This window comes from Georgenia sp. SUBG003 (assembly GCF_000715355.2).
Classification (GTDB): domain Bacteria; phylum Actinomycetota; class Actinomycetes; order Actinomycetales; family Actinomycetaceae; genus Georgenia.
This window is the reverse complement of the sequence record NZ_CP180204.1, coordinates 1,836,708-1,894,378: the sequence shown is the minus strand read 5'-3', so window position 1 is coordinate 1,894,378 and position 57,671 is coordinate 1,836,708. Positions and strand designations below refer to the sequence as shown.

The 57,671-nt window shown below is 71.0% G+C and carries 42 protein-coding genes, 2 rRNA genes and 7 pseudogenes (2 of these 51 cut by a window edge); 28 read left to right on the top strand and 23 right to left on the bottom strand.

Translation table 11 applies throughout. From position 1 onward, the window contains the following. Nucleotides 1-621: the 5' portion of an SDR family oxidoreductase gene (locus DA06_RS09325; RefSeq protein WP_418607502.1), read on the bottom strand. It extends 123 nt beyond the left edge of the window; 621 of the gene's 744 nt are visible here — the first part of the coding sequence; its start codon is at nucleotides 619-621; its stop codon lies beyond the left edge, outside the window. Between the two features lie 102 nt (nucleotides 622-723). Then, a complete protein-coding gene (locus tag DA06_RS09320) occupies nucleotides 724-999 on the bottom strand; it encodes a hypothetical protein (protein WP_418607500.1) in 276 nt (91 codons plus the stop codon). A gap of 617 nt (nucleotides 1,000-1,616) precedes the next feature. Here DA06_RS09320 and DA06_RS09315 point away from each other — a divergent pair. From DA06_RS09315 to DA06_RS09290, 6 genes and pseudogenes are all read left to right on the top strand, one after another. Then, nucleotides 1,617-3,149 (top strand): 16S ribosomal RNA (locus tag DA06_RS09315). Between the two features lie 330 nt (nucleotides 3,150-3,479). Then, nucleotides 3,480-6,625, top strand: a 23S ribosomal RNA gene (locus tag DA06_RS09310). The 16S and 23S rRNA genes sit together here, the layout of an rRNA operon. A 506-nt stretch (nucleotides 6,626-7,131) precedes the next feature. Next, nucleotides 7,132-8,841 (top strand): dihydroxy-acid dehydratase, encoded by a 1,710-nt coding sequence (ilvD, locus tag DA06_RS09305; protein ID WP_043499345.1) that lies wholly within the window; start codon nucleotides 7,132-7,134, stop codon nucleotides 8,839-8,841. A 333-nt stretch (nucleotides 8,842-9,174) separates the two neighbouring features. Beyond that, a pseudogene (locus DA06_RS09300) lies at nucleotides 9,175-9,579 on the top strand (M23 family metallopeptidase); the annotation flags it as partial. Nucleotides 9,580-10,569: 990 nt separating this feature from the next. Continuing rightward, on the top strand, nucleotides 10,570-11,082 hold the full coding sequence (locus tag DA06_RS09295) for a hypothetical protein (RefSeq protein ID WP_418607498.1): 513 nt from the start codon (nucleotides 10,570-10,572) through the stop codon (nucleotides 11,080-11,082). Between the two features lie 31 nt (nucleotides 11,083-11,113). Then, nucleotides 11,114-12,331, top strand: a complete 1,218-nt coding sequence (locus DA06_RS09290; RefSeq protein ID WP_418607496.1) for a DNA-3-methyladenine glycosylase — start codon at nucleotides 11,114-11,116, stop codon at nucleotides 12,329-12,331. A 164-nt stretch (nucleotides 12,332-12,495) separates the two neighbouring features. On the opposite strand, the gene DA06_RS09285 is transcribed toward DA06_RS09290, so the two are convergent. After that, the gene (locus DA06_RS09285; protein WP_052436567.1) at nucleotides 12,496-13,041 is read right to left on the bottom strand and encodes a nitroreductase family deazaflavin-dependent oxidoreductase; all 546 of its coding nucleotides are present in this window, start codon (nucleotides 13,039-13,041) and stop codon (nucleotides 12,496-12,498) included. A gap of 29 nt (nucleotides 13,042-13,070) precedes the next feature. Between DA06_RS09285 and tyrS the strand changes: the two are divergent. The 8 genes and pseudogenes from tyrS (at nucleotide 13,071) to DA06_RS09245 (ending at nucleotide 21,289) form a co-directional block, all read left to right on the top strand. Next, nucleotides 13,071-14,340, top strand: a pseudogene (gene tyrS / locus DA06_RS09280) (tyrosine--tRNA ligase). A 25-nt stretch (nucleotides 14,341-14,365) separates the two neighbouring features. Beyond that, on the top strand, nucleotides 14,366-14,554 hold the full coding sequence (locus DA06_RS09275; protein WP_418607494.1) for a hypothetical protein: 189 nt from the start codon (nucleotides 14,366-14,368) through the stop codon (nucleotides 14,552-14,554). Between the two features lie 1,094 nt (nucleotides 14,555-15,648). Then, nucleotides 15,649-16,620 (top strand): SIR2 family NAD-dependent protein deacylase, encoded by a 972-nt coding sequence (locus DA06_RS09270; RefSeq protein WP_418607493.1) that lies wholly within the window; start codon nucleotides 15,649-15,651, stop codon nucleotides 16,618-16,620. After that, nucleotides 16,598-17,326, top strand: coding sequence for an alpha/beta fold hydrolase (locus DA06_RS09265; RefSeq protein WP_043499324.1), 729 nt, complete (start codon nucleotides 16,598-16,600; stop codon nucleotides 17,324-17,326). The genes DA06_RS09270 and DA06_RS09265 overlap by 23 nt, the downstream gene beginning before the upstream one ends. A 108-nt stretch (nucleotides 17,327-17,434) precedes the next feature. Beyond that, nucleotides 17,435-18,601 (top strand): PP2C family protein-serine/threonine phosphatase, encoded by a 1,167-nt coding sequence (locus DA06_RS09260; RefSeq protein WP_052436564.1) that lies wholly within the window; start codon nucleotides 17,435-17,437, stop codon nucleotides 18,599-18,601. Next, a complete protein-coding gene (locus tag DA06_RS09255; protein ID WP_418607948.1) occupies nucleotides 18,601-20,541 on the top strand; it encodes a glycosyltransferase family 2 protein in 1,941 nt (646 codons plus the stop codon). Before DA06_RS09260 ends, DA06_RS09255 begins: the two co-directional genes overlap by 1 nt. Next, nucleotides 20,542-20,874, top strand: a complete 333-nt coding sequence (locus tag DA06_RS09250) for an STAS domain-containing protein (protein WP_043499320.1) — start codon at nucleotides 20,542-20,544, stop codon at nucleotides 20,872-20,874. Beyond that, nucleotides 20,864-21,289, top strand: a complete 426-nt coding sequence (locus tag DA06_RS09245) for an ATP-binding protein (RefSeq protein ID WP_043499319.1) — start codon at nucleotides 20,864-20,866, stop codon at nucleotides 21,287-21,289. The genes DA06_RS09250 and DA06_RS09245 overlap by 11 nt, the downstream gene beginning before the upstream one ends. 89 nt (nucleotides 21,290-21,378) lie before the next feature. Here the strand turns inward: DA06_RS09245 and DA06_RS09240 are convergent, their stop codons facing one another. The 4 genes from DA06_RS09240 to DA06_RS09225 all read right to left on the bottom strand — a co-directional run bounded on the left by DA06_RS09240 (nucleotide 21,379) and on the right by DA06_RS09225 (nucleotide 25,323). After that, a complete protein-coding gene (locus DA06_RS09240) occupies nucleotides 21,379-22,083 on the bottom strand; it encodes a PspA/IM30 family protein (RefSeq protein WP_043499317.1) in 705 nt (234 codons plus the stop codon). A gap of 10 nt (nucleotides 22,084-22,093) precedes the next feature. Beyond that, nucleotides 22,094-22,699: a hypothetical protein gene (locus tag DA06_RS09235; RefSeq protein WP_043499314.1), complete on the bottom strand. Its 606-nt coding sequence runs from the start codon at nucleotides 22,697-22,699 to the stop codon at nucleotides 22,094-22,096. Nucleotides 22,700-22,801: 102 nt separating this feature from the next. Next, entirely contained in the window at nucleotides 22,802-24,469 is a 1,668-nt protein-coding gene (locus tag DA06_RS09230; RefSeq protein ID WP_052436563.1) for an FAD-dependent oxidoreductase, read from the bottom strand. Continuing rightward, nucleotides 24,466-25,323: a hypothetical protein gene (locus DA06_RS09225; RefSeq protein ID WP_052436562.1), complete on the bottom strand. Its 858-nt coding sequence runs from the start codon at nucleotides 25,321-25,323 to the stop codon at nucleotides 24,466-24,468. Before DA06_RS09225 ends, DA06_RS09230 begins: the two co-directional genes overlap by 4 nt. 290 nt (nucleotides 25,324-25,613) lie before the next feature. Between DA06_RS09225 and DA06_RS09220 the strand changes: the two genes are divergently transcribed. Together DA06_RS09220 and DA06_RS09215 are read left to right on the top strand one after the other, a co-directional pair. Beyond that, entirely contained in the window at nucleotides 25,614-26,297 is a 684-nt protein-coding gene (locus DA06_RS09220; RefSeq protein WP_052436561.1) for a hypothetical protein, read from the top strand. Between the two features lie 7 nt (nucleotides 26,298-26,304). After that, the gene (locus tag DA06_RS09215) at nucleotides 26,305-28,302 is read left to right on the top strand and encodes a S8 family serine peptidase (protein WP_052436560.1); all 1,998 of its coding nucleotides are present in this window, start codon (nucleotides 26,305-26,307) and stop codon (nucleotides 28,300-28,302) included. A gap of 206 nt (nucleotides 28,303-28,508) precedes the next feature. On the opposite strand, the gene DA06_RS09210 is transcribed toward DA06_RS09215, so the two are convergent. The 4 genes and pseudogenes from DA06_RS09210 to DA06_RS09195 form a co-directional block, all read right to left on the bottom strand. Further along, nucleotides 28,509-29,318, bottom strand: coding sequence for an amino acid permease (locus tag DA06_RS09210; protein ID WP_418607946.1), 810 nt, complete (start codon nucleotides 29,316-29,318; stop codon nucleotides 28,509-28,511). Between the two features lie 133 nt (nucleotides 29,319-29,451). Next, a pseudogene (locus tag DA06_RS09205) lies at nucleotides 29,452-30,084 on the bottom strand (amino acid permease); the annotation flags it as partial. A gap of 38 nt (nucleotides 30,085-30,122) precedes the next feature. Beyond that, nucleotides 30,123-30,392 carry a DUF6191 domain-containing protein gene (locus DA06_RS09200; protein ID WP_043499312.1) on the bottom strand — a complete coding sequence of 90 codons (270 nt, stop codon included), beginning with the start codon at nucleotides 30,390-30,392 and terminating at the stop codon, nucleotides 30,123-30,125. Between the two features lie 20 nt (nucleotides 30,393-30,412). Continuing rightward, the gene (locus DA06_RS09195) at nucleotides 30,413-31,279 is read right to left on the bottom strand and encodes an SIS domain-containing protein (RefSeq protein ID WP_043499310.1); all 867 of its coding nucleotides are present in this window, start codon (nucleotides 31,277-31,279) and stop codon (nucleotides 30,413-30,415) included. A gap of 383 nt (nucleotides 31,280-31,662) precedes the next feature. Between DA06_RS09195 and DA06_RS09190 the strand changes: the two genes are divergently transcribed. The 4 genes and pseudogenes from DA06_RS09190 to DA06_RS09175 form a co-directional block, all read left to right on the top strand. Then, nucleotides 31,663-32,826 (top strand): extracellular solute-binding protein, encoded by a 1,164-nt coding sequence (locus DA06_RS09190; protein WP_052436559.1) that lies wholly within the window; start codon nucleotides 31,663-31,665, stop codon nucleotides 32,824-32,826. After that, a complete protein-coding gene (locus DA06_RS09185) occupies nucleotides 32,823-33,815 on the top strand; it encodes a carbohydrate ABC transporter permease (protein ID WP_418607487.1) in 993 nt (330 codons plus the stop codon). The genes DA06_RS09190 and DA06_RS09185 overlap by 4 nt, the downstream gene beginning before the upstream one ends. Next, on the top strand, nucleotides 33,815-34,705 hold the full coding sequence (locus DA06_RS09180) for a carbohydrate ABC transporter permease (RefSeq protein WP_418607485.1): 891 nt from the start codon (nucleotides 33,815-33,817) through the stop codon (nucleotides 34,703-34,705). The genes DA06_RS09185 and DA06_RS09180 overlap by 1 nt, the downstream gene beginning before the upstream one ends. A 129-nt stretch (nucleotides 34,706-34,834) precedes the next feature. Further along, nucleotides 34,835-35,401: pseudogene (locus DA06_RS09175) on the top strand (MFS transporter); the annotation flags it as partial. 110 nt (nucleotides 35,402-35,511) lie between these two features. Here the strand turns inward: DA06_RS09175 and DA06_RS09170 are convergent. From DA06_RS09170 to DA06_RS09155, 4 genes and pseudogenes are all read right to left on the bottom strand, one after another. Continuing rightward, entirely contained in the window at nucleotides 35,512-36,174 is a 663-nt protein-coding gene (locus tag DA06_RS09170; protein ID WP_418607483.1) for an FUSC family protein, read from the bottom strand. Further along, nucleotides 36,171-37,369 (bottom strand): annotated as a pseudogene (locus tag DA06_RS09165) (YgfZ/GcvT domain-containing protein). Before DA06_RS09165 ends, DA06_RS09170 begins: the two are co-directional and overlap by 4 nt. Nucleotide 37,370: 1 nt before the next feature. After that, nucleotides 37,371-37,988: an FABP family protein gene (locus DA06_RS09160; RefSeq protein WP_043499300.1), complete on the bottom strand. Its 618-nt coding sequence runs from the start codon at nucleotides 37,986-37,988 to the stop codon at nucleotides 37,371-37,373. Nucleotides 37,989-38,014: 26 nt separating this feature from the next. Next, entirely contained in the window at nucleotides 38,015-38,737 is a 723-nt protein-coding gene (locus DA06_RS09155) for a hypothetical protein (RefSeq protein ID WP_043499298.1), read from the bottom strand. A gap of 154 nt (nucleotides 38,738-38,891) precedes the next feature. Here DA06_RS09155 and DA06_RS09150 point away from each other — a divergent pair, with 154 nt between their 5' ends. The 4 genes from DA06_RS09150 to DA06_RS09135 all read left to right on the top strand — a co-directional run bounded on the left by DA06_RS09150 (nucleotide 38,892) and on the right by DA06_RS09135 (nucleotide 42,263). Next, entirely contained in the window at nucleotides 38,892-39,656 is a 765-nt protein-coding gene (locus tag DA06_RS09150) for a response regulator transcription factor (RefSeq protein ID WP_052436558.1), read from the top strand. A 459-nt stretch (nucleotides 39,657-40,115) separates the two neighbouring features. Further along, nucleotides 40,116-40,736 (top strand): DUF47 domain-containing protein, encoded by a 621-nt coding sequence (locus DA06_RS09145; RefSeq protein ID WP_043499296.1) that lies wholly within the window; start codon nucleotides 40,116-40,118, stop codon nucleotides 40,734-40,736. A gap of 5 nt (nucleotides 40,737-40,741) precedes the next feature. Continuing rightward, nucleotides 40,742-41,743, top strand: coding sequence for an inorganic phosphate transporter (locus DA06_RS09140; protein ID WP_043499295.1), 1,002 nt, complete (start codon nucleotides 40,742-40,744; stop codon nucleotides 41,741-41,743). Nucleotides 41,744-41,831: 88 nt separating this feature from the next. Next, nucleotides 41,832-42,263 carry a septum formation family protein gene (locus DA06_RS09135; protein ID WP_043499293.1) on the top strand — a complete coding sequence of 144 codons (432 nt, stop codon included), beginning with the start codon at nucleotides 41,832-41,834 and terminating at the stop codon, nucleotides 42,261-42,263. A 187-nt stretch (nucleotides 42,264-42,450) separates the two neighbouring features. Here the strand turns inward: DA06_RS09135 and pstB are convergent. From pstB to dnaA, 8 genes and pseudogenes are all read right to left on the bottom strand, one after another. Further along, nucleotides 42,451-43,231: pseudogene (gene pstB / locus DA06_RS09130) on the bottom strand (phosphate ABC transporter ATP-binding protein PstB). Nucleotides 43,232-43,368: 137 nt separating this feature from the next. Next, nucleotides 43,369-46,032: a DNA gyrase subunit A gene (gene gyrA, locus DA06_RS09125; protein ID WP_043499288.1), complete on the bottom strand. Its 2,664-nt coding sequence runs from the start codon at nucleotides 46,030-46,032 to the stop codon at nucleotides 43,369-43,371. A 102-nt stretch (nucleotides 46,033-46,134) separates the two neighbouring features. After that, nucleotides 46,135-48,138 carry a DNA topoisomerase (ATP-hydrolyzing) subunit B gene (gyrB, locus tag DA06_RS09120; protein ID WP_043499287.1) on the bottom strand — a complete coding sequence of 668 codons (2,004 nt, stop codon included), beginning with the start codon at nucleotides 48,136-48,138 and terminating at the stop codon, nucleotides 46,135-46,137. 343 nt (nucleotides 48,139-48,481) lie between these two features. Further along, a complete protein-coding gene (locus DA06_RS09115) occupies nucleotides 48,482-49,144 on the bottom strand; it encodes a DUF721 domain-containing protein (RefSeq protein ID WP_418607481.1) in 663 nt (220 codons plus the stop codon). Further along, a complete protein-coding gene (gene recF, locus DA06_RS09110; RefSeq protein ID WP_043499281.1) occupies nucleotides 49,137-50,366 on the bottom strand; it encodes a DNA replication/repair protein RecF in 1,230 nt (409 codons plus the stop codon). Before recF ends, DA06_RS09115 begins: the two co-directional genes overlap by 8 nt. A gap of 34 nt (nucleotides 50,367-50,400) precedes the next feature. Then, a pseudogene (gene gnd, locus DA06_RS09105) lies at nucleotides 50,401-51,411 on the bottom strand (phosphogluconate dehydrogenase (NAD(+)-dependent, decarboxylating)); the annotation flags it as partial. Between the two features lie 95 nt (nucleotides 51,412-51,506). Continuing rightward, on the bottom strand, nucleotides 51,507-52,637 hold the full coding sequence (gene dnaN / locus DA06_RS09100) for a DNA polymerase III subunit beta (protein WP_043499280.1): 1,131 nt from the start codon (nucleotides 52,635-52,637) through the stop codon (nucleotides 51,507-51,509). Between the two features lie 578 nt (nucleotides 52,638-53,215). Continuing rightward, nucleotides 53,216-54,772 carry a chromosomal replication initiator protein DnaA gene (gene dnaA, locus DA06_RS09095; protein WP_043499278.1) on the bottom strand — a complete coding sequence of 519 codons (1,557 nt, stop codon included), beginning with the start codon at nucleotides 54,770-54,772 and terminating at the stop codon, nucleotides 53,216-53,218. Between the two features lie 390 nt (nucleotides 54,773-55,162). Here dnaA and rpmH point away from each other — a divergent pair, with 390 nt between their 5' ends. The 4 genes from rpmH to DA06_RS09075 form a co-directional block, all read left to right on the top strand. Continuing rightward, nucleotides 55,163-55,300: a 50S ribosomal protein L34 gene (gene rpmH, locus DA06_RS09090; RefSeq protein WP_418607478.1), complete on the top strand. Its 138-nt coding sequence runs from the start codon at nucleotides 55,163-55,165 to the stop codon at nucleotides 55,298-55,300. Nucleotides 55,301-55,307: 7 nt separating this feature from the next. Further along, on the top strand, nucleotides 55,308-55,709 hold the full coding sequence (rnpA, locus tag DA06_RS09085) for a ribonuclease P protein component (protein WP_043499276.1): 402 nt from the start codon (nucleotides 55,308-55,310) through the stop codon (nucleotides 55,707-55,709). Next, entirely contained in the window at nucleotides 55,706-57,322 is a 1,617-nt protein-coding gene (gene yidC, locus DA06_RS09080; RefSeq protein ID WP_418607476.1) for a membrane protein insertase YidC, read from the top strand. The genes rnpA and yidC overlap by 4 nt, the downstream gene beginning before the upstream one ends. 76 nt (nucleotides 57,323-57,398) lie before the next feature. After that, a protein-coding gene (locus DA06_RS09075) for a protein jag (RefSeq protein ID WP_043499273.1) crosses the window boundary here: on the top strand, nucleotides 57,399-57,671 show its 5' portion. It continues 255 nt past the right edge of the window; only the first 273 of its 528 coding nucleotides appear in the window; it begins with the start codon at nucleotides 57,399-57,401; its stop codon lies off the right edge, out of view.

Here is a 57,671-nt window from a genome sequence, read left to right as displayed (position 1 = left end):
GAAGTGAGTGCCTCGCCGTGCGGCGATCTCCCGCTGCATGCCCGTGTCCGTCCGGCCGGGAAAGACCGTGGTGACGCCGACGCCGTGCGCACCCTCCTCGAGCCGGAGCGTGTCCGCGTACGCGCGGAGCGCGGCCTTCGACGCCGAGTAGGCCGCCCAGCCGGGGAAGGTCTGGAGAGCGGCGGTGGAGTTCACGAACACCACCCGGCCGCGGCGGCGCCGGAGGCCGGGCAGCAGCTGACGCGTGAGCTCGGTCGGTGCCGCCAGGTTTACCGCCAGCACGGACCCGAGGAACTCGGGCTCCAGGTCCGCAGCTGCAGCGGTGCCCTCGACGCCGGCGCAGTGGACGACGCCGTCCAGGTCGGCCAGGCCCGAGCACGCGTCCGCGATCGACCCGACGTCGGCCAGGTCGAGGAGCAGGCCGGTCGCGGTGCCACTGTGCTCGGAGCGCAGGCTATCGACGACGTCGGCGACCGCGTCCGCCCGCCGGCCTGCCACCACCACCTCGAAGTCGGCGGCCAGCGCCGTGGCGACGGCTCGACCGATCCCGCGCGTCGCTCCCGTCACCAGCACGCGGCGGCGGGGCGTGTCCGGTCGAGCTTCGGCTCCCGCGTCAACCAATGTGCTCGCCCTTCTCGATCGTCCTGGGCAGGACGGTTCCGGCCCGCACCGCGAGACCCTACCGGCGCCCGCCTAGGGCAGGCCTGGCAGTGTCAGTGCGTCTCAGCCGCGACCGACCGGCTCGACGTAGGCGAACGGCACCGTGAGGCGCTCGGCGCCGCCGCGCACGTGGTACCGGGTCCGGGCGCTCTTGGTGACGGTGACCTGGCGGCCGAAGTACTTCCCCGGGGCGGTGATGCGGACGACCGTCCCCGGTGCGAGGAGGCCATGGGCCGCAAGCTCGCGGGCGACGTCGTCCTCCGGTGCGAGCGCGCCGGCGCCGACCGACGCGTCCGACGCGGCGGCGCCTAGGCCTCCAGGACGCTCGGAAACGACCATGCGGGCGGTAAAGCCGCAGGTCAGGGCTGCGGTCACAGCTCCTTGGCACCGGTCGACAACGAAGTTGACGGACCCTGTGGGGGCACGTAATGTACTTCCTGCTGCACCAGCCGGGAGGCGCGGACGAGAGAGACCGAGGGTCGCTCGAGGCCGATCCCCACGGAGCAGAATCCCAGGAGATCGAACCGGTGACACAGTCATCGGTTGCTGATCGTCCCGGGAGGCCAGGAGCGACGAGCTGGCTGCGGAGCACGGGAACGTGCGAAGTTGACAGGCTGGTCGTGAGTGGTTAGGTTTGAGAGGTTGCCCCGGAGGGGTCCGAAAGCGGGTATTGTTTCGGGTTCTGTCTCCGGTGTGTGTCTGTTCTTTGAGAACTCAACAGTGTGCCAAGTTTTTGATGCCATTTGAATTCTGGGTGTCGTGGCGGCCGGCCTCGTGGTTGGTGTGTCGTGGTGCCTGGGGTTTTGTTTTGTTTTGGTTGTCGTGCCTGGTCCTGCCTGTCGGGGCCGGGTGCGTTGGCCTGGATTGGCCCTGGTCCTGCCGGTTGGTGGGGGTGGGGTTCTCCGTATGGATTGTCGGCCGTGCCTTTTGGGGGGTGTTGGTTCGGCGTGTGTTTTTTAACGGAGAGTTTGATCCTGGCTCAGGACGAACGCTGGCGGCGTGCTTAACACATGCAAGTCGAACGATGAGGGCCCGGGCTTGCCCGGGTCTGATTAGTGGCGAACGGGTGAGTAACACGTGAGTAACCTGCCCCCCGACTTCGGGATAACCGCGAGAAATCGTGGCTAATACCGGATATGACGCCCCTGCCGCATGGTGGGGTGTGGAAAGACTGTGTCGGTCGGGGATGGGCTCGCGGCCTATCAGCTTGTTGGTGGGGTGATGGCCTACCAAGGCGACGACGGGTAGCCGGCCTGAGAGGGTGACCGGCCACACTGGGACTGAGACACGGCCCAGACTCCTACGGGAGGCAGCAGTGGGGAATATTGCACAATGGGCGCAAGCCTGATGCAGCGACGCCGCGTGAGGGATGACGGCCTTCGGGTTGTAAACCTCTTTCAGTAGGGAAGAAGCCTCTCGGGGTGACGGTACCTGCAGAAGAAGCGCCGGCTAACTACGTGCCAGCAGCCGCGGTAATACGTAGGGCGCAAGCGTTGTCCGGAATTATTGGGCGTAAAGAGCTCGTAGGCGGTCTGTCGCGTCTGCTGTGAAAACGCGGGGCTCAACCCCGCGCCTGCAGTGGGTACGGGCAGACTAGAGTGCGGTAGGGGAGACTGGAATTCCTGGTGTAGCGGTGGAATGCGCAGATATCAGGAGGAACACCGGTGGCGAAGGCGGGTCTCTGGGCCGTTACTGACGCTGAGGAGCGAAAGCATGGGGAGCGAACAGGATTAGATACCCTGGTAGTCCATGCCGTAAACGTTGGGCACTAGGTGTGGGACCCATTCCACGGGTTCCGTGCCGCAGCTAACGCATTAAGTGCCCCGCCTGGGGAGTACGGCCGCAAGGCTAAAACTCAAAGGAATTGACGGGGGCCCGCACAAGCGGCGGAGCATGCGGATTAATTCGATGCAACGCGAAGAACCTTACCAAGGCTTGACATACACCGGAAACGTCCAGAGATGGGCGCCCCGCAAGGTCGGTGTACAGGTGGTGCATGGTTGTCGTCAGCTCGTGTCGTGAGATGTTGGGTTAAGTCCCGCAACGAGCGCAACCCTTGTCCTGTGTTGCCAGCGGGTTATGCCGGGGACTCATGGGAGACTGCCGGGGTCAACTCGGAGGAAGGTGGGGATGACGTCAAATCATCATGCCCCTTATGTCTTGGGCTTCACGCATGCTACAATGGCCGGTACAAAGGGCGGCGATGCCGTAAGGTGGAGCGAATCCCAAAAAAGCCGGTCTCAGTTCGGATTGGGGTCTGCAACTCGACCCCATGAAGTCGGAGTCGCTAGTAATCGCAGATCAGCAACGCTGCGGTGAATACGTTCTCGGGCCTTGTACACACCGCCCGTCACGTCACGAAAGTCGGTAACACCCGAAGCCGGTGGCCCAACCCTTGTGGGGGGGAGCCGTCGAAGGTGGGACTGGCGATTGGGACGAAGTCGTAACAAGGTAGCCGTACCGGAAGGTGCGGCTGGATCACCTCCTTTCTAAGGAGCTCACTGGCGCCCCTGGGCCGTGTTTCGCGGTCTCGGGGGTGTGGTGGCCGCGCCCGGGCCGAGGGTGTCCGGGGTGGTTCGCTCACGGGTGGAACGTCAAGAGCTTGTGCATGCTGTTGGGTCCTGAGGGAACAGGCCCCGCGGCCCCGTGACCGTCGTGCCCCTTTCGGGGGGTGGGGGGCGGGTGGGGGTGGTGGGTGGCCGGTTTGCTCTGGTGGCCGCTTCCTGGTCCGTTCCGCCGTTCCCGGTGGGTGCGGGCGGGGAGTCGGTGCGTAGCTTGAGAACTGTACAGTGGACGCGAGCATCTTTGATCTTTTTGTGGTCAAGTTTTTTAAGAGCATTCGGTGGATGCCTTGGCACCAGGAGCCGAAGAAGGACGTTGTAGCCTGCGATAAGCCTCGGGGGAGCTGGCAAACGAGCTGTGATCCGAGGGTGTCCGAATGGGGGAAACCCGGCCAGAGTCATGTCTGGTTACCCCGCGCCTGAATATATAGGGGCGTGTGGGGGGGGAACGCGGGGGAAGTGAAACATCTCAGTACCCGCAGGAAGAGATATTCCGTGAGTAGTGGCGAGCGAAAGCGGACGAGGCTAAACCGGGGGGTGTGTGACAGCCGGCGGGCGTTGCACCCTCGGGGGTCGTGGGACCTGCTGACCAGCTCTGCCGGGGCTGGTGGGGGAGTGAGAAAGTCGCGGTGTAGTCGAACGGTCTGGGAAGGCCGGGCACAGTGGGTGAGACCCCCCGTAGACGAAAACGTCGTGGCCTCCTTGCAGGGGATCCCGAGTAGCACGGGGGCCCGTGAAATCCCCGTGTGAATCTGCCAAGACCACTTGGTAAGCCTAAATACTACCTGGTGACCGATAGCGGACAAGTACCGTGAGGGAAAGGTGAAAAGTACCCCCGGGGAGGGGGAGTGAAATAGTACCTGAAACCGGATGCTTACAATCCGTCGGAGCCTCCATGGCTGGGGGTGACGGCGTGCCTTTTTGAAGAATGAGCCTGCGAGTTAGTGGCATGTGGCGAGGTTAACCCGGGGTGGGGGAAGCCGTAGCGAAAGCGAGTCCGAACAGGGGCGCACCAGTCGCGTGCTCTAGACCCGAAGCGGAGTGATCTACCCATGGGCAGGTTGAAGCACGTGTAAGAGCGTGTGGAGGACCGAACCCACTTAGGTTGAAAACTGAGGGGATGACCTGTGGGTAGGGGGTGAAAGGCCAATCAAACTCCGTGATAGCTGGTTCTCCCCGAAATGCATTTAGGTGCAGCGTCATGTGTTTCTTGCCGGAGGTAGAGCTACTGGATGGCCGATGGGCCCTACAAGGTTACTGACGTCAACCAAACTCCGAATGCCGGTAAGTGAGAGCATGGCAGTGAGACTGCGGGCGATAAGGTTCGTGGTCGAGAGGGAAACAGCCCAGACCACCGGCTAAGGCCCCCAAGCGTGTGCTAAGTGGGAAAGGATGTGGAGTTGCACAGACAACCAGGAGGTTGGCTTAGAAGCAGCCACCCTTGAAAGAGTGCGTAATAGCTCACTGGTCAAGTGATTCTGCGCCGACAATTCAGCGGGGCTCAAGCACACCGCCGAAGCCGTGGCATCCGCGCACACCCCCAGCATCCCCCTCGAGGGGGTGTTCAGGGGGCGCGGGGTGGGGTAGGGGGAGCGTCGTGTGGGGAGGTGAAGCTGCGGGGGTGACCCAGTGGTGGATCCCACACGAGTGAGAATGCAGGCATGAGTAGCGAATGACGGGTGAGAAACCCGTCCGCCGAATGACCAAGGGTTCCAGGGCCAGGTTAATCCGCCCTGGGTAAGTCGGGACCTAAGGCGAGGCCGACAGGCGTAGTCGATGGACAACGGGTTGATATTCCCGTACCGGCGAAGGACCGACCATGCCGACCCCGGTGATGCTGACCACCCAACGTCTCGTGGGTTCCTTCGGGAACCGGCGGGACCGCGCGTGGGACCCGATCCGGCAGTAGGCAAGCGTGTTAACAGGGGTGACGCAGACAGGTAGCCACCGCGTGCTTAATGGCAATGCACGTCTAAGGATGCAGGGCGGGGTGCAGGCAAATCCGCACCCCACGAAGCCTCAGGTCCGACAGTGACCCCGTATGGGGGAAGCAGGGTGATCCTATGCTGCCGAGAAAAGCCTCGACGCGAGGGACTAGCCGCCCGTACCCTAAACCGACTCAGGTGGTCAGGTAGAGAATACCAAGGCGATCGAGAGAATCGTGGTTAAGGAACTCGGCAAAATGCCCCCGTAACTTCGGGAGAAGGGGGGGCCTGAGGGGTGAGGCCACTAGCTGGCTAGCCCTTTCGGGCCGCAGAGACCAGGGAGAAGCGACTGTTTACTAAAAAACACAGGTCCGTGCGAAGTCGCAAGACGATGTATACGGACTGACGCCTGCCCGGTGCTGGAAGGTTAAGAGGACGGGTCAGCCGCGAGGCGAAGCTCAGAATTTAAGCCCCAGTAAACGGCGGTGGTAACTATAACCATCCTAAGGTAGCGAAATTCCTTGTCGGGTAAGTTCCGACCTGCACGAATGGCGTAACGACTTCTCCGCTGTCTCGACCGCGAACTCGGCGAAATTGCACTACGAGTAAAGATGCTCGTTTTCGCGCAGCAGGACGGAAAGACCCCCGGGACCTTTACTATAGCTTGGTATTGGTGTTCGGTACGGCTTGTGTAGGATAGGTGGGAGACCGTGAAGCCGCCACGCCAGTGGTGGTGGAGTCGCCGTTGAAATACCACTCTGGTCGTACTGCACATCTAACCTCGGTCCGTGATCCGGACCAGGGACAGTGCCTGGTGGGTAGTTTAACTGGGGCGGTTGCCTCCCAAAATGTAACGGAGGCGCTCAAAGGTTCCCTCAGCCTGGTTGGCAATCAGGTGTCGAGTGCAAGTGCACAAGGGAGCTTGACTGTGAGACTGACAGGTCGAGCAGGGACGAAAGTCGGAACTAGTGATCCGGCGGTGGCTTGTGGAAGCGCCGTCGCTCAACGGATAAAAGGTACCCCGGGGATAACAGGCTGATCTTGCCCAAGAGTCCATATCGACGGCATGGTTTGGCACCTCGATGTCGGCTCGTCGCATCCTGGGGCTGGAGTAGGTCCCAAGGGTTGGGCTGTTCGCCCATTAAAGCGGTACGCGAGCTGGGTTTAGAACGTCGTGAGACAGTTCGGTCCCTATCCGCTGCGCGCGCAGGAAACTTGAGAAGGGCTGTCCCTAGTACGAGAGGACCGGGACGGACGAACCTCTGGTGTGCCAGTTGTTCCGCCAGGAGCATGGCTGGTTGGCTACGTTCGGAAGGGATAACCGCTGAAAGCATCTAAGCGGGAAGCCTGCTTCAAGATGAGGTTTCCACCACCCTCGTGGTGGGAAGGCCCCCAGCAGACCACTGGGTTGATAGGCCGGACGTGGAAGCGCGGCAACGCGTGGAGCTGACCGGTACTAATTGGCCGACAACTTGCCACAACACCAACACGTGTTGGAAGAAACGAAGAGTGCTACGCGTCCACTGTGCGGTTCCCGAGATACGCACCCCCCGACCGCCGGAGACTGTGTGGGAGAGTAGGACACCGCCGAACACCCATCCCAGAAATGGCCCTCACCACCCGGTGAGGGCCATTTCTGCATCCCCGGCGCATACCCCCGGCCGAAATTCCCACGCCCATACGCCGGTGCGGAACCCCGGACCGCCGAACACGAGCGGACGTCGGGGCCGGAGCGTGAGGCAACCGGATTGCTGCGGACCCGGTCCGAGCGAAGGCGCCAGGCGGCGCGTCATGGAACGATGCGGCCAGGCGGCCCGACATGGAAGTGAGCCGTCCGCGAGACGCTGGGCCCCGGGTAACGCGAACCGCCGGCCGAATGCCCTCGGTCCTGACACAGAGGCGCGTTCCGTGCGGGCTGTGTCTGGGCTGTCCCGCAGTTCGGCCCGGTGCCGTGGCTGTCTGTAGGCGGTCCTAGACTCGGGCCCATGAGCACTGACGCCATGTCCGGCCCGGACATCAAGCCCCGCAGCCGCACAGTCACGGACGGCCTCGAGGCGACCGCCTCCCGAGGAATGCTGCGCGCCGTCGGCATGGGCGACGAGGACTTTGCCAAGCCGCAGATCGGCATCGCGAGCTCGTGGAACGAGATCACGCCGTGCAACCTCTCCCTGGACCGACTCGCCCAGGCCGCCAAGGAAGGCGTGCATGCGGGTGGCGGGTACCCGCTGCAGTTCGGCACCATCTCCGTGTCCGACGGCATCTCGATGGGCCACGAGGGCATGCACTTCTCGCTGGTCTCGCGTGACGTCATCGCCGACTCGGTCGAGACAGTCATGATGGCGGAGCGGCTCGACGGCTCCGTTCTCCTCGCCGGCTGCGACAAGTCGCTTCCCGGGATGCTCATGGCCGCCGCACGGCTGGACCTCGCGAGCGTCTTCATCTACGCGGGCACCATCATGCCGGGCTGGGTGAAGCTCTCCGACGGCACCGAGAAGGACGTCACCATCATCGACGCCTTCGAGGCCGTCGGTGCGTGCTCCCGTGGACTCATGAGCCGCGAGGACGTCGACCGCATCGAGCGCGCGATCTGCCCGGGAGAGGGCGCCTGCGGCGGCTACTACACGGCGAACACCATGGCCACGGTCGCCGAGGCGATCGGGATGTCGGTCCCCGGGTCCGCCTCCCCGCCCTCGGCGGACCGGCGCCGCGACGCCGATGCACGACGTGCCGGCGAGGCGGTGGTCGAGCTGCTGCGCCAGGGCATCACGTCCCGCGACATCATGACGAAGGCTGCGTTCGAGAATGCGATCGCCGTCGTCCAGGCTTTCGGCGGGTCGACGAACGCGGTGCTGCACCTGCTCGCCATCGCGCACGAGGCGGACGTCGACCTCACTCTGGACGACTTCGCCAGGATCGGCGCGAAGGTGCCCCACATCGCGGACCTCAAGCCGTACGGGAAGTACGTCATGAACGACGTCGACCGCGTTGGTGGGATCCAGGTGGTCATGAGGCAGCTCCTTGACGCCGGTCTGCTCGACGGCGACTGCATGACGGTGACCGGCAGGACGGTCGCCGAGAACCTCGAGAAGCTCGCCCCGCCGGCACCGGACGGCCGCGTGCTGCGCCCCGCGTCGGAGCCGGTTGCGGAGACCGGCGGCATCACCATCCTCCACGGGACGCTCGCGCCCGAGGGCGCCGTCGTGAAGTCGGCCGGCTTCGAGACCGACGTGTTCGAGGGGACCGCCCGCGTGTTCGACCGCGAGCGCGCCGCCATGGACGCCCTGGAAGACGGCACCATCACCAACGGCGACGTCGTCGTGATCCGCTACGAGGGCCCCAAGGGTGGCCCCGGGATGCGGGAGATGCTCGCGATCACCGGCGCCATCAAGGGCGCTGGGCTGGGCAAGGACGTGCTGCTCATGACGGACGGACGCTTCTCCGGCGGCACGACGGGTCTGTGCGTGGGCCACATCGCTCCGGAGGCCGTCGACGGCGGGCCCATCGCCTTCGTGCAGGACGGCGACCGCATCCGTCTCGACGTGGCGGCGGGAACGCTCGACGTGCTGGTGGACGAGGAGGAGCTCGAGCGCCGTCGGACGGGCTGGGCGCCACTGCCGCCCAAGTTCACCCGCGGCGTGCTGGGCAAGTACACCAAGCTTGTGCAGTCGGCCTCCCGCGGCGCGATTCTCGGCTAGGCACCGGCGCACGTCCGGACCGGCCCGCCCCTGACGGGGTGGGCCGGTGTCGTTCCCGACAGCCGTCCCCGGCCGGGCAGGCCGTCTCCCCGAGCAGCGGGGAGCTGCTCCGCGCCAGAGCCGCCGCCGCGGACGCGCTCAAGTCGCGGCCGGCACGCCCGCGCGCCGCAGTCAACCCCCAGAAGTGAGTATGCCGATTCCGGACACGCACCCCTAAATTCCTGAGCGGCGCCTGTCGGCGCCGCCGGAGCGATCCGGATCAGACAAGCAGGGGGACGAGAAGGATGAGCAGAACAGGAAGACTGCGGAGGCTCGGCGCGCTGGTCGGAGGCGTTGCTGCGGCGGCGGGCACGGCGCTGCTGGCGGCGGCACCGGCCAACGCGGCGGACTACTACTACGAGCTTCCGTACCCGGCCGGGGGAGTCGTACCAGGTCACGCAGGGCCCGGAGGGCACCTACTCGCACGTCGGTGCGTACAACGAGTACGCGTGGGACTTCGGCCTGCCGGCGAACTACGAGGTCTCGGCCGCGCAGGGAGGAACGGTTCTGGTGTCGAACTGGTCGCCGTACTGGCAGAACGGCATCGAGGTGATCATTCGGCACTCCAACGGCCAGTGCACGCACTACGCGCACCTGAACCGGGCGATCTACAACACCGGCGACTACGTCCGGCAGGGCCAGATCATCGGCTGGTCGGGCAGCACCGGCGCGTCCACCGCGCCGCACCTGCACTTCCAGGTGATCAACTGCAGCACCCGGGTCGGGATCCCCGCGACCCTCCAGGGCTGGACGCCGTGGACCGGCACGTGGCCGGTGAGCGTGAACACCCGGGCTTGACAGCCGGCTCGGCCGCCCGCGGCGGTGGCCCGCTCCCGCCGGAGCGGGCCACCTCTCCCGTCAGACGCAGGTGAACGGGAGGTGTGCAGGCGATGAGAGCGCCCTCATGACGCCATCATCTGCCCTTCACCAGCGCTGCCTAGCGTCGGTCGAGGACAGCACCGGCAGCAACCGGCGGCCGGGGGAGAGCTGTACGCGTCGGCACGGAGGGAACCGCCATGGCTGTCACCGCCTGGACCACCACCACACCGCTCCCGGGCCCCGCTCCCGAGGGGGACGGCCCGCTCCTGACCGCGTCGGGTGTCGCGGCCGCGAAGCCTGGCGTCCGGAGCGAGGAGGTCCCTGCCGGGCGGCTGCAGCTCGCCAAGAAGGCTTACACCACCCGGTTCCTCGCATCGCGGCTCGCGGCGTACTCGCGCGGCTACCGCCTTCTGAGCGGAGCGGACGTCCGCCCCTCCGCGGGCGACGTCGTCCTCGCGAGGGTGGTCCAGATCGGTCAGCACAAGCGCCTCGAGGGCCCTGGCAGCCGGCGCCAGACGCTCTTCCTCGGAGACGAGATCCTCGTGGCGTACGGCAACCGGTACGCCCCGGACCAGTTCGAGGCGGCGGTGCCCGAGAGCCTGGGACGCACCCACCTGGTCGCGGCCGGCGGGCTCACGGGCGCGGTGACGGGGCAGCAATCGAGCATGGACGACCCCACCGTCCTCGAGCCGCTGGGGCTCCTCGCCGACGACCGCGGCGTCGTCACGCTGGCGCGTACCGCCCCCCGAGCGGCTGCTGGCCGACGTACCCGGCGCGCCGTCCGGGCGATTCCCGGCGGGGCGGCCCACCGTCGTCGCCGTCCTCGGCACGTCGATGAACTCGGGCAAGTCCACGACTCTCGCATGCCTCGTGCGGGGACTTGTCTCGGCGGGCCTGTCCGTCGCCGCCGGCAAGGTCACCGGCACCGGCGCGGGCGGCGACCCCCGGCTGTTCGCCGACGCCGGCGCGTCCGTCGTCCTCGACTTCACCGACTTCGGCATGCCGTCCACGTTCCGCCTCGACCACGGGCGGGTCCGTACGCTCCTCGCCTCCGTCGTCGACGCGCTGGCCGCCGCGAGCCCCGACGTCGTCGTCGTCGAGATCGCCGACGGCGTGTACCAGGCCGAGACCGGGCGTCTCCTGCACGACCCGATCTTCCGCGCGGTCGTCGACCGGGTGGTCTTCGCCGCCGGTGACGCCCTCGGCGCGACCGCAGGCGTCCGCCTCCTCGAGGCGGCCGGGATCGACGTCGCCGCGGTCAGCGGCGTGCTGACCTCCTCGCCGCTGGCGACGCGGGAGGCGACGGCGGCCGTGGACGTGCCGGTGCTGCCGACCTTCGCGCTGACGGAGCCGGAGGCCGCCACCGCGCTCCTGCCTCGATGACGACGGGTCGTGAGGGCGGGTTCCCGCCGCTGTGCCGTGGCCGACGGCGCGGACAGCTCGCCGGCCTCGTCGCCACCGGCGTGGGCCAGGCGGCCTGCGCGGTCACGACGGCGATGGCGCTCTCCGCCGTCCTTGCCGCGGGCGACGACCGGAGCCGGTTCGTCGCCACGGTGGTGCTCCTCGTTGCGGCCGCGGGGGTAGGGCTGCTGCGGGCCCAGGAGAAGGTCCAGGCCGAGCGGCTGAGCCAGGACTACGTGCGCGAGCTGCGCAGCGGCCTGCTGGGCGCGGCCCTCGCCGACCCCCGCGGCCCAGGCCTCGGGATCACCGTCGCCCGCACCACCAACGACCTCTCCTCGGTCCGCAACTGGGTGGCGCTCGGCATCACCCCGCTGGTGGTCGGCGTGCCCACGATCCTCGGTGCCACCGTGGCCCTCTCGCTCCTCGACCCGTTCCTGGCCGTGGCAGTGGCGGCGCCCATGGTCCTCCTCGTCGCGGTGCTGGCCACGCTCGCCCGGCCGATGTTCCGGCGCTCGCGCGAGCTGCGCCGTCGACGCGGCCGCCTGGCGACGGCGGTGGCAGCGCGACGCCGGGACGTGCCGGTGCGCCCGGGGCGACGCCGTGGCACGACCTGCTCTCGCGCCCTGCCGTCGAGGCCGCCCCGTCGGTCCTCGGGTCCGTGCTCACCGTGCGCACGCCCGACGGCGGGGCCGGGACCGTGCCCGGAACGGTCTCCGTCCGTCTTACCGAGGTCGAGGCCTACAGCGGTGAGTCGGACCCCGGTTCGCACGCCTATCGCGGTCTCACGGACCGCACCGCGCCGATGTTCGAGGCCGGCGGGCGTCTCTACGTCTACTTCACCTACGGCATGCACTGGTGCGCGAACCTCGTCTGCGGCACCCAAGGCACCGCGTCGGCCCTCCTGCTCCGGGGCGCCGAGGTGGTCGCCGGCGTCGAGGTCGCACGTTCCCGCCGCCCCGCCGCCCGCTCCGACCGCGACCTCGCCCGGGGCCCCGCGAGACTCGCGCAGGCGCTCGGGCTGACAGGTGCCGACAGCGGGCTGGAGCTCGCCGTGGACGGACGAGCCGAGCTCGCCCCGCGCGGGCCGGTGGACCCTTCGCAGGTGCGCACGGGCCCCCGTGTCGGCGTGGCCGGCCCGGGGGGCGACGGGGAGCTCTACCCGTGGCGGTTCTGGATCGACGGGGAACCCACCGTCTCCGTGTACCGCCCCGCGGTGCCGCGGCGGCGCTGACGCGCCGGCCGTCGTGCCGCGGCGGCGCTGACGCGCACGGCCATCGTGCCGGAGAGACGCTGACACCGGCCCGTCGTGCCGCGGCGGCGCCAACTTCCCGCCGCGTTGGTACGGCAGTGCCGACGGCGTCGGGCGCTGCGGGCGTGAGCCCACGCCCCGTCCGCCTACCGCACGTCCGGCGAGGCGGCCGGGGCGGGCCGGAATCCGACGAACGGATGGGTGCGGACGAAGTCACGGACGACGTCGTCGTCGCGCAGGTTGCCCCATCCCAGGACCGTCTCGAAGAGACGGACGCGGTACGGGTGCTCGCGGCGGAACTGGGTGACGACGTCGAGAGCCTCCTCGTCGCTGAGGAAGCGGTGCTCGGGCCGGAACGAGGCTCGTCCGACCCGGACGTTCACGGCCGGCCCCGCTCGCAGGTTTCTCACCCAGTCGGTGTCCGCGCCCCAGCCCGCACAGATGACGGCCTCCTTCGCGGCCCTGTCGATGTGAAGCACCATCGCCACGGTGTCGTACGGCTGCCCGGTCCGGCGGCCGACGTGCGTGAACCGGAGAAAGGTGTGGCCCATCAGCCAGCCGGCGTCGTGGGCGTACGCGTTCAGCGGCAGCCTGAAGACGGCGAGCGCGATCCGCCCAGGCCTTCTACGCAGCCCGAGCAGCGGACGCGCGGTGGTGGGACGCCGTCGAGGCGGCGAAGCGGACGTAGCCATGCGGATCGAACCTCCTGTCGCCCTCGGTAGTGACACGGACCACACCACCAGGGGACGTCCCGGGTCCGCCGTCGGCAAGGGACCAAGGGCGGAGGCCCGGGAGGCCCCGGGGGACGTCAAGGTGTCGACAGCGGCTCACCCGCCGTTCCGAACGGTGCGCGCACGGCTCTCGTCCGGCACGGCACACTGGTACCCGTGCTCGGCGAGGTGCCGGGGACGTCAACACGAGAGGCAGCAGAAGAGTGACGGACATCCTCGACGATCTGAAGTGGCGCGGCCTGCTGGCCCAGTCCACCGACATCGAAGCGCTCCGTGCGGCGCTGACCGAGGGGCCAGTCACGTACTACTGCGGGTTCGACCCGACCGCGCCCAGCCTCCACCACGGCCATCTGGTCCAGCTGGTCCTGATGCGCCACCTCCAGCTGGCGGGCCACCGCCCTCTCGCCCTCGTCGGCGGTGCCACGGGCATGATCGGTGACCCGCGCATGTCGGGGGGAGCGCGTCCTCAACAGCAAGGAGACCATCGCGGCCTGGACCGACCGGCTGCGCGGCCAGATCGAGCGGTTCCTCGACTTCGACGGCGAGAACGCCGCCCGCATGGTCAACAACCTCGACTGGACAGGCCAGCTCAGCGCGATCGACTTCCTCCGGGACGTCGGCAAGCACTTCCGGCTGTCGAACATGCTCGCCAAGGACACCGTCGCCCGACGGCTGGCGAGCGAGGAAGGCATCTCCTTCACCGAGTTCAGCTACCAGATCCTTCAGGGCATGGACTACCTCGAGCTCTTCCGGCGCTACGGCTGCACGCTGCAGACGGGCGGCAACGACCAGTGGGGCAACCTCACCGCCGGAGTGGACCTCATCAGGAAGTCCGAGGGCGCCGGCGTGCACGTTCTCACCACGCCGCTGATCACCAAGGCCGACGGCACGAAGTTCGGCAAGTCCGAGGGCGGGGCCATCTGGCTCGACGGCGACATGCTCAGCCCGTACGCCTTCTACCAGTTCTGGCTCAACACCGACGACGCGGACGTCGTCCGCTACCTGAAGGTCTTCACCTTCCGCACCAGGGAGGAGATCGCCGAGCTCGCAGAGGCCGTCGCCGAGCGGCCTCAGGCCCGAGAGGCCCAGCGTGCGCTGGCGGAGGACGTCACCACGCTCGTGCACGGCGCGGACGCGACCTCCCGAGTGCAGCGTGCCTCGCAGGCGCTGTTCGGGCGGGACGACCTGCGCGAGCTCGACGGTCGGACGCTGCGGGACGCCGTCGCGGAGCTTCCCCGGGGGGGACGCGACCGTCGGTGAGTCCACGGTCGTCGACCTTCTGCTTGTGAGCGGCCTGGAGAAGGGTCGCTCCGCCGCGCGGAGGACCATCGCGAGCGGTGGGGTCTACCTGAACAACCTGAAGATCGACGACGAGGACCACGTCCTCACATCCGACGATCTGCTGGCCGGCGGCTACGCCTTGCTGCGCAAGGGCAGGAAGACCCTCGCCGTCATCGCTACCAACCACGTCTAGGTGAACCGCTCCGCGCCGCAGAAGTATCGCGGGGCAGGTTCACGACCCTCCGCAGCGCCGCTACGGACGCGCAGGGGCGAGACTCGGATCGGCCGACGGCCGCCCGGGCAGGACTTGCGCGGGTGGCGTGGGAATCAGCTGAAGGGGCGGGGCGCCACCGGGTGCCTCGCCCCTTCTCGTGCCCGGGCCGGAACTTCCGGGGCCGGGACGGACTCGGAGGTGCCATCCACGTCGGGCGTCGCACGGGCGTCACCGGTTACATCTCCACGCGGGCCGGGCGCGGGCGACGAGCGGATCGTCCGGGCCGTGCAAGGTGACGCACGAGCCGGCGGCTGTGGGTCAGGTCTCAGGAGTCCCTATGGCCTCCAGGACGCTCGGAAACGACCATGCGGGCGGTAAAGCCGCAGGTCAGGGCTGCGGTCACAGCTCCTTGGCACCGGTCGACAACGAAGTTGACGGACCCTGTGGGGGCACGTAATGTACTTCCTGCTGCACCAGCCGGGAGGCGCGGACGAGAGAGACCGAGGGTCGCTCGAGGCCGATCCCCACGGAGCAGAATCCCAGGAGATCGAACCGGTGACACAGTCATCGGTTGCTGATCGTCCCGGGAGGCCAGGAGCGACGAGCTGGCTGCGGAGCACGGGAACGTGCGAAGTTGACAGGCTGGTCGTGAGTGGTTAGGTTTGAGAGGTTGCCCCGGAGGGGGTCCGAAAGCGGGTATTGTTTCGGGTTCTGTCTCCGGTGTGTGTCTGTTCTTTGAGAACTCAACAGTGTGCCAAGTTTTTTGATGCCATTTGAATTCTGGGTGTCGTGGCGGCCGGCCTCGTGGTTGGTGTGTCGTGGTGCCTGGGGTTTTGTTTTGTTTTGGTTGTCGTGCCTGGTCCTGCCTGTCGGGGCCGGGTGCGTTGGCCTGGATTGGCCCTGGTCCTGCCGGTTGGTGGGGGGTGGGGGTTCTCCGTATGGATTGTCGGCCGTGCCCTTTTTGGGGGGTGTTGGTTCGGCGTGTGTTTTTTTAACGGAGAGTTTGATCCTGGCTCAGGACGAACGCTGGCGGCGTGCTTAACACATGCAAGTCGAACGATGAGGGCCCGGGCTTGCCCCGCATCGCGGCCGGGCTCCCCTCGTGGAACGGCCTGCTGGAACGGCTCGAGCGGCGCGCCGGCGTGCCGACCGAGGATCTCCTCCCCCTCGACCGCGGGGAGCTGCTCCGCCGCGAGCTGGGCGGCTCCGTGGGCGACGAGGTCGTCGCCGAGCTGGGCCGTGCGGACCGCTACGCCGTCACCCACGCGACGCTGGCGGCCCTCGGCTGCACCGAGGTGGTGACCACCAACTACGACGCGCTCTACGAGCTGGCGGCCGCGGACGCGTACCAGCGGCCGGTGACGGTGCTGCCGGGCGGCGCCGTCGAGCCGGGCACGCCGTGGGTGCTGAAGATGCACGGCGACGTCGCCCGCCCGGAGTCGATCGTCCTCTCGCGCAGCGACGTCGTCACCTACGACGCGCTCTCCCGCCCCGTCAGCTCGGCGGTGCAGGCGCTCATGCTCACGCGGCACCTCCTCGTGGTCGGCGCCTCCATGACCGACGACAACTTCCTCCGCCTCGCCCACGAGGTCACCGCCTTCCGCGAGCGCGACCCCCGCACCGGGGACGACGACGGCGCCCCGCCGATCGGCACCGTCGTCACGCTCTCGCCCAAGCCGGCCCAGGAGAGGCTGTGGGAGGGCCGGTTCCGTTACCTGACGATGTCCGACGGCGCCACGGGCGCCGAGCGGGCCCGTCACCTCGCGATCTTCCTGGACCTCGTCGCGATGCTCGCCACGAGCCGCGACCGGTACCTGCTCGATCCCCGCTACGAGGGGATGCTCACCTCACGGGCCGAGCGTGACGCGGCCGCGACGGCCAGGTCGCTCGCGGCGGCCGTCGACGGCCTGCCCCGCGAGGGCCGGGTCGCCTGGCGCGCGCTCCGCGAGCAGCTCGCGCGGCTCGGTGCACGCCCCGCCGATCCCCGTGCCGATGTCGGAGGTTCGGGGCAGGCTGTGCCCCATGGCACCAGCGCTGAGGCATGAGTCCGTCCACGTCGTTCTCGTCCCGGGCTTCTGGCTCGGGGGCTGGGCGTGGGACGACGTCGTCACACACCTCGAGCAGGCCGGTCTGGTCCCGCACCCCGTGACCCTGCCGGGTATGGCCTCGGCGGCGGAGGACCGCAGCGGGATCACCCGTGCCGACCAGGTGGCGGCGGTGCGTGAGCTGATCGGCGGTCTGGACGGCCGCGTCGTGCTCGTGGGGCACAGCGGTGGCGCGGAGGTGGTCAGCGCCGTCGTCGACGCAGATCCGGACCGCGTCTCCGCCGTGGTCTACGTCGACGCCTTCCCGCTGCCCGCCGGGATGGCCGTCCTCCCCGACCTGCCGCCGGACCGGACCGAGGTACCGCTGCCGACCTGGGCCGAGCTCGAGTCGGACTACGAGGCCAGCCTCCGCGGCATCGACGACACCGGCCTCGAGCGGTTCCGGGAGCGGGCGGTGCCGACGCCCGCGAAGGTCGCCTCGGCGCCGTCCCGGGTGGGCAACGAGGCACGGACGCGGGTGCCGGTCACGGTCATCTCCACGTCCGTCCCCGCCGGGGAGCTGCAGTCCGCCGCGGGGAGTGGTGCGCCCTGGGCCGCCGAGCTGGCCTCGCTGAAGGTCCGGTACATCGACCTGCCGACGGGGCACTGGCCGATGTTCAGCCGCCCGGCCGACCTCGCCGCGGCGATCAGGACGGCCGTCGCGTGACCCCGTGCGTCCGGACGCGGCCGCAGCCGCGTAGTGACGCGCGGCGCACCGGACGGACACAATCTGTTATCTCTCGCGCGACGTCGACTGATTCGGCATTCTGGCGCCATGGGGGACGGGGAGGCAGCCCGTGTGGCTGCGCTGCACGCGCTGAACATGCTCGACACTCCCCGCGAGGAGAGGTTCGACCGGGTCGTGCGGCTGGCGCAGGCCGTGTTCGGCGTGCCCATGGCCGCCGTCACGCTGATCGACACCGACCGGCAGTGGCACAAGGCCAGCGTCGGCTTCGGAGACTTCGCCGGGGGGCCCCGCAGCGAGGCCTTCTGCCACCACACCATCCAGAGACCCGGTACGACGGTCGTCCCGGACGCCACGCAGGACGACCGGTTCGCCGCGAACCCCGCCGTCGTCGGCGACCTGCGCGTACGGTTCTACGCCGGCGAGCCGCTCCGCGCCCCCGGCGGCGAGCCGGTCGGTGCCCTGTGCATCGTCGACACGGAGCCGCGCGAGCTGACCACCAGCCAGGAGGCCGTTCTCCGCGAGATGGCGCGGATCGTCGAGCACGAGCTCGCCGCGGACGACGAGATGGACCGTGCCCGGGAGATGCAGCGGCTGCTCCTGCCGAGCACCACGCCGCCGCTGCCCGGTTACGAGCTCGCAGGCCGCTGCGTGCCGGCACGCGGCATCGGCGGGGACTTCTTCGACTGGTACCTGCTCGACGACGAGCTGCAGGTGCACGTCGCCGACGTCATGGGGAAGGGCGTCCCCGCCGCGCTGGTCGCCGCCTCCGTGCGCGCCATGCTGCGCGGCTCGTCCAGGTTCAACGATCTGGAGAACACCGTGCACAGGGTGGCCCAGGGCCTCGATCTCGACCTGCAGGGCACCGACACGTTCGTGACCGCCTTCAGCGCACGCCTCGACCCGGCGACGGACGTGCTGCACTACGTCGACGCCGGGCACGGGCTCGTCGGGGTCGCACGGCCGGACGGCAGCCACCGGAAGCTGGACGCCTCGGGCCCGCCGATCGGCGCCGTCCCCGACGTGACCTGGACCGCGCACTCGACCCGGCTCGACCCGGGCGAGACGCTCATCGTCGTCAGTGACGGCTTCCTGGACCTGTTCGCGACGGAGGACGAGGCCCGCGCCGTGGCGGCGGAGGTCTCCGTGAACTCGTCCACGGTCGTCGACCTCGTCGAGGAGTTCACGAGATACGCGTCGACCGTCGAACCCGAGGACGACCTGACCGTCCTCGCCCTGCGACGGGTCGACGCATGATGCGGCAGCTGGTCATCCGTGTCCTCGTCCTGCTCACCCTCACCAGCGGCACGGTCTACGTCGGCTGGCGGTGGCTGTTCTCGGTCAACTGGCCGAACTGGTGGATCGCCGTCCCCCTCGTCCTGGCCGAGACGTACGCCCTTATCGACGCCTACCTCTTCGGCCTGACCGTGTGGCGGATCAAGCGTCGCGGCGAGCCGCCCGCCGCCCCCGCCGGCCTGAGCGCCGACGTCTTCATCACCACCTACAACGAGCCGGTGGACATGGTCGCCGCCACCGCCCGCGCGGCCACGCGGATCACCTACCCGCACCAGACGTGGATCCTCGACGACGGCGACCGCCCCGACATGCGCGCCGCCGCCGAGTCCCTGGGCGTCGGCTACCTCACCCGCAGCGAGGACTGGACGGACCGGCCCCGCCACGCCAAGGCCGGAAACCTCAACAACGCCCTCTTCGCCACCGAGGGCGAGTTCATCCTCATCCTCGACGCCGACCAGGTCCCGGACCCGTTGATCCTGGACCGCACGCTCGGGTACTTCACCGACCCCGAGGTGGCACTGGTGCAGACCCCGCAGTGGTTCACCAACGTCACGGAGTCGGACCCGCTGGGCAGCCAGGCACCGCTGTTCTACGGGCCCATCCAGCAGGGCAAGGACGGCTGGAACGCCGCCTTCTTCTGCGGGTCCAACGCCGTGCTCCGGCGCGACGCGCTGATGCAGCTCGGCGTGGTGGGCTACGTCCGCGAGGTCGAGCAGGGCGTGCGCGACGCCCTGCGCGCCTCGCGCCGGATCCTCACCCGGACGGCACGCACCGCCCGCGACTACGGCCCGGCCGCCGTCGGAGCCGTCGAGGAGGTCCGTGCCGCCGTCGACCGCGCCTCCCGCCGCCTCGCCGCCGGCGAGGTGATCTCCGTGCTCACCTACGACTTCCACCAGGAGGTCGACGACGCCGCGCGCCGCCTCGTCGGTCAGGACATGGCCGGCATCGAGACAGACCTCCGGGCGATCGCGGACCTCCCGGTCGCCGTCGACGACGAGCTGGGCCAGCTCGTGGTGGACGACCAGGCCCTCGACCTGCTCGCCGACCGCGAGTTCTCCCCGCTGGGGGCGCTGGAGTCGGTGCGCGCGCTGGTGACCGCCGTCGACGTCGACAGGTCGGGCGAGGCGCAGCCGATGATGCCGCTGGCCACGGTCTCGGTCACCGAGGACATGGCCACCTGCATGCGTCTGCACGGGCTGGGCTGGCGGTCGGTGTACCACCACGAGATCCTCGCCCACGGCCTGGCGCCCGAGGACCTGCGCACGATGCTGCAGCAGCGGCTGCGCTGGGCGCAGGGCACCATCCAGGTGATGCTGCGCGAGAACCCGCTGGTCCAGCGCGGGCTGACGCTCGGGCAGCGGCTCATGTACTTCGCCACGATGTGGAGCTACCTCTCGGGCTTCACGGCGGTGGTCTTCATGGCGGCCCCGGTGGTGTACCTGTGCCTCGGCGTGCTGCCTGTGAACGCCTACGGCATGGAGTTCCTGCAGCGGTTCCTGCCGTACATCGTCCTCAATCAGCTGCTGTTCGCCGCCGTGGGCTACGGGGTGAAGACCTGGCGCGGCCACCAGTACAGCTTTGCGCTGTTCCCGGTGTGGATCCGCGCGTGCCTGACGGCGGCCGGCAACGTCTTCCTGGGCCGTCCGCTCGGGTTCGTGGTCACCCCGAAGACCCGGCAGGCCGGCGGCAGCTTTCCCTGGCGGCTCGTCATGCCGCAGCTCGTGGCGGCCGTCGTGCTGGTGGTCGCGTGCGTCGTCGGCGCGGTGCGCCTGTGGACCGGCGCGGCGGACAGCGTCATCGGCACCGGCGTCAACGTGGCCTGGGTCGCCTACGACATCGTGGTCATGAGCGTGATCTTCCGGGCCGCGCGGTTCCGCGGCACCGACACCCTGGAGGAGTAGATGGACATCAGCACAGAGCTCGTCGACGGCGTCGCCGTCGTCTCCTGCACCGGGCGGCTCAACATGGTGGCGGCCCCGGCGCTGCGCTCGGGGGTGCACGAGGCCGTCGCGGACGGCAGCGCCCGCGTGGTGGTCGACCTGGCCGGGACGAGCTTCATCGACTCCTCGGGGCTGGGCGCGCTCATCTCCGGGCTGAAGGAGACCCGTCAGGCGGGCGGGGACCTGCGCATCGCCGGGGCGGGGCAGCAGGTGCTCACCGTGCTGAGGCTGACCAACCTGGACAAGGTGCTCCGCCCGTACCCGGACGTGAAGGACGCGATCGATGGCTGGTGACACGAGGTCGGGACCCGGCGAGTACGTCCTCGAGGGGCTGGCCATCCCCGAGGCGCTCTCCGAGCTGCACGACCTGCTCGAGACGGTGGGGGGCGACCACCCCGGCCTGGCGGCCGAGGACCTCATGATGTTCGAGACGGCGGTCATCGAGGTGGCCGGGAACGTCGTCGAGCACGGGCGCCCCGAGGGCAGGGTGGTCTACCGCTTCCGGCTCGCGGTGCTGCCCGACCGGGTGGTGGCACGTCTCGAGGACGCCGGCCAGGAGGTCGACGGCGACCCCGGCGCCCCCGGCCTTCCCGACCCGCTCGCCGAGCAGGGCCGCGGACTCGCCCTCACGCGGGCGGTGCTGGACGAGTTCTCCTACGAGCGCCTCGACGGCACGAACGTGTGGCACCTGGTGCGCTACCGGCGCTGAAGTCTCGCGCCGGCACCTTCTCGCTTCCGACACCTTCCTGCCGGCGCGTCCTCCCTGGGCGCGCGCTCCCGCACCCGACACGCGCGCGCCTACTGGCGCGGACGCTCGATGCCTCTGCGCCGCTCGAGCGCCTCCAGCCGCGCGCGGACCTCGCCCTCGGACTCGAGCTGCTCGAAGGCCTCCCGCACCCGGCCGGAGTCCGGGTCGGTCCCCGCGATCTCGTCGTAGGCCGCCGCCCGCGCCTGCAACCGCCGCACCTCACGCTCGGCCTCCAGCGCCGCCGCCTGGGCGCCGGCTGCCTGCTGGCCGGCCGCCGCGGTCGCCTCACGCATCTGCAGTGCTGCCTGCGCGGCGCCGTGGTCCGCCCGCAGGGCCTGGAACCGCACGAACGAGTCGTGCACCTGGTGGTCCAGCCGCACGAGGTCCTTCTCGAGCCGGCGGACCTGGTCGTCGATGGTGCGGTGCTGCGCCGTCAGCCCGTCCAGGCGTTTGCCGGCCTCGATGGAGCGGCGCAGGTACTCCCGGGCCCCGGCGTCGTGCCCCATGGCGACGGCGGCCTCCGCCTGCCGGTCCCAGTGCTCCACCTCGGCGCGGGCCTGCCCGGCGAGGATCTCCACCCGACGGCGGTTCGCGGCGAGGTCGGCGACGCTGCGGCGGGCCTGGTCGAGCCTGGCGACCTGCTGGGCGTGGGCGGCCTCGACGGCCTGGACGGGGTCGGCCGGCCCCTGGCGCTTCGCGGCGCGCTCGGCACGGTCGGCCCGGACGATGCGGCCGAGGCGGTTGCGGATCGACAACGCCGTGTCCTCAGGCGGCGCGTCGGGCGCGGTAGCTGGAGCCCCAGGCCTGCAGCGCCTGCACCTCGATCAGGAGGTTGTCGCTCGTGCGGGCGAGGTGGTGGTCCGGCCCGGCGGCCATCGTGGCGTCGAGCACCGAACGGCGCAGGTCCGCGCACAGGCGGTGGTGCTCCGCCACCTGGTCGGCCAGCCAGTCGATCCACATCCGCCGGAGCTGGGGGTCGGGCTCGGCCTCGGCGAGCCGGAGCTCGTCGTCGAGCTGGTGCCCCGTGCGCACCAGGCTGGCCGCGATCGAGGGCATGCCGCCCACGGGAGCCCCCTGCGCCTGCGCGGAGCCGATGGCCCGCTCGGTGGCGTCGACGGAGCGCTGCAGCTCGAGCCGCATGCGGGCGAGGCGCCGGCCGGTGTCGTCGGCCGTCACGGACCGGACGGTCAGCCGGCTGCGCTCGACGCCGCGGCGCAGGCGCCGGGAACGACGGATGCGGCGGACCAGGTACCAGACGCCCCCGACCGTGGCGAGGCCGAGCACGAGCAGCACGGCACCGCCGACCAGCACCACCTGGGCCATCGCGTCGACGAGGTCCGCGGCGTCCGCCTCGGCGGCAACGACTGTCATCTCGGCTCACCCCTCACCCTCGCGCGAGCAGAGGCCCGCAACGTCCACACTACTTGTGACGATTCGCGGCCCGCCAGGGTTCCAGCGCCGCAGAGATCTCGCTCACCCCCCGCGCCCGCAGCCACGCCAGATAGGTGTGGACGAGCGTGACCGCGAGCGCCCCCCTCCCCCCACGGCGGACGCGACCCGCTTGACCGACCCGTGGCGCACGTCCCCCGCCGCGAAGACGCCCGGCACGGACGTCTCGAGCAGCGCGGGCCTGGGCAGGCCCGGCTCGTTCGGGGCGTCGTCGCCGGTCAGCACGTAGCCGCGGCGGTCCTTCGCCACGTCGTCGCCCATCCAGTGCGAGCGAGGCTCCGCGCCGATGAGGACGAACAGGACGCCGGGAACGTCCTCCTCCGCGCCGGTGCGAAGGTCGCGCAGGCGCAGGGACTCGACGAAGTCGGTCCCCGTCCCGCCGATCACCTCCGTACGGTGACGCACCGTGATGTTGGGCGCGGCCGCGATCTCGCGGATCAGGTACTCCGACATCGACTCGGCGAGGGTGGCGCGGCGGACGAGGATCGTGACGTGCTCGGCGTAGCGGGCCAGGTGGACTGCGGCCTGCCCGGCCGAGTTGCCGCCCCCGGCCACGTACACCAGCTTCCCGCGCATGGCCCGAGCCTCCGAGACGGTGGCCCCGTAGAACACCCCCCGCCCGGTCAGTGCTTCCAGCTCCGGGACGCCGAGGCGCCGGTAGGCGGCGCCGGTGGCGACGATCACGGTCGAGCTCCGCACGGAGGAGTTGTCGCTCAGCCGCACGGAGAGGAGGTCGCCGGATCCGGCGAGCCCGGTGGCGGCGCGCATGAAGTGGAACCGGGCACCGAACGTCCAGGCCTGCTCGTAGGCGCGGAACGCCAGCCGGCTGCCCGAGATGCCGCTGGGGAAGCCGAGGTAGTTGCGGATGAGTGAGGAGGTGCCCGCCTGACCACCCACCGCCTCGGTCTCGAGGACGATCGTGCGCAGCCCCTCGGACGCCGCGTACACCGCCGCCCCCAGCCCGGCCGGGCCGGCGCCGACGATCGTCAGGTCGAACTCCTCGTCCGCGCGGACGGGTTCGAAGAGGCCGAACGCGTCCGCGATCTGGATGTCGGTCGGGTTCTGCAGCACGGTCGGGTCGCGCCGGAAGTGCAGCAGCACCACGGGGAGTCTCGGGTTCTGCACACCGGCACCCTGCAGGATCGCGCGCCCGTCGGCCGTGGCCGAGTCGTAGAAGCCGGTCGGGATGTGGTTGCGGTCGAACAGGTCACGCAGGTGCTGGGTGCGCCGGTCCCACCGCTGCCCCACCAGGCGGACGGCCTCGAACGTGGTGCCGCGCCGGCTGGCGGCGTCGTCGAGGAACTCGCTGACGGTGCGGTGGAACTCCTCGTCGGTCTCCAGCTCGGGGCTGGTGATCCAGCGGTCGACCATGCCCATGCCGATGGCGTCGAAGATCGGCCGGGTGGCGCTCCAGTCGCCCCAGCGGGCCACCGCCACCCGCAGCGCGGTGCGCTCGACCTGCAGCGACTCGAGCACGGTCAGCCCGTCCGGCTCCGCCTCGCCGTAGCCGACCATCAGCAGCGCCACGGGCACCTCCGCCGCCCGCAGCCGCTCGAGCGTCTCGCGCGTGGACGTGACGTCGCCGTGCACCCGCAGCTCGTAGTCCTCCCCGTACCGACGGCGAAGCGCCCGCTGCACCAGGGCCCGCATGCCGGGCTCCCGGCTGAGCACGACGATGGCGGGTCGGGTCACGGCTGCAGCGCCTCGCGGAGGGGCGCCGGTCTCGCCTCGGCGGCCACGAACGCCGCCGACCCGGTGGCCGCGATCGCCGTCGCCATCACCAGGAAGACCAGGGCCGACGCCGAGCCCCACCGCACGACGTCGGCGAACCTGCCGGCCACGACCAGCTGCAGCACGCCGAGGACGGCGTAGGCCACCGCCGGCACGCGCAGCAGGTCGAGGTCGCCGGCGCGCACGAGCAGCGCCGCGGCCACCCCGTAGGCCACCAGCCACGACCCGACCACCCGTGCCGTGAGCGGGGTGAGGGGCCACGGCCAGAGCAGCTCCGCCGTCGCCGGCGCGAGGTACAGGGCGGAGCCGACGACGAGGAGCACGAGCCCCTCGACCACGAGCAGCGTCACAAGCCAGGCGGGCAGGGGGCGGCGCGGACCGGGCGGGACGGCACGCCGCTGCTGGAGGACCAGCACCACGGTCATCCCGACCGGCACGACGACGTAGACGGCGAGCCAGAACCACGCCGCGAACCGCGGCAGCAGAAGGTCCACGGCGAGGTGGAACCGGTCGAGGTGGGCGAGCGTGGCGGTCAGCGTCAGGGCGGTGAAGACCAGGATCGTGACGAGCGGGATCCGGGTGCGCGCCCAGCTGCCGCCGTGCCAGGACAGCAGCACGAGCACCGTCCCGGAGGCGTACCCCGCGCCGAGGAACGCGGCCGTGGCAGCCGGATCGATCGTCCACGCGAACGACTCGTCCGTCTCGGCGGCGCGGACGAACAGCGCCCCGACGGCGACCGTGGTGAGGCCCGCGAACAGGGCGAGGAGCACCCGGGTGGGCAGGAGCAGCCGGTCGGTCCGGTCCTGGGACGTCATGGCACGCCTCCGCGGTCCGACGTCGTCTGGTGGCGCGCTGGCGCTCCTCCCCCGCGGCCGGCCTCCTCACCGCCCTCGGCACGAGACTACGCCGGGCACGGCGTGCCGAGCAGCCCCCGCAGGCCCCCGCCTGGCCACCTGCTGCCATGGCCGGAAGTCACCCGTGACTAGCGGACGGGTGCGGCCCGGAGGGCTCATCGGCACCGATAGCCTCCCCGCTCCGGCGGCTGGGGGAGACACGCCGGACGAGGACGGCAGGTCCGTCTCCCCGAGCCACCCCGAGGAGAGACATGACCCGCTCGCACCGGCGCCGCGACCCACGGCGCCTCCCCGCACGCCTCGGCGCGTGCCTGACCGGCGCGGCGCTGCTCGGCGCCGCCGCCGTCCTGCCCGCCACCGCCGCACCGGACGCGCCGGAACCGCTGCAGAGCAGGACCGGCCCGACGGTCCCGGACGCTCCGACGCCGCAGCCCGCGCTCTCCGGCCGATGGTTCGTGGAGGTGGACGGCGAGCCCACCGCGCGTGGCGGGAGCTCCCGGGCCGCCGACCGCGCCCAGGACGCCGTCGTCGCCCAGGCCGAGAGGGAGGGCGTCGACCTGAACGTCCGTCAGCGCTTCACGACGACCTGGAACGGGTTGTCCGTCGAGGTCGCCGACGCCGAGGTCCCGGCCCTGCGCGAGGTTGCGGGCGTCGTCGACGTCTACCCGGTCCACGCCGTGCCGATGCCGGAGGAGCCGGCGGCGTCGCCCGAGCTCGCCTCGGCGCTGGCGATGACGGGCGCGGACGTCGCGCAGAGCGAGCTGGGTTTCACGGGCGAGGGCGTCAAGGTCGGCGTCATCGACTCCGGCATCGACTACGACCACCCCGACTTCGGCGGCACCGGGACGAACGGGACCACGACCTTCCCCACCGCGCGCGTGGGGTACGGGTTCGACTTCGTCGGCGACGCCTACGACGCGGGGGGCCGAGGGTGAGGCGGCGGTGCCGCGGCCCGACTCCCTGCCCGACGACTGCGGCGGCCACGGCACCCACGTGGCCGGCATCGTCGGCGCGGCCGGCGACGCGGCGGCCGGCGGCGTCGTCGGGGTCGCTCCCGGTGTCACCCTCGGCGCGTACCGCGTCTTCGGCTGCTCCGGCTCCTCCGACACCGAGGTGATCCTCGCCGCCATGGAGCGCGCGGCCGACGACGGCATGGACGTGGTCAACATGTCGCTCGGCGCCTCCTACGTGACCTGGCCGAGCTACCCGACGGCGGCCGCCGCCGACGCTATGGCCGACCGCGGGGTGGTCATGGTGATCTCGCAGGGCAACGAGGGCGACATGGGCACCTTCTCCGGCGGTGCGCCGTCGGTGTCGGACAAGGCGATCTCGGTGGCGTCGTTCGACAACACCCTCGTCACCTCCCCCACCTTCGTGCTCGACTCCGGCGAGACGGTCGGCTACGCCGCGTCCACCGGCGCGCCGCCCGCCCCGACGTCCGGCTCCCTGGAGGTCGTCGCCCCGGCGCCGCACCCCGAGGGGAGCGTCCCGTCGGACTCCCCGCTGCTCGGCTGCGCACCCGCGGAGGGGGCCGAGGGCAGGGCGCTGCTGGTCAGCCGCGGCACGTGCTCGTTCCACGAGAAGGCGGTGGCCGCGCAGGAGGCCGGCGCGGCGGCGCTCATCATCTACAACAACGTCCCCGGCATGATCAACGCGACCGTCGAGGGTGCCACGCCGATCACCATCCCGGTGGTCACCGTGTCCCTGGAGAGCGGCCTGGCCGTCCAGGACGCGCTGGCCGACGGGGCCGCCACCCTGACCTGGACGGAGCAGACCACCCGGACGGCGAACCCGACGGGCGGACTCGTCTCGGACTTCAGCTCCTACGGTCTCTCGGCCGACCTCACCCTCAAGCCCGACCTGGGCGCGCCGGGCGGCCAGATCTACTCGACGTACCCGCTCGAGGAGGGCGGCCACGCCTCGATCTCCGGCACGTCGATGGCCGCGCCGCACGTGGCGGGCGCCGTGGCGCTGCTGTTGCAGGCCCGGCCGGACCTCTCCCCTGCGCAGGTCCGCGACCTGCTGCAGAACAGCGCCGACCGGCAGGTGTGGTCGGGCAACCCGGACCTGGGCCTCCCGGAGCCGGTGCACCGGCAGGGCGCGGGCCTGCTCGACGTCGACGACTCGATCCTGTCCACCGCCGCGGTCTCCCCGGGCAAGATCTCGCTCGGCGAGAGCGAGAACGGGCCCGTCACCACGACGCTGACGCTCACGAACGACTCCGACGCTCCCGTGACGTACGAGATCGGGTCCGAGGACGGCATCTCGACGGCCGGGTCCTCGCTCCTGCCGGACTTCTACCTCGAGGAGGCCGTGGTCGAGGCACCGGCGTCGGTGACCGTGCCCGCCGGCGGCTCGGCGAGCGTGGACGTGACCATCACGGCCCCGGACGCGGACGGGCTCACCGGGTTCATCTACGGCGGCTGGATCACCCTGACGTCGGGCGACGACGAGCTGGTGGTCCCGTTCGCGGGCCTGGCGGGCGACTACCAGGACGTGACGGTGCTGACCGACTACCCCGGCATCGCGCTGCCCGCGCTGGGCGCGTCGGTGGACGGCGAGCTGTACACGCTCGACGGCGGCCACACCTACTCGATGGCCGGCGACGACGTGCCGTACGTGGTCTACCGGCTCGACTACCCGGTCAGCGACCTGCGCTTCGACGTCTACCGGGCGAAGGCGGACGGGACGAAGGGCGCCGCCGTGCACCCGCGCTTCCACACGTTCCTCACCACCGGGGAGCTGGGGCGCAGCCAGACGCTGGACTTCGTCGCCTGGGACGGCGCCACGCCGCTCAGCAACGGCAACGACAAGCTGAGCGACCTGCCCGACGGTGACTACGTCGTCGAGGTCACGGCGGTGAAGGCGCTCGGCGACCCGAGCGACCCCGACCACCTCGAGACGTGGACGTCACCGGCGTTCACCATCGACCGGGGCTGAGGCTCGAAGGCCGGGCGCCGGCCCGCGCGCGGCGCCCGGCTGAAGGTCCACGACGCGGCGTGGCGCGGTCTGCCACCCCAGCGTGCCGCAGCCGCGAGAGTGGCGCACAACGGTGAGGATTCGGTGCCGCACAGGCGTCGAATCCTCACCGTTGTTCTCATTCCGGCGGGGCCGTTGCCGTTCCGGCGGGCATACTTCGCCCGCACTCACGCCTGCTGTCTGGCTGCACCCGTCGCGCCCGGTCCCGCGCCGGGCGCCAGCCGGCTGCGGCGGCGGCCGTACACGGCGTACATGACCAGGCCGATCGCCATCCACACCGCGAACCGGACCCACGTCTCGGCCGGCAGGTTCAGCATGAGCCACAGGCAGGCCGCGGCCGAGACCAACGGGAGCACCGGAACGCCGGGAACCCGGAACGCCCGGGGCAGGTCCGGCCGGGTCCGCCGCAGGATGACCACACCGATCGAGACGAGCACGAAGGCGAACAACGTCCCGATGTTGACCAGCTCGGCCAGCGTCCCGAGCGGGACGAGGCCCGCGAGCAGGGCGACGGCGATCCCGGTGACGACGGTGATGCGGTACGGCGTGCGGTACCGGGGGTGCACCGCGGCGAGAGCCGGCGGCAGGAGGTGGTCGCGGCTCATCGCGAACAGCACACGCGACTGTCCCAGGATCATGATCAGCACCACCGACGTCAGACCCGCGATCGCCCCGACCGAGATGAGGCCGGAGACGAACGTGAGCCCCACGCTCCGGAACGCCTCGGCCAGGGGTGCGTCGGTCGACAGCTCCGTGTAGCGCTGCATCCCCGTCACCACCACCGAGACGGCGACGTAGAGCAGCGTGCAGATGGCGAGCGAGGCGATGATGCCGCGCGGCAGGTCCCGCCTCGGGTTCCTGGTCTCCTCGGCGGCGGTGGCGACGATGTCGAAACCGATGAAGGCGAAGAAGACGATCGCCGCGCCGGCGAAGATCCCGCCCACGCCGAACGTGCTCGGCGTGAACCCCGCGACCAGCTGGATCAGCGGCGCCGTCCAGCCGCTCGCGCCGGACGTCCCCGGTTCCGACGGGGGGGACGAAAGGCGTGTAGTTGGCGGTGTTGACGTAGAAGAGACCGAGGAAGATCACGAGCAGGACGACGGCGAGCTTGATCGCCACGATCACGGCGGTCACCCGTGAGGAGAGCTTGATCCCCAGCACGAGGACGGCCGTGACGGCCAGCGCGATGGCCATCGCCGGGACGTTCAGCGTCGCCGTCTCCCCCGCGATCGACTCCGGCAGCGGGAGACCCAGGTCCCCGAGGAGCCGGTTGAAGTAGCCGGACCAGCCGACCGAGACCGTGGCGGCGCCCAGCACGAGCTCGAGCACGAGGTCCCAGCCGATGATCCACGCGACGAACTCGCCGAAGGTGGCGTAGGAGAAGGTGTAGGCGGAGCCGGCCACCGGCACCGTCGACGCGAACTCGGCGTAGCAGAGCGCAGCCAGCCCGCAGACGACGCCGGCCACGACGAAGGAGATGGCCACGGCGGGACCGGCCTGCTCCCTGGCGACGACACCGGTGAGCACGAAGATGCCCGTCCCGATGATGACGCCGACGCCGAAGACCACCAGGTCCAGCGCCGAGAGGTTCCTGCTGAGCCGGTGCTCGGGCTCCTCGGTGTCCCGGATCGACTGCTCGACGGACTTGATGCGGCTGAGTACGCCCACAGCACACCTCCTCGCGCAAGGCGGTGCCAGCCCTCCCCCGCTCCGCAGAGTCTCACGGGCTCGGCCGCCCCGCATGCCCACCGGGCGCGCCCCGTGGGCATGCGGTCACTGGATCACTGCGGCTGCCCCGGACCGGCGCCGGACCGGCCGTCGCCACGGTGCTCCGGGCTCTCGCCCGCGTCGTGGTCGACGTCGCGGGGCTGGCCGTCGTCGCGGCGTCCCGGCACCTCCCCCGCGTCGAGGTAGACGACGCCGGAGTCCAGGTCGACGGGCCCGAACGGCGGGGCGCCGTCGCCCGGGCGGCGGATGTCCATCTTCTGGCGCTTGCGCTCCTCCACGAGGTGCCGCAGCCCGGGCTCGAAGATCATGAAGAACTCCGACATGTCGGCACGGTAGCGCGTCCCTACAGCTCGCCGACCGCCTTGAAGCTGGCGTCCAGCGCCCGCCGGGTCCGCTCGAAGTCGCGCGCGGCGACGCCGACGAAGACGCAGTCCACCACCGTCAGCTGCGCGATCCGGCTCGCCATGGCGCCGGAGCGGAACGTGGTCTCGCGCGTCGTCGTCGCCAGGACGAGGTCGGCCCGGCGGGCGAGCGGGGAGCGCGGGTGGTTCGTCAGGGCGACGGTCCTGGCACCGCCCTGGCCGGCGACGCGGAGCGGCTCGATGACGTCCGACGTCGCCCCGGAGTGCGAGATGGAGAAGACCACGTCCTCGGGGCCACGGAGGGAGGCGAGCGTCATGGCGGCGTGGCGGTCGGTGGCGACGCTGACCGCGAGGCCGAGGCGAGAGAGCTTCTGGCCAAGGTCGTGGGCGGTCAGGCCGGAGGCGCCGATGCCGAAGACGTCGATGCGGCGGGCGCCGACGAGCGCGTCGACCACCTGCTCCAGCACGCCGACGTCGAGCCCGGCGGTGGTGCTCTCCACGGCGCGGGAGTCGGCGTACCCGATCTTGGCGACGATGTCGGCAAGCGTGTCACTGGGGTCCATGTCCCCCGACAGCGGGGCCCGGGAGCTGCGGCCCTCCTCGATGCCCGCCGCCGTCGCCAGGGCGAGCTTGAGCTCGGGGAACCCGGAGAAGCCCATGTGCTGCGCGAAGCGCACCACCGTCGGCGGCGAGGTGCGGCACCGCTCGGCCAGGGAGGTCACGGACTCGCGCGCCACGAGCAGCGGGTCGGCCACCACCGCCTCACCGACGCGGCGCTCCGCGGGCCGCAGCTCGGGCAGCATCCCGCGCACACGACTGACCAGACCGACGGTCGGTGCCTCGCTCAACGGGAGCCTCCTGCCTGCGACCTCACCGCGAGCCCCTGCGCCCGCGACGGGTCGTGTCATGTAAATCAGTGAGCCCAGGTTACAGTCATGTGGAAACTCTTGACATACCCGCGCGTTCGCGGAAATGTCCTGCTGACACCGTGGTCACGACGACTCGTGCCGCACCCGGGCCGCCGACGTGCGGCGCCGAGCGGCCGGGACCGGCCTGAAAGGACACACCATGCACCGCCGCAGACTCCTCGCCTCCACCGCCGCCGCGGCGGCGGCCGTCCTCGCGCTGTCCGCATGCGCCCCCCTCCGACGACGCACCCGACCCGGGCGCGGAGGGCGGGGCGACCTCAGCCGCCGGCTCGGAGGACTGCGCCGAGCCGGTCGCCCTGGACGTGTGGTCCTGGCGCACCGAGGACCAGGACGCCTACGAGACCATCTTCGACGTCTTCGAGGAGGCCAACCCCTGCATCACGGTGAACTTCCAGGCCTACAAGAACACCGAGTACAACCAGATCCTGCAGACCGGGCTCACCGGCTCCGACGGCCCCGACGTCGCGCAGGTGCGCTCCTACGGCCTGCTCCAGCCTCTGGTCGAGGGCGGCAACCTCGCGCCGCTGGACGACGTCGTCCCCGCCCTGGCGGACTTCGACGAGGCCGCGCTCGACGGCGCCCGCGGCCGGGAGGACGGCAGCCTGTACGGCGTCCCGCTGGCCGCGCAGACCATCCAGGTCTTCTACAACACCGCCATCTTCGAGGAGCACGGGCTCGAGGAGCCGGAGACCTGGGAGGACTTCATCGCCGTCAACGACACGCTGAAGGAGGCCGGCGTCACGCCGCTCGCGGTCGGGGCGAAGGACGCCTGGTTCGTCCCGACCGTCCACGACGCGCTGACCGCCGCCCAGTACGGCGGCGCCGACTTCCAGCAGAAGCTCCGCGACGGCGAGACCGACTTCAACGACCCGGCGTACGTCGAGTCGATCCAGACCTTCGCCGACCTCGAGCAGTACATGCCCGACGACGTCGTGGGCGTGGCCTACACCGACGCCCAGGTGCTCTTCACCTCCGGCGCGGCCGCGATGTTCGCCGGCGGCTCGTACGAGCTGGCGTTCTTCCAGTCCACCAACCCCGAGCTCGAGCTCGGCGTGTTCCAGGTCCCGCCGCCGGAGGGCTCCGCCCTCGACCACCCCGTCAGCGCCGGCTACGCCGACGGCAACTGGGGCCTCTCGGCCGCCTCGGACAACTCCGAGGAGGCGGAGACGCTGCTGAACTGGCTCGCGAGCGAGGAGTTCGGGCAGATGGTCGCCAACGACCTCAAGCAGTTCTCCCCGGTGCCCGGCGTGACGTTCGACGAGCCGCTCATGCAGGAGATGTGGGACCTGTACCAGGAGAACCCCGCCCCGTACCTGCTGCTCGTGGACTACCGCTACGGCGACCCGGTCGGCACCGACCTCATGGGTGAGGGCGGCCAGCAGCTCTTCCTCGGCGAGCTCGACGCGGCCGGGGTCGCCAGCAAGATCCAGGACGGGCTCTCGGCCTGGTGGACGCCGGGCCAGTGACTGCCCCGTCCGGACCCGCGACGGTGACCGGGCGGGCGGCGGAGGAGGCTCCGCCGTCGGCCGGGCGCCGCCGCCCTCCCCTGACCGCCGCCCTGCCGACGGGGACGGCCCTGGTCTTCCTGCTTCCGGCGGCGCTGCTGTTCGGGTTCTTCGTGCTCTACCCCATGGTCACTGCGCTGACGTACTCGCTGTACTCGTGGCGGGGCACCTCGCAGGAGGAGTTCGTCGGGCTGGGCAACTTCGTCCAGCTGTTCACGGCGGAGCCGTACGCCACGCAGGTGCCGCGGGCGTTCGCGCACAACCTCCTGCTGTTCGCCGGCTCGATGGTGGTGCAGAACTCGGTCGGGCTGCTGCTCGCCGTGGTGCTGCACCGCCGCCGCCGGTTCAAGCGGCTCTTCCAGGTGCTCTACACGATGCCGTACCTGGTCTCGCCGCTCGTGATCGGGTACCTGTGGTCCCTGCTGCTCTCGCCGCTGTTCGGGCCGGTCAACGCCCTGCTCAAGGCGGTCGGGCTCGAGGCGCTCGCCCTGCCGTGGCTCGGCACCCCCACCACCGCGCTGTGGGTCGTGGTGCTGGTGACCGCCTGGCAGTGGGTGGGCTTCCCGCTGCTGCTCTACGGGGCGGCCCTCGGCGGGCTGGACGCCTCGCTGGACGAGGCGGCCGAGCTCGACGGCGCCAGCGCCCGCCAGCGGTTCTGGCACATCACCCTGCCGCTGCTCACCCCCGTGATCGGGACCGTGAGCGTGCTGACGTTCATCTTCTCGATGGAGGCGTTCCCCATCCCGTACGCCCTCGGCGGCTCGACCGGCTCCCCCGCGGGCGCCACCGACGTGATGTCGCTGCTGTTCTACCGCACCGCGTTCCAGTCCGGCTCGTCCAACGCGATCGGCACGTCCTCGGCGATCGCCATCCTGCTGTTCCTGGTGATCTTCGGCCTCTCGGTCGCGTTCAACCGGTGGTTCCGCCGCGCGGAGAGGCGGCTGCACTGATGGCCACGACGCTCGCCGCGCCCGGGGCCACCGCGACGACGACACGGCCGGCCACCCCGCCGGGGCGCCGCACCGGCGGGGTGCGGGCCGCCCTCACCTCGACCCTGCTGTGGGTCTACGCCGCGGTCGCGATCCTGCCGCTGCTGACGATGGTGCTGAACTCCTTCCGCACGGACCAGGAGCTGGTCTCCGAGCCGCTGGGGCTGCCGGCCGAGCCGAGCCTGGCCGCGTACCAGGAGGCGTGGATCGAGGCGTCGTTCTCCACGTACTTCTGGAACTCGATCGTGGTGACCGTGGGCTCCGTGGCGCTCTCGACGGCGGTGTCGCTGCTCGCCGCCTACGCCCTGGCCCGCAGCCGCTCACGCCTCATGGGCGTGATCGAGCAGGTCTTCGTCTCCGGCCTGATGATGCCGGTGTTCCTGATGATCGTGCCGATCTTCTACCTGCTCGACTCGATCGGCATGGTATCCACCCGCACCGGACTGGTGCTCGTGTACGCGGCCGTGTCCATCCCGTTCTCGGTGTTCGTGCTCGGCACGTTCTTCCGCCAGCTTCCCGGCGAGCTGGAGGAGGCCGCCCGCATCGACGGCGCGGGGCCGCTGCGGATGTTCTGGTCGGTGATGCTGCCGCTGGTCCGGCCCGCGGTGGCGACGGTGGTCGTCTTCCGGTTCGTGCCGATCTGGAACGACTTCTTCTACCCGCTGATCCTCGTCCGCGACCGGACCAGGTACACGCTCCCGGTGGGGCTGACGACGTTCTTCGGCGAGTACCAGACCAGCTGGTCGACGCTCTTCGCCGGGCTGGTGATCGCCACCCTTCCGCTGGTGGTGCTGTTCCTGCTGGCCACCAGGCAGATCATCTCCGGCCTCACCGCCGGCATGGGCAAGTAGGCATCCGGCCCGGCGGCACGCACGTGGCGCCGGGCGGGCGGCCCGTCCAGGAGCCGGGGCTCCGGCGGGGCGGCGGACGTCACACGGCGCAGAGCGGCCTGGGTGCGGAGGCGTGCCCGCGCGGGTGCGATGATCACCTCCGCCATGCCTGAATCGCGTCCCGTGCCCCTGCCCCGTGAGATCTGGGTTCTCGTCTCCGCCGCCTTCGTCATCGCGATGGGCTACGGCATCGTCGCCCCGGTGCTGCCGCAGTTCGCCCGCAGCTTCGACGTCGGCGTGACCGCCGCCTCGGTGGTGGTCAGCGTCTTCGCGTTCTTCCGGCTGACCTTCGCCCCCGTGGGCGGTCGGCTCATCGGCCGGCTCGGCGAGCGCCCGGTCCACCTCGCCGGACTGCTGGTCGTGGCAGGTTCGACGGCGGCCACCGCGTTCGCGCAGAACTACGCGCAGCTGCTGGTCTTCCGGGGCCTGGGCGGCATCGGGTCGACGATGTTCACCGTCTCGGCGATGGGCCTGATCGTCCGTCTCGCACCGCCGACGGCGCGAGGACGGGCCGCCTCCGCCTACGGCACCGCGTTCCTCATGGGCAACGTCGGCGGGCCGCTGGTCGGCGGCCTGCTCGGCGAGGCGGGCCTGCGCGTGCCGTTCCTCGTGTACGCCGCCTCGTTGCTGGTCGCCGTCGCGGTGGTCGCGGTGTTCCTCCGGCCGTCCGCCCTGCGCCCGCCGGCAGGCGCCGTGCAGCAGCCGGCGATGCGGCTCGGCGAGGCGCTCGCGCACCCGGCCTACCGGGCCGCCCTCCGTCTCGGCGTTCACGCACGGCTGGTCCAGCTTCGGGGGCGGGCGAGGGTCCCGAGCATGGTCGCGAGCTCGCCGATCACCGCCTGGCCCATCCGGCGGGGACGGCGCACGACGTCCCCGGGCAGCAGGGCGGCCACCAGCAGCGCGAGCGCGGCACCGACGAGCGCGTCGGACCAGCGCCCGACCGCGCCGTCGGTGAACATCGCGGCCGGCATCGCCACGACGACGATCGACTGCACGCCCGCCTGGGTGGTGAACAGCTGCCCGCCGTCGAGGAACCGGGCGGTGAGCGCGGAGATCAGCAGCACCGCGGCGACCTGCACGGGTCCGGAGCCGAACAGGAGCGCGAAGATCTCCCCGAGCCCGACCCCCAGCGTCACGCCGGCGCCCATCTCGGCGACCCGGCGGAGCTGACGGTCGGGGTTGAAGCCCAGGCAGACCCACGCCGCGACCCCGGCGAACAGCGGCAGCTGGTGCCCCAGCAGCGACGCGGAGACCAGGTATGCGAGACCCGCGGCGAGTGCCGCCGTCAGCACCGGGACGAAGGCGTCGCGGACGCGGCGCGACCCCTGCCGCGCCTGGACCCGCAGCAGGACGCGCCAGCGCCGCACGTCCGTGCCGCGCCCGACGGCGGCCGCGACGAGCCTGGCGGCCCTCCCGGGGCCCGGGCTCATCCGCGCAGGTCGCGCCGGCGCAGGCCGGCCCCGGGGCGCTCGGCGGGCCGGACGTCGGTCACGCCGTCGGTCCCGACGACGATCTCCTGTGCCGCCGCGACGCCGCCGGCGGCCAGGATCGCGTCGGCTGGGACGTTGCGCTTGACGACGGCGAGGGCGACCGGTCCGAGCTCCTCGTGCCGGACCACGGTGGTCAGGCGCCCCACGACCTTCTCGCCGTGCGTCACGTCGTCGCCGGGGCCGGGCAGCACGTGCTCGGAGCCGTCCAGGTGCAGCATGACGAGGCGGCGCGGCGGGCGGCCGAGGTTGACCACGCGGGCGACCGTCTCCTGCCCGCGGTAGCAGCCCTTGCTCAGGTGGACGCCCGTGCGCAGCCAGTCGAGCTCGTGGGGGATCGGTGCGCTCGTCGACCTCGCGGGCGAGCCGGGGGCGCCAGGCCTCGACGCGCAGCGCCTCCCAGGCCCACGTCCCGGCGGGACGACGCCGGCGGGTGGCCCGCCCCGCCGTCGGGGCGCAGAAGGCGTCCACGACGGCGGCCAGCTCGTCACGGCGGACGAGGGAGAGCGCGCGGTGGATCTCGATGCCGGGATGCTCGGCGTCGGGGCGGGCCGTAGTGGGTCGACCCGGGCGCCGTCCGCGGCCACGGGTCCTGCCACGTCAGCAGGTGGGCGGCGTGCTCCGCCACCGTCGTCCAGCCGCCGGCGGCGGTGCCCACCACAGCGACGTCGTCGCGCCGGGCGACCTCGACGCGGAGCATGAACCGCATGGAGTCGAGGAACGCGGCCAGGGACCCGGCGTCGGCCGCCTCGGTGACGAGCCAGGTGCGCTCGCCGTCGTCCTGGACCGCCGGAGCGTGGAGGACGTGGCCGTTGACGTCCAGGAGGAGGAGCTCGGTGGAGGCCCCGGCCTCGAGGCCGACGAGCAGCTGGGAGCTGAGGGTGTTGAGCCAGCTGGTCCGGTCGGGGCCGGCGACCGTGACCACGCCGAGGTGGGAGAGGTCGACGATCCCCTCGCCGCGGGCCAGTGCGCGCTGCTCGTGCACCGGGTCGCCGTAGTGGAGGGCGACCCCCGCGTCGGGCCCGGAGCCGGCCACGGCGCCGGGGCGGGAGAGCAGGGGGCTGCGGTAGGCGGCGTCCTCCGCGGCGGCGCCGGCCGCAGAGCCACCCGCGGTGCCGGGGTTGTCCGTGGCGGTCATCTCACTCCTCCCGGCTCAGGCGCCCCGACGCGTACGACTGGAGCTCGTGCCCGAAGGCCGCGAGGTCCATCGCCCACATGAGGTCGCGCTGGACGAGCCCGTACATGCGCGTCGCCCCGGTCATCTCCGCGGCGGTGGCGGTGCGCACCACGGCGTCCGTGGACAGCTCGATCCGCGGGCCGCGCACGGCACCGACGTAGACGGAGATCTGGCCGGCGGGGTCGGCCACCAGCACCTCGAGGTCGGTCGGCCCGGGCGCGGGGGCACCGGCACCCGTCCGGGCGCCGTTCCCCTGCGCCGGCGGGGTGGGCACCTCGCCGGGGACGGGGCGCCAGTAGGACGTCTCGGTGGACCACAGCTGGCCGGGGACGAGCGCGGCCGCCCCCTCGTGCCCGGTCATCTCCCGGGCGATGGGGCCGGACGCCTCGGGGTCGGCGAGGTGGATGGTCGACGTCGACCGCAGGTAGGGGCCGCCGTCGTGGTCGAACACGACCTCCTGCACGAAGGGGGTCTCCGGCACGCCGGGGTACCCGAGCATGCCGAAGCCGCGCCACGAGCCGAGGAGCCAGGCGAGCGGGTAGCACTCGGGGGCGAGGTCGTCTGGGAGCTGGAACGGCATGCGGCCAGGCTAGTCGTCCAGGGCGCTCACGCGCTGAGCAGGCGGCTGACCAGGTAGACCGGCACCCCGGAGGCGAGCACCAGCAGCAGCCCCGCGGCGAGCGCGGGGCGCACACGGCGGGAGGCGGGGAAGCGCCCGAAGAGGATGTGCAGCGCGGCCGTGAGGATCCCGGCGGCGAGGCCGACGAGGAGCCCGGGCACCGGCCCGACGCCGTCGAGCAGGGAGCCGGTCAGCAGGCCGACGCCTCCCCCGGCGACGGTCGCCAGGACGGCCACCAGGCGCGTCGGCGCGCGCACGGCGGTGACGGCGGCCGCCGCCGCGATGGCGGCCGCGGCCGTGACGACCAGCTCCGCGGTCACCGTCCCGCCCTCGACGGCGAGCCAGCCCGCGGCCGACGCCACCACGACGGCGCCCGAGACCACGCCGGCCACCGACTCGACGAGCCGGGGCCGACCGTCGCGGCGCAGCATCTGGTGGACGAAGGCGGCCACCACCGCCAGGCCCATGACGAGGGCGATGTCACTCAGAGCGGCGAGCCGCACGACGACGACGGCGGCGAGCGCCGTCAGCGCGATCACCAGGCTGCCGCCGCGCACGGTGGGCAGGGAGAGCAGCCGCGGCCACCCGGCGGCGAAGACGAGCCCGAGGGCGAGCACGACGCCCGTGAGGACGTCCTGGGAGAGATACCCGGAAACGGCGACCGTCGCGGCGCCGAGCGCGCTGAGCGCGGCCCGGGTGGAGGCGCCCATCACAGGTCGGCCCCGCCGGGTGGGGTCGGCTCGCCGCCCGGACGGTACGGGGCGGCGGTCATCACCCGGCGATTCTTGCAGATGGACCGTGGGCGTCCGCGCGGGGCACCCCCGCCGCGCCGTTACAGTGTCCTCACCCGTGAGGAGGGAACCTGTGGCGGAACTGGTGATGCTCACCGCCGAACCGGACGGTGCGGCCCGTGTGCTGCCCGCCCTCACCCTCCTCGCACATCGAGTGCGTGTGGCGCCGATGACCCCCTCCGCGCTCGTCGAGCAGGAGGGCGTGGCGGCCGTGCTGCTGGACGCCCGGACGGACCTCGTGGGCGCCCGGGCGCTGTGCCGGACCCTCAGCGGGCCGATGGCCGCCCCGCCCGTGCTCCTCGTCCTGGCCGAGGGCGGGTTCACCGCCGTCTCGCGCAGCTGGGGAGCCGCGGACGTCGTGGTGGCGAGCGCCGGGCCCGCGGAGGTGGAGGCCCGGCTGCGGATGATCGCCGAGACGGAGGACCCTGCTCCACGGGAGCAGGGCTCGCCCGAGCGGGTGGAGGCCGGCGACCTCGTGATCGACGCCTCCGCCTACACCGCCCGGGTCCGGGGCCGGGCGCTGGACCTGACGTACAAGGAGTTCGAGCTGCTGAGGCATCTCGCGCAGAACCCCGGGCGCGTGCTCTCCCGCGCGCAGCTGCTCCAGGAGGTCTGGGGCTACGACTACTTCGGCGGCACGCGGACCGTGGACGTCCACGTCCGTCGCCTGCGCGCCAAGCTCGGCAGCGAGCACGACCAGCTGATCGGCACCGTGCGCAACGTCGGCTACCGGTTCGACCCGCGAGGGCGGGACACCGTCGTCGACCCGCCCGACCCGGACGACGGCGAACCCGCCGCCCGCCGTGCCGCCGCGACCACGCGGGCTCCCGGCCGCTGAGGACCTGGACCGTCGGCAGTCCGGAGCCGGCGGCCCGCCGTCCTTCCGGACGCGCCGATCGCGGGTGACCCTGGGGGAGCCTGGCGCCCTGGCCAGGGGCTTCACCGCCGGGTCGTCCGAAGGGCTCCCCTGCGGTTGCGCGGGCGGGGAACCCCTGCCGTAGAGTGGGGCGCGACGTCGGGTCGCGAAAGCCCCGGGCTCCAACACAAGCCGCCACGAGCGGCCTTCGCGCCGACTGGCGCTCTCCGGCCCGGCGTCCTCAATCCCCCGCGGTCCGCCGCGGGCGGCGGGCGCAGCGACGCGACTCCGCCGTCGTCGCTCCGTCGTTGCCTCGCCTCGTCGGTCGCCACCGCGTGAGTCTCACCACGCCTCACCGATGCGGACGCCGGTCGCTCCTGGCTCTAGATTGGTGCCCGCCGGTTCACCCGGCGGTCATGTCCACGTCACCCGGGAGTCTCGGTGCGATTCCGCCTCACCCCCCAGGACGGCGCCTTCTTCGACCTGCTGGCCACCAGTGCAGGGCATCTCGTGCGCGGGACCGACCTTCTCGCGCGCATGCTCGGCGCGGACCGCACCCAGCGGGTGCGCCTGGCCGAGCAGCTGCACCAGGTGGAGCACGACGCGGACGAGAGCACCCGGGACTTCCTCGGCCGGCTCAACCAGACCTTCGTCACGCCCTTCGACCGGGACGACATGTACTCCCTGGCGACCGGCATCGACGACTGCATGGACGCCATCGACGAGGCCGGCGACCTCATGGTGCTGTACAAGGTGGGCGTCCTCCCGACCGGCGTGGGGGACCTCGTCGCCGTGCTCCGCAGGTGCGCCACCGTGACGGCTGACGCCGTGCCGCGGCTGCGCACGATGACCGACCTGCGTGACTACTGGGTCGAGGTCGACCATCTCGAGCGTCAGGCGGACCGGGCCTACCGGCGCCTGGTCGCGGAGCTGTTCGAGCACGAGGAAGACCCCATCACGGTGATCAAGGTCAAGGGGGTGCTCGACGCGCTCGAGGAGGGCGCGGACGCCTTCGAGCGGCTCGCGAACAGCGTCGAGAGCATCGCGCTCAAGGAGTCCTGAGCGGCGTGGACGTCGTCCTCCTGCTGGTGGTGGTGGTCGTGGCGGTCGCCCTCGTCTTCGACTTCACGAACGGCTTCCACGACGCCGCCAACGCCATCGCCACCTCTGTCTCCACCCGCGCGCTCACCCCCGGTGTCGCCGTGGCCCTCGCCGCCACCATGAACCTCGTCGGGGCGCTCCTGGGCACCGGGGTGGCCGAGACGATCGGCTCGGGCATCATCACCCCGCCCGCGGGCGAGCACGGCCTCGGCGTCGTCCTGGCCGGGCTGCTCGGCGCCATCGCGTGGAATCTCCTCACGTGGTGGCTCGGCCTGCCGACCTCGTCCTCGCACGCCCTGATCGGCGGGCTGCTCGGGGCGGGCCTCGCCTCGGCGGCCACCGTTCACTGGGAGGTCGTCGGCCTGCTGGTGGCGCTGCCGATGGTGCTCTCGCCGTTGCTGGGCTTCGCCCTGGCCTACGCCGCGATGGTGGGCACGCTGTGGGCGGTGCGGTCACGCCCGTACCTGCCCACGCAGCGCCGGTTCCGGCTGGCGCAGACCATCTCCGCCTCCGCGATGGCGCTCGGGCACGGGCTGCAGGACGCCCAGAAGACCATGGGCGTGATCGTGCTCGCCCTCGTGGCCGGCGGCCTGCACGAGGGGTCCCGGATCCCGCTGTGGGTCAAGCTCGCGGCTGCGGGGACCATCGCCCTGGGGACCTACGCGGGCGGCTGGCGCATCATCCGCACGCTCGGCCGGCGCGTCATCGAGCTGGACCCCGCCCGCGGCTTCGTCGCCGAGTCCGTGGCCGCCGCCCTCTCCTACGTCTCGGCGTTAGGTTTCCACGCGCCGATCTCGACGACGCACGCCATCACCTCCGCGATCATGGGCGCCGGCGCCACGCGGCGGCTCTCCGCGGTGCGCTGGGGGGTCGCGGGCAACATCGCCGTCGCCTGGGTGCTCACGATCCCCTCCTCGGCGGCGGTCGCCGCCGGCCTGTACCTGCTGGCCGGGCCGCTGCTCCCCTGAGCCCGGCGCACGCGCCTCAGGTACCCACCGCGGTGGTCCCGCGTTAGCGTAATCACGCCGCGACAGCCGGAACCCGAGGAGCAGCTTGATGCGTGCGCGCACCCTGACCGCGATCGTCGCCATGTGCGCCCTGCTGCCGCTCGGTGCGTGCGGCGGCGGGGCCGAGGTGGTCGACCTCGCGGTGGGCGACTGCCTCGACCAGGACGAGCTGAAGGGCGACGAGGTGGCCTCGGTCCAGACCAAGGAGTGCTCCGAGCCGCACAACGCCGAGGTATTCGCCTCGGTCGAGCACGCGGACGGCGACTACCCCGGGCGTGCCGCCGTGGAGAAGCAGGCACAGGAGGAGTGCACGGCGGAGTTCGAGGACTTCGTGGGTGTGCCCTACGCCGAGTCGAAGATCTACTTCTCCACGCTCTCCCCCACGGAGGAGGGCTGGGACAGCGCCGACGACCGCACCTCCTTGTGCATCCTTCTCTCCGACGAGCCCGTCAGCGAGTCGCTGCGCGGTGCGGCCCGCTGAGCGGCCGTCCCGGGAGAGCGCCGCGGCGTCCCGGACAGCCTGAGCGACCCTTCCCGGACAACCTGAGCGGCAGTTCCCGGGCAGAGGGACGCGGCGCCCCGGACCGGCCGGGCTGACGGACCCGGCCCCGGACACGGACGGAGCCCGGCCGCACGGCCGGGCTCCGTCGTCGTCAGGCGCCCCCGGCTCACCCGAAGCGACCGGAGATGTAGTCCTCGGTCGCCTTGACCGACGGGGGAGGAGAACATCTTCTCGGTCGCGTCCATCTCGATGAGGTGTCCCGGCTTGCCGGTGCCGGCGATGTTGAAGAAGCCGGTGCGGTCGGAGACGCGGGCCGCCTGCTGCATGTTGTGGGTCACGATGACGATGGTGTACTCGTCCTTCAGCTCCGCCATGAGGTCCTCGATGGCCAGGGTCGAGATCGGGTCCAGGGCCGAGCACGGCTCGTCCATCAGCAGCACCTGCGGCTTGACGGCGATCGCACGGGCGATGCACAGGCGCTGCTGCTGACCGCCGGAGAGCGACGAACCCGGCCGGTGGAGGCGGTCCTTGACCTCGTTCCAGAGGTTCGCGCCACGCAGCGACTGCTCGACCAGGTCGTCCGCCTCCGACTTCCGGATGCGGTTGTTGTTGAGCCGCACCCCTGCGAGGACGTTGTCCGCGATGGACATCGTGGGGAAGGGGTTGGGCCGCTGGAAGACCATGCCGACCTGCCGGCGCACCTGCACCGGGTCGACGCCGGAACCGTAGAGGTTCTGCCCGTCCATGAGGGCCTCACCCTCGACGCGGGCGCCCGGGATGACCTCGTGCATGCGGTTCAGCGTGCGCAGGAACGTCGACTTGCCGCAGCCGGAGGGCCCGATGAGCGCGGTGACGGAGCGGGGCTCGATCGTCATGCTGACGCCCTCGACCGCGAGGAAGTCCCCGTAGTAGACGTTGAGATCCTTGACGTCGATGCGCTTAGACATGGGCGTTCCTTCCGGGGCTGGCGGGGCGGCTCGTGGGGGCGGGCCGACGCTGCGGCGCAACGTCTGCGTGCGCGAGTAGTCGTCGCCGGGCGGCGGGGGCGGCGGGCTGCCGCCCGGCCTGCCGGGAGTGGTGCTGCTCATGCGTCTCCTCCGTCACTGCCTTCGGCGGCGTCCTCAGGGGACGACGCTACCGCCTCGGTCTCCTCCGGCGTCGACCCGGTCGCGGCGGTGTCGCCGGACTCCGCGCTGTCGCCGGACGCCGCGGTCTCCCCGCTCACCGGGGTGCCCTCGACGCCGACCTGGGCGTCGACCTCCCGCTGGACGTTGCGGGCGACGGCGATGATCCGGTCGCCCTTGTCGGGCCGGGCGAAGGTGACGCCCTGGGTGTTCCGGCCGGTCAGGTTGATCTCGTTGACGGCGGAGCGGACGACCTTGCCGCTCTCCATGATCACCAGGACCTCGTCGTCGGGGCCGGTCAGCAGCGCACCGACGAGGTCCCCGCGGGCCTCGACGAGGTTGGCGACCTTGATGCCCAGGCCGCCGCGTCCCTGCACCCGGTACTCCGACACGGCGGTGCGCTTGGCGAACCCGCCCTCGGTGACGACCAGCAGGGCGGGGTCCTCGTACGACTCGCGCAGCACGTCCATGGCGAGGAGCTCGTCGCCCGCGCGGAACTTCATCCCCGTCACGCCGGAGGTCGCACGGCCCATGGGCCGCAGCGCCTCGTCCGTGGCGGTGAAGCGCAGCGACTGCCCCTTGCGGGACACGAGGAGCAGGTCGTCCTCCGGGTCGACCAGGCGCGCGGCGATGACGCGGTCGGGGTTGCCCTCGGCGTCCTCGCGCAGGTTGATGCCGATGACGCCGCCGGAGCGGTTGGTGTTGTACTCCTGCAGGCGGGTCTTCTTCACCAGCCCGCGCTGGGTGGCCAGGACGAGGTACTGGGCCTGGTCGTAGTCCCTCAGCGCCACCACCTGGGCGATGGTCTCGCCCGGCTGGAACGCGAGCAGGTTGGCCACGTGCTGGCCCCTGGAGTCGCGGCCGCCCTCGGGCAGCTCGTACCCCTTGGCGCGGTAGACACGGCCGAGGTTGGTGAAGAACAGCAGCCAGTGGTGCGTCGTCGTGACACCGAAGTGCTCGACGATGTCGTCCTCGCGCAGCTGCGCCCCGCGCACGCCCTTCCCGCCGCGCCGCTGCGAGCGGTAGTTGTCGGTCCGGGTGCGCTTGGCGTAGCCGCTGCGCGTGATGGTGACGACGACCTCCTCCTCGGGGATGAGGTCCTCGATGGACATCTCGCCGTCGAAGGGCACGATCGTGGTGCGCCGCTCGTCGCCGTACTTGTCGACGATGGTGGTGAGCTCCTCGCCGACGATCTGGCGCTGGCGCTCGGGGGACGCGAGGATCGCCTTGAAGTTGCGGATCTTCGCCTCCTCCTCCTGGTACTGGTCGAGGATCTTCTGGCGCTCAAGGGCGGCCAGGCGGCGCAGCTGCATCGTGAGGATGGCCTCGGCCTGGATCTCGTCGATGTCGAGCAGCTCCATCAGGCCGGTGCGCGCCTCCTCCACGGTGGGCGAGCGGCGGATGAGGGCGATGACCTCGTCGAGGGCGTCGAGGGCCTTCAGCAACGCCCGCAGGATGTGGATGCGCTCCTCGGCCTTGCGCAGCAGGAAGCGGGTGCGGCGGACGACGACGTCGATCTGGTGGTTGACCCAGTGCCGGACGAAGCCGTCCAGGCTCAGGGTGCGGGGCACGCCGTCGACCAGGGCGAGCATGTTGGCCGGGAAGTTGTCCTGCAGCTGGGTGTGCTTGTAGAGGTTGTTCAGCACGACCTTCGCGACGGCGTCGCGCTTGAGGACGATGACGAGCCTCTGGCCGTTGCGGCCCGAAGACTCGTCGCGGATGTCCGCGACGCCGGTGATCCGGCCGTCCTTGACGCCGTCGACGATCTTCTGGGAAAGCCGGTCGGGGTTGACCTGGTACGGCAGCTCGGTGACCACCAGGCACTGCCGGCCCTGGATCTCCTGGACCTCGACCACCGCACGCTGGGTGATCGAGCCGCGGCCGGTGCGGTACATCTCCTCGATGCCGCGCCGGCCCAGGATCGTGGCGCCGGTGGGGAAGTCGGGACCCTTGACCCGCAGCATGAGCTCGCCGAGGAGCTCCTCCTTGGTGGCCTCGGGGTGCTCGAGGAACCACCTGACGCCGTCGGCGACCTCGCGCAGGTTGTGCGGCGGGATGCGGGTCGCCATCCCGACGGCGATGCCCTCGGAGCCGTTGACGAGGAGGTTGGGGAACCGGGCCGGCAGGACGGACGGCTCCTGGTTGCGGCCGTCGTAGTTGTCGACGAAGTCGACGGTCTCGGCGTCGATGTCCCGGACCATCTCCATGGCCATCGGCGCCATCTTGCACTCGGTGTACCGCGGTGCCGCGGCCCCGAGGTCTCCCGGGGAGCCGAAGTTCCCCTGGCCGGCCACCAGGGGGTAGCGCATGGACCACGGCTGGACGAGGCGCACGAGCGCGTCGTAGATCGCCGAGTCGCCGTGGGGGTGGTACTGCCCCATGACCTCGCCCACGACGCGCGAGCACTTCGAGAAGCTCGAGTCGGGGCGGTAGCCGCCGTCGTACATCGCGTACAGCACGCGGCGGTGCACCGGCTTCAGGCCGTCACGCACGTCCGGCAGCGCGCGCGAGACGATGACCGACATCGCGTAGTCCAGGTAGGAGCGCTGCATCTCGAGCTGCAGGTCCACCTGCTCGACGTGGTCGCGCACGGCGACCGCCGGGTCCTCGGTGCCCTCCGGCAGCTCGGTGGGTCCCTGGTCCTCGGGTGGCTGGGTCACGGGTGTCCTTCTCGTCTGGAGGCCGCGGCCGGTGCGCCGCGAGTGGTCCGGGTACTTCTACGGTGCCTAGATGTCCAGGAAACGCACGTCGTGGGCGTTGCGCTGGATGAACCCCCGGCGGGACTCGACGTCCTCGCCCATGAGGATGGAGAACATCTCGTCCGCGGCCGCCGCGTCGTCGATGGTGACCTGGCGCAGCGTCCGGGTGTCGGGGTTCATGGTGGTGTCCCAGAGCTCCTGGTCGTTCATCTCGCCCAGACCCTTGTAGCGCTGGATGCCGCTCTCCTTCGGCAGCCGCTTGCCGGCGCGGGCCCCCTCGGCGAGGAAGGCGTCCTTCTCCTTGTCGGAGTAGACGTACTGGTGCGCGGCGTTGGACCACTTCAGTCGGTACAGGGGCGGCTGGGCCAGGTAGACGTGCCCGTTCTCCACCAGCGGCCGCATGTAGCGGAACAGCAGGGTGAGCAGCAGCGTCGTGATGTGCTGGCCGTCGACGTCGGCGTCGGCCATGAGCACGATCTTCCAGTACCGCAGCTTCTCGACGTCGAAGTCCTCGCCGATGCCGGTGCCGAAGGCGGTGATGAGGGCCTGGATCTCCTGGTTCCCCAGGGCCCGGTCGAGCCGTGCCTTCTCGACGTTGAGGATCTTCCCGCGCAGCGGCAGGATCGCCTGGGTCTCGGGGTCGCGGCCCTGGACCGCCGAGCCGCCGGCGGAGTCGCCCTCGACGATGAAGATCTCGGAGACGCGGGCGTCCCGGCTGGAGCAGTCCTTGAGCTTGCCCGGCATCGACGCGGACTCGAGCAGCCCCTTGCGCCTCGTCGCCTCACGGGCCTTGCGGGCCGCCATGCGCGCGGCGGCGGCCTGCTGCGACTTGCGGAAGATCTCCTTCGCCTCGTTCGGGTGGCTGCCGAGCCAGTCGCCCAGGTGGTTGTAGAGCTGGCTCTGGACGAAGGTGCGTGCCTCGGTGTTGCCGAGCTTGGTCTTGGTCTGGCCCTCGAACTGCGGCTCGCCCAGCTTGACGGAGATGACGGCGGTCAGGCCCTCGCGGATGTCGTCACCCGTGAGGTTGTCGTCCTTCTCCTTCAGCAGGCCCTTCTCCCGGGCGTACTTGTTCATCAGCGTGGTCAGCGCCGCGCGGAAGCCCTCCTCGTGGGTGCCGCCCTCGGTGGTGTTGATGGTGTTGGCGTAGGTGTGGACGGCCTCGGAGTACCCCGAGGTCCACTGCATCGCGATCTCCACCGAGATGCGCCTGTCCTGTTCCTCAGCCTCGAGGGAGATGATCTCCGGGTGCACTAGGTCGACCTTCTTGGTCGAGTTGAGGTGCTTGACGTAGTCGCGCAGCCCGCCCTCGTACATGTACGACACCTCGCGGTGGCCGGTCCGGGCGTCGTCGTGCGCGCCGGCGTCGTCACCCGTGATCTCGTCGCCGGAGTCGGTGACGCCCGAGCGCTCGTCGGTGAGGGTGATGCGCAGCCCCTTGTTGAGGAACGCCATCTGCTGGAACCGCGCCCGCAGGGTCTCGAAGCTGTACTCGGTGGTCTCGAAGATGTCGCCGTTGGCCCAGAAGGTCACCGTGGTGCCGGTGTCCTCGGTGGGATCGCCCTTGACGAGGGGGCCGGTGGGGACCCCGTCGACGAAGCCCATCCGCCAGGCGAAGCCCTGGCGCTTGACCTCCACCTGGAGACGGTGCGACAGGGCGTTGACCACGGAGACGCCAACGCCGTGCAGCCCGCCGGAGACGGCGTACCCGCCCCCGCCGAACTTGCCGCCCGCGTGCAGGACGGTGAGCACGACCTCGACCGCCGGCTTGCCCTCGGTGGGGTGCAGGTCGACCGGGATGCCGCGGCCGTTGTCGACCACCCGGACCCCGCCGTCGTCGAGGAGGGTCACCCCGATGTGGTCGCAGTAGCCGGCGAGCGCCTCGTCGACCGAGTTGTCGACCACCTCGTACACGAGGTGGTGCAGGCCGCGCTCGCCGGTGGAGCCGATGTACATGCCCGGGCGCTTGCGCACGGCCTCGAGGCCCTCGAGAACGGTGATGTTGCCTGCGCCGTACTCCTGGGTCACGGGCACGGTGCCGGGGCTGGGGGCCGACGGTGCCTCGGGTGCCGTCCCTGCCGGGGGCAGGTTCTCGGTGGCCAGGTCTTCGGCAGCGTCAGCACGGTGGTCAGCCACAGTCGCAGGCTCTCCTCGTCTCGCGGGCAGCGCACCAGACGCCCGGCGCTGGGGCCGGGCACGGGGCTACCGCTTGATCCCCTGGACGCGGGGTTCGCGCCGTACGGGTGGGTCGCTCGATTCTACAGCGAACAGGCCGAAAACCCGAATATCCACAACCCTTGTCCACAGGTGGACATCGGCGCCGCGAACGTCGGTCGGAGGGCGTCGCGACGCGCGGGCGGAGGCCGGCGCGCGACCGTCAGCCGTAGGTGTCGCGCGGTCCGCGCCCGGGCACGGACCGCCGCCCGCGCTTCCAGCTCGGCCCGCCGGGACCGAGCACCGTGATCGAGGTGACCGTCCCCTCTCCGACCTCCTCCGCCAGCCTCCGTTCCAGCTGGGGCAGGAGGAGACGCACCTGTGTCGCCCAGGCGGTCGAGGTGGTCCGCAGCACCAGGGCGCCCTCCTCGAAGGTCTCGACCTGGCAGTGCTCCGCGATCTGGTCCCCGACCACCTCGCGCCAGCGGCCGACGACGCCGCCCACGCTGAGGGGAGCGCTCCAGCCGCGCTGGGTGAAGAGCCGGGCGGCGATGCCGCCGAGCGCCTGGGGATCGCGGCGGGAGGGCCCGGGCCCACTGATGCCGTAGCCGAGGCCGGGCCCGGGTCTCCAGGACCCCGGGGCCGGAGCGTCGTCCGTCTGGTCGGCCGCGGGTTCCGCCGTCGTCCCCCGGCGACGGCGTGGCGCGGGGGCCCGGTAGAAGCCCTTTCCGCGTGCCGCCTCCCGGGCGCGCTCGAGCGCGAGGCGGGCGACGGCGTCGCGGTCCTCCGCTTCCTCGGGACCGGTCCGGTCCGGCTGCCCGGAGATCTCCCTGGACGGCTCGTCCCGCTCGGTGCTGCGTCCCTCGGGCCCCTGGTGCTCAGCCACGTGTCACCTCACCCTGGTGGACGGTGAAGCGCGCGCCGGCGAGGGAGGCGGGGACGTCGTCGGGCACGGCGGCGGTGATGAGCACCTGCTGGGCGCCGGCCACCATCCCGGCGAGCCGCTCGCGGCGGCGCGCGTCGAGCTCGGCGAAGACGTCGTCGAGGATCAGCACAGGCTCGCCGTCGCGGCCCCACGGGGAGGTGTCGTCGGCGCGCAGCACCTCGTAGGAGGCCAGGCGCAGCGCGAGGGCGTAGGACCAGGACTCTCCGTGGCTGGCGTAGCCCTTGGCCGGGAGGGTGCCGAGGGAGAGGACGACGTCGTCGCGGTGCGGGCCGACGAGGTTCGCGCCGCGGTCGATCTCCTTGTCGCGGAGTCGTCCCATGGCCTCGACGAGCCGGGTGGTGACGGCGTCGGTGTCGAGGAGCGCCTCCTCCCGGGCCTCGACCGCGCCCCGGGCGGCCTCACCGGCCGCTCCGCCGTCGGTGAGCTCCTCCGCGGCGGGGTCGGGGACCTCGTCGACGACGTCGACGCTGGACCGGTAGTCGATCCGCGCCTCGCCCTGGCCGGCGCTGACCTGCTCGTACGCGGCCGCGACGTGGGGCCGCAGCAGCCTGACGAGGCGGGTGCGGGCGGTGACGAGCTGCGCACCGGCCCGGGCCAGCTGGGCGTCCCACACGTCCAGTGTGGACAGGTCGACCCGGGTCCCGCGGCGGCGGGCTGCGCCAGCCGACTTCAGCAGGGCGCCGCGCTGGCGCAGCACCTTGTCGTACTCCGCCCGCACGCCGGCCAGACGCGGGGTGATGAGGACGGTGAGCTCGTCGAGGAACCGCCGGCGCACGCCCGGGTCTCCCTTGACCAGCTCGAGGTCCTCGGGCGCGAACACGACGGTACGCACCACCCCGAGGACGTCGCGGGTGCGGGCGGGAGCCCGGTTGAGGCGGGCCCGGTTCGCCCTGCCGGCGACGATCTCCAGCTCGACCAGCGTGGGGCGGTCGCCGTGGAAGACTTTGGCACGCACCACCGCGCCGCCCGTGCCCTGGCGCACGAGGGCGGCGTCGGCGGCGACCCGGTGGCTGGAGAACGTCGAGAGGTACGCGACCGACTCCACCAGGTTGGTCTTGCCCTGCCCGTTCTGACCGACGAAGGCGGTCACCCCGGGCTCGAGCGCGAGCACGACCTCGCGGTAGGAGCGGAAGTCGTTCAGGGCGAGGTCGGAGACGTACATCCTCGCCCTGCTCCTTCCTCGACTCGTGGTGTCCCTACTCGCTGGTCCTGGGTGCCGCCGCGGACCCGGCCCCGGGCCTGGCGGATCCGGAACCGACCACCGAGCCCGTCTCGGCGGCCGCCCCGGGCGGGGTCGCGACCTTCGCGGCGCCGTCGTCCGCCGTATGGACGGCGTGCCCGCCGAACTGCTTGCGCAGGGCGGCGACCGCGCGCATGGCGGGCGAGTTGGGCTGGCGCGACGAGAACCGCGCGAACAGCGCCGAGGAGATCACCGGCACCGGCACGGCCGCGTCGATGGCCTCGATGATGGTCCAGCGCCCCTCGCCGGAGTCGTCGACCCACCCGGAGATGTCGTCCAGGCCCGGGTCCTCCTCGACGGCCTTGACCATGAGGTCCAGGAGCCACGACCGCACGACGGTGCCCCGGCGCCACGCGCCGAAGACCGCCCCGACGTCGGGAATCAGATCGTCGCGGGCCTCGAGGAGCTGGTACCCCTCGGCGTAGGCCTGCATGAGGCCGTACTCGATGCCGTTGTGCACCATCTTGGCGTAGTGGCCGGCGCCGATGGGCCCCGCGTGGACGAAACCCTCCCCGCGCGGACCCTCGGGGCGCAGCGCGTCGAAGACCGGCATGAGGTGCTCGATGTCCTCGTCCGCGCCCCCGGCCATGAGCCCGTAGCCGAGCTCGCGCCCCCAGATTCCGCCCGAGACGCCGACGTCGACGTAGCCGATCCCGCGGCCGGCCAGGGTCTCGCCGTTCTCGCGGTCCTCCTCGAAGTGGGAGTTGCCGCCCTCGACGACGATGTCGCCCTCCTCGAGGACGCCGGCGAGCTCCTCCAGCACGGCCGCCGTCGGTGGGCCGGCGGGGACCATGACCCACACGACCCGGCGAGGTCGCGGGAGCGCCGCCGCCAGTTCGGCGAGCGTGGCGACCTCGGTGTTCTCGGGGTTGGCGTCGTAGCCGGTCACCTCGATGCCGGCGGCTCGCAGGCGTTCGGCCATGTTGCCGCCCATCCGGCCCAGGCCAACCATTCCGATGTGCATCTCGGCTCCCTCCGGGTGTCGCCTCGCTGTGCCCGTCCCTCACCGCCGGACGGCGGCGTGGAACTGCTTCGTCCGGGGCCAGTCTGGCCCGGCGTGGCTCAGCCGGCGAACCGGATCGGCATGAGCAGGTAGCGGAACTCCGGGTCGTCGTCGCCCTCGAGCGAGCCCTGGCCGGTCATGACCGCGGGCTTGGAAGGGTGGGTGAAGGACATCCGCACGAACGGGGTGGTCAGGGCGCCGAGCCCGTCGAGGAGGTAGTGGGGGTTGAAGGCGGTGGTGATCGGCTCGCCGGTCAGCGTCGCCTCGAGCGCCTCGGACGCCTGCGCGTCGTCGCCCTGCCCGGCCTCGAGGACCACCTGCCCCTCGGTGAAGGTCAGGCGGATCGGGGTGTTGCGCTCGGCCACGAGGCTGACGCGCCGGGCGGCCTCGACGAGCACGTGCGTGCCGACCACGGCGTGGGTCGTGGTCGACTCCGGGAAGAGGCGTCGCACCGGCGGGTAGTCACCCTCGACGAGCAGCGACGTCGTGCGGCGGCCGCCGGCCTCGAACCCGATCAGCGCCGCAGGCCCCTCGGTGGCCAGGGCCACGTCGACGGAACCGGCGCTGGTCATCGACTTCGCGACGTCGGAGAGCGTGCGGGCGCGGACCAGCGCCGCGGAGCTGATCGACGGCGAGGCGGGGTGCCAGGTCAGCTCGCGCAGGGCGAGGCGGTACCGGTCCGTGGCCAGGAGGGTGACCTTCTCGCCCTCGATCTCCATGCGCACGCCCGTCAGCAGCGGGAGTGTCTCGTCGCGGCTCGCGGCGATCGTGACCTGGGCGACTGCCTCGGTCAGCACGCCGGCCTCGATGCTTCCGCTCACGTCCGGCATCCCGGGCAGCGCCGGGTAGTCGTCCACCGGCATCGTGAGGAGGGTGAAGCGGGACGCGCCGCAGGTGAGGACCACCTTCGAGCCGTCGAGGTCCACGTCCACCGGCTTGGCGGGCAGCGCCTTGCAGATGTCGGCGAGCAGCCGGCCGGAGACGAGCACCACGCCTGCCGACTCCACGTCGGCCGGCACCTCGGAGCGGGCGGAGACCTCGTAGTCGAAGCTCGAGAGGGTCAGCGTCCCGTCGGCGTCGGCCTCGAGGCGCACACCGGCGAGGACGGGGACCGGTGGCCGGGTGGGGAGGGAGCGTGCCGTCCAGGTGACAGCCTCGGCCAGGACGTCACGCTCGACCCTGAACTTCACGATGGATGACCTTCTCTCGATGTACCGCCTGCGGGCGCACGTAGCGCAGGGCCACCCTACGCGACCGGATCAACGGCCCGGTAGCCGAATGACAAACCTGTGAGCAGCAACTTCGGACTGTGCCGGTCCGGGCGTCGTTGGTCGTCCACATCCTTCGCTCTCTATAGGTGTCTTCATCGTCGTAGCCCGTGTGGAAACTGTGGAGAAGCCGTATTCCTGCTGGTGGGAGCGACGAGACGGATGTGGGTCGACCGGTGGCCGGCTCTGTGCACGAAGTTCTCCGGCAGTGGATCTGAGATTCGTCCCCACGCGCCGTCCACTGGGAGCTTGTGATTCGTCCACGGCAACGTTCTGGGTTGTCCACGGGTATCCACAGGCTTGTGCACACCTGTGAATCTTCACTACAAGGTCGGAGCCGGGACTCGCAACCCCCTGGACAGGGGACTACCCGTTCGCAGTGGGCGTGGCGGGCTGTCGCTCCGGGACAGGGCGAGGAGGCGGCTGCGGCGCGGGGACGCGTGGCGGCGAACCCGGGAGCGGGGCGAGCTGGCGGCGGCCGGGGGGCGCCGGCCGGGCGGTCAGGCCCCGCCGCGCGCCTTCTGCTTGATGCGGTTCGTCAGCTCGGTCACCTGGTTGAAGGTGGAGCGCTTCTCCGCCATCTGCTCACGGATCTTCCGGTTGGCGTGCATGACCGTCGTGTGGTCGCGCCCGCCGAAGAGCTGGCCGATCTTGGGCAGGGAGAGGTCGGTGAGCTCGCGGCACAGGTACATGGCGATCTGGCGTGCGTTGACCAGCACGCGCGAGCGGTCCGCGGAGCACAGGGCCTCGATGGAGACGGAGAAGTAGTTCGCCGTCTGACTCATGATGAGCGCCGGCGTGATGTCCTCGCCCTCGGGGTCGGTGATGAGGTCCTTGAGGACCATCTCGGCCAGGGACAGCTCGACCGGCTGGCGGTTGAGGTTCGCGAAGGCCGTCACGCGGATGAGGGCACCCTCGAGCTCGCGGATGTTGGTGGAGATGCGCGACGCGATGTACTCCATGACCTCGTCGGAGGCCTGGAGGTTCTCGTTGACCGCCTTCTTGCGGAGGATCGCGATGCGGGTCTCGAGGTCCGGCGGCTGCACGTCGGTGAGCAGGCCCCACTCGAACCGGGACCGCAGCCGGTCCTCGAACCCGTTGAGCTGCTTCGGCGGCAGGTCGGACGTGATCACGACCTGCTTGTTGTCGTTGTGCAACGAGTTGAAGGTGTGGAAGAACTCCTCGACCGTCTGTTCCTTGCCGCCGAGGAACTGGATGTCGTCGATGAGCAGGACATCGACGTTGCGGTATCGACGCTGGAAGTTCTCCGCCTTGTCGTCGCGGATGGAGTTGATGAAGTCGTTGGTGAACTCCTCCGAGTTCACGTACCGCACGCGGATGCCCGGGTAGAGGTTCCGGGCGTAGTGACCGATGGCGTGCAGCAGGTGCGTCTTGCCCAGTCCGGAGCCGCCGTAGATGAACAACGGGTTGTAGGCCTTCGCCGGCGCCTCGGCCACGGCGGTCGCCGCAGCGTGCGCGAAGCGGTTCGAGGAGCCGGTCACGAACGTCTCGAACGTGTACTTGGGGTTGAGCCGCGAGGAGTCGACCGAGTTGTCCGCGGTCGATGATCCTCGGTCCGCGCTGCTGCGGTGCGGGACGGGACGGTCCTCGACCGCCCTGGCGGGCGTGCGGGCCGAAGGGGCGGACCTGAAGTCGGCTCCTGCCGGCTGCGTCCACAGCTCGTCGTCGGTGGACGCGGTGCGGAAGTCGCTGCTCGTGGACGCAGCGCGGAAGTCGTTGCCGGAGGGCGGCGTGGCAGGGCTCTGCGGGGACGACGGCGGAGGTGTGACGTCGAGGGCCGGGTCCACCGTGACGGCGAACCGGACCGGCGCGCCGACGACCTCACCGAGCGCCTCGGTGATGGGGATGCGCGCCCGGGTCTCCAGGAAGTCCTTCGCGAACTCGCTGGGGACAGCCAGAAGGATGGTGCCGTCGATGACACCCAGGGGGCGGGTGAGGCCGACGAACGCGAGCTGTGCCCGCCCGATCTCGCCACGGGTGGTCAGAAGCTCGACCGCACGCGCCCAGCTCTCGGCGATCGGTTCGTTCTCGGGCACTGCTCTCCCCCTGTGGGCGTGTGGGTCAGGAGGACGAGTCTGGCACGGACGGCGACTCGTCCACACGTTTCTCCACAAGTGTGGGTAGAACGACAGGTGTTCAGTTTCCCGCTGTGCTGCCGTCGCTCGGGCATCGGCGTGGGTCCCAGCCGGATTCGTCGGCGGGCTCTCCATCCACAGGAGGTGTGCTTGAATCCACAGATCCGGAGGTGCTGGACGGGTTTGACCCCTGTAGGTGGCTCACGTACCGTAGGGAGGCCGTCTCGACGGATCTTGTGGTGTGCCCGCGCGACGCGTGTGAACCCCCGAGGCCCGCACGGACGGGTCTGACCTGCACTGCCCGACCGTGGCGGGGCCTGACGAACCACCGAGCGTTTTTGGAGTAATGCCGTGAGCAAGCGCACTTTCCAGCCGAACAACCGGCGCCGGGCCAAGGTGCACGGGTTCCGTCTGCGGATGCGTACCCGCGCCGGCCGCGCCATTATCTCCGCGCGCCGCCGCAAGGGGCGTTCCGAGCTCTCCGCCTGAGACGACGGTGCTGCCGGCCCGGCACCGGATGCGTCGGTCGGAAGATTTCACCGACGCCGTTCGCCGGGGCGCGCGCAGCGGCGCCCGCCGCCTGGTCGTGCACCTGCGGACGGGTGCAGAGACCGGCGTCACGCCGACGAGCGACCGCGATGTTCACGCGGCACTCGTCGGCTTCGTCGTACCCAAGGCTGTCGGAAACGCCGTACGGCGCAACGAGGTCAAGCGCCGCCTACGGGCCCTGATGCGCCAGCGGGTCGACCACCTCGAGGACGGCACCCGTGTCGTCGTCCGCGCCCTGCCAGCGGCGGCCGGCGCGGCCAGTGCCGAGCTCGCCCGTGATCTCGACAAGGCCCTGGCTGGTGCCCGGCGCCGGGAGCGGGTCCGGGCGGGTGCCAGGGAAGCCTCATGAGGGCGCGGACGCACGCCGGATCGCCGGCGCCAGGAACGCCGTCGTCCGCCGACGACGGCCGCCCGCGGAACCCGCTGACCTGGCTCCTCCTCGCCCTCGTCCGGCTGTACCAGGCCGTGGTGTCGCCGTGGTTGCCGCCGAGCTGCAAGTACTACCCGTCCTGCTCGGCGTACGCGGTGACCGCACTACGCCGGCACGGCGCGCTCAAGGGCGCTGCGCTGGCCGCATGGCGGCTCCTCAGGTGCAACCCGTGGAGCCTGGGCGGGGTTGACCACGTGCCGCCGCGCGGACGTTGGTCGAATGACCAGGCTCACCGCGGCTCGGCGGGTGGCGTGGAGCACGAAGGTTCGGACGAGGGCACGGCAACCCGTACCCTCGGTGCAGATACTCGGGGGGGCGCGGACGTCCGCGCCGCAGGATCGCTAGGAGCTCACAGCATGGACTGGTTCGACACAATTCTGTGGCCGATCATGGTCGGCGTCGCGTGGATCATGGTGCGTGTCCATGACGCGCTCGTGTGGCTCGGCATGTCCAGCGGCTCCGGCTGGGCGTGGGTGCTCTCGATCGTCGGCCTGACGATCGTCATCCGGATCCTGATCATCCCGCTCTTCTTCAAGCAGATCAAAGCCGCGCGCGGCATGCAGCTGGTGCAGCCCGAGATGCAGAAGCTGCAGAAGAAGTACAAGGGCAAGACCGACCCTGCATCGCGCCAGAAGATGCAGGAAGAGATGATGGCGCTCTACCGCGAGCACGGGACCAACCCGTTCGCTTCGTGTCTGCCGATCCTGCTGCAGATGCCCATCTTCTTCGCGCTCTTCCGCGTGCTGAACAGCCTCGGTCCGCTGTCCCAGGGCACCTATGCCGACGGCGAGCGAGACTCCATCGGCCCCCTTACCCAGGAACTGGCGCAGCAGGCCGAGTCCTCGACGCTCCTCGGCGCCCCGATCTCCGAGACGTTCCTGTCGTCGGATCTGACGACCGTCAAGATCGTGACCGTCCTGCTCATCATCCTGATGTCGGTGACGACGTTCTTCACCCAGCGGCAGCTGACGATGAAGAACATGCCCGCCTCGGCGCTGGACAACCCGATGGCACGTCAGCAGAAGATGCTGATGTACATCCTCCCGCTGATCTTCGCGTTCTCCGGCGTGAACTTCCCGATCGGTGTGCTCATCTACTGGTCGGTGAGCAACCTGTGGTCGATGGGCCAGCAGTTCTACACGATCCGCAAGCAGCCGGCTCCCGGGTCGGAAGCCCACAAGGCGCGCCAGGAGCGCCTCGCCAAGAAGCGCGCACGCAAGGGGCTGCCGCCGGAGACGGAGGAGCCCACGGCCGTCGCGGAGGTCGAGGCGCCGCGTGGGCAGCGTGTGCAGCCCAAGCGCAAGGACCGCGCGAAGAAGAGTGGTCCGGCCGCGCAGCCGCAGGTCCCGAGCGCGTCGTCGGCGCCCGAGCAGGAGGAGCAGGACGACGAGGAGCTGACTTCCCGGATCGGCAAGGACGGGCTGACGCCCGAGGAACGCGCCCAGAAGCGCTACGACGAGCGCGCTGCGCAGCGCCGGGCCGCTGCCGCCCGACGCAAGGCGCAGGCGAAGAACCAGGGCAAGAAGAACTAGCACCTCGCGCCCCCTGCGCGGGCGCCCCCGACCACCATCACCGCACCGGCGGTGACGTACGAGAAGAGGAACATCCGTGAGCGAGGACGAGAAGGCCGGTGTCGAGACCCCCCGACCCGGGAGTTCCGAGACTGTGAAGCGCCTCGAGGAAGAGGGCGAGGTCGCGGCCGACTACCTGGAGGAGCTGCTCGACATCGCGGACCTCGACGGCGACATCGACATCGATGTCGATCATGGTCGTGCGGCCGTGGAGATCATCTCCGAGGAGGACGGCTCCCGCTGGCTCAAGCGTCTCGTCGGCAACGACGGAGAGGTGCTGGACGCGCTGCAGGAGCTTACGCGACTGGCG

Bases quoted from the DNA above. Each gene is read 5' to 3' on its own strand.
- DA06_RS09155 (WP_043499298.1), bottom strand. From the start codon at position 38,737: ATGGGCGCCTCCACCCGGGCCGCGCTCAGCGCGCTCGGCGCCGCGACG.
- DA06_RS09260 (WP_052436564.1), top strand. From the start codon at position 17,435: ATGGGGGACGGGGAGGCAGCCCGTGTGGCTGCGCTGCACGCGCTGAAC.
- DA06_RS09180 (WP_418607485.1), top strand. From the start codon at position 33,815: ATGGCCACGACGCTCGCCGCGCCCGGGGCCACCGCGACGACGACACGG.
- DA06_RS09235 (WP_043499314.1), bottom strand. From the start codon at position 22,699: ATGACAGTCGTTGCCGCCGAGGCGGACGCCGCGGACCTCGTCGACGCG.
- DA06_RS09225 (WP_052436562.1), bottom strand. From the start codon at position 25,323: ATGACGTCCCAGGACCGGACCGACCGGCTGCTCCTGCCCACCCGGGTG.
- DA06_RS09320 (WP_418607500.1), bottom strand. From the start codon at position 999: ATGGTCGTTTCCGAGCGTCCTGGAGGCCTAGGCGCCGCCGCGTCGGAC.
- DA06_RS09220 (WP_052436561.1), top strand. From the start codon at position 25,614: ATGACCCGCTCGCACCGGCGCCGCGACCCACGGCGCCTCCCCGCACGC.
- DA06_RS09265 (WP_043499324.1), top strand. From the start codon at position 16,598: ATGGCACCAGCGCTGAGGCATGAGTCCGTCCACGTCGTTCTCGTCCCG.
- ilvD (WP_043499345.1), top strand. From the start codon at position 7,132: ATGAGCACTGACGCCATGTCCGGCCCGGACATCAAGCCCCGCAGCCGC.
- DA06_RS09245 (WP_043499319.1), top strand. From the start codon at position 20,864: ATGGCTGGTGACACGAGGTCGGGACCCGGCGAGTACGTCCTCGAGGGG.
- recF (WP_043499281.1), bottom strand. From the start codon at position 50,366: ATGTACGTCTCCGACCTCGCCCTGAACGACTTCCGCTCCTACCGCGAG.
- DA06_RS09160 (WP_043499300.1), bottom strand. From the start codon at position 37,988: ATGCCGTTCCAGCTCCCAGACGACCTCGCCCCCGAGTGCTACCCGCTC.
- DA06_RS09200 (WP_043499312.1), bottom strand. From the start codon at position 30,392: ATGTCGGAGTTCTTCATGATCTTCGAGCCCGGGCTGCGGCACCTCGTG.
- yidC (WP_418607476.1), top strand. From the start codon at position 55,706: ATGAGGGCGCGGACGCACGCCGGATCGCCGGCGCCAGGAACGCCGTCG.
- DA06_RS09255 (WP_418607948.1), top strand. From the start codon at position 18,601: ATGCGGCAGCTGGTCATCCGTGTCCTCGTCCTGCTCACCCTCACCAGC.
- DA06_RS09285 (WP_052436567.1), bottom strand. From the start codon at position 13,041: ATGGCTACGTCCGCTTCGCCGCCTCGACGGCGTCCCACCACCGCGCGT.
- DA06_RS09135 (WP_043499293.1), top strand. From the start codon at position 41,832: ATGCGTGCGCGCACCCTGACCGCGATCGTCGCCATGTGCGCCCTGCTG.
- DA06_RS09170 (WP_418607483.1), bottom strand. From the start codon at position 36,174: ATGAGCCCGGGCCCCGGGAGGGCCGCCAGGCTCGTCGCGGCCGCCGTC.
- DA06_RS09250 (WP_043499320.1), top strand. From the start codon at position 20,542: ATGGACATCAGCACAGAGCTCGTCGACGGCGTCGCCGTCGTCTCCTGC.